Origin of the sequence: Cupriavidus sp. SZY C1 (genome assembly GCF_032190535.1) — a bacterium.
Classification (GTDB): Bacteria; Pseudomonadota; Gammaproteobacteria; order Burkholderiales; family Burkholderiaceae; genus Cupriavidus; species Cupriavidus pauculus_C.
In genome coordinates this window covers 57,672-109,474 of sequence record NZ_JAUANU010000017.1, presented here as the reverse complement: position 1 = coordinate 109,474, position 51,803 = coordinate 57,672, and the positions used below count along the sequence as shown (strand labels likewise).

At 70.1% G+C, this 51,803-nt stretch carries 49 protein-coding genes (1 of these 49 only partly in view); 29 read left to right on the top strand and 20 right to left on the bottom strand.

Features of this window, described 5'->3' with window-relative positions; all coding sequences use genetic code 11:
- Positions 1-161 precede the first annotated feature (161 nt).
- Positions 162-1,337 (bottom strand): substrate-binding domain-containing protein, encoded by a 1,176-nt coding sequence (locus tag QTN24_RS22465; protein WP_313839936.1) that lies wholly within the window; start codon positions 1,335-1,337, stop codon positions 162-164.
- A gap of 444 nt (positions 1,338-1,781) precedes the next feature.
- Here QTN24_RS22465 and QTN24_RS22460 point away from each other — a divergent pair, with 444 nt between their 5' ends.
- Together QTN24_RS22460 and gspK are read left to right on the top strand one after the other, a co-directional pair.
- Positions 1,782-2,531: a hypothetical protein gene (locus QTN24_RS22460; protein WP_313839934.1), complete on the top strand. Its 750-nt coding sequence runs from the start codon at positions 1,782-1,784 to the stop codon at positions 2,529-2,531.
- Positions 2,507-3,490 carry a type II secretion system minor pseudopilin GspK gene (gene gspK / locus QTN24_RS22455; RefSeq protein WP_313839932.1) on the top strand — a complete coding sequence of 328 codons (984 nt, stop codon included), beginning with the start codon at positions 2,507-2,509 and terminating at the stop codon, positions 3,488-3,490. The genes QTN24_RS22460 and gspK overlap by 25 nt, the downstream gene beginning before the upstream one ends.
- A gap of 19 nt (positions 3,491-3,509) precedes the next feature.
- Here gspK and QTN24_RS22450 read toward each other — a convergent pair whose 3' ends face one another.
- From QTN24_RS22450 to QTN24_RS22425, 6 genes are all read right to left on the bottom strand, one after another.
- Positions 3,510-4,142 (bottom strand): prepilin-type N-terminal cleavage/methylation domain-containing protein, encoded by a 633-nt coding sequence (locus QTN24_RS22450; RefSeq protein ID WP_313839930.1) that lies wholly within the window; start codon positions 4,140-4,142, stop codon positions 3,510-3,512.
- On the bottom strand, positions 4,139-4,507 hold the full coding sequence (gspI, locus tag QTN24_RS22445; protein ID WP_313839928.1) for a type II secretion system minor pseudopilin GspI: 369 nt from the start codon (positions 4,505-4,507) through the stop codon (positions 4,139-4,141). Before gspI ends, QTN24_RS22450 begins: the two co-directional genes overlap by 4 nt.
- On the bottom strand, positions 4,494-5,042 hold the full coding sequence (locus tag QTN24_RS22440; protein WP_313839927.1) for a GspH/FimT family pseudopilin: 549 nt from the start codon (positions 5,040-5,042) through the stop codon (positions 4,494-4,496). The genes gspI and QTN24_RS22440 overlap by 14 nt, the downstream gene beginning before the upstream one ends.
- Positions 5,043-6,251 carry a type II secretion system inner membrane protein GspF gene (gspF, locus tag QTN24_RS22435; protein WP_313839925.1) on the bottom strand — a complete coding sequence of 403 codons (1,209 nt, stop codon included), beginning with the start codon at positions 6,249-6,251 and terminating at the stop codon, positions 5,043-5,045.
- A gap of 258 nt (positions 6,252-6,509) precedes the next feature.
- The gene (locus QTN24_RS22430; RefSeq protein WP_172966067.1) at positions 6,510-6,734 is read right to left on the bottom strand and encodes a hypothetical protein; all 225 of its coding nucleotides are present in this window, start codon (positions 6,732-6,734) and stop codon (positions 6,510-6,512) included.
- 430 nt (positions 6,735-7,164) lie between these two features.
- Positions 7,165-7,620 (bottom strand): hypothetical protein, encoded by a 456-nt coding sequence (locus QTN24_RS22425; RefSeq protein WP_313839923.1) that lies wholly within the window; start codon positions 7,618-7,620, stop codon positions 7,165-7,167.
- Here QTN24_RS22425 and QTN24_RS22420 point away from each other — a divergent pair.
- Genes QTN24_RS22420 through QTN24_RS22385 form a run of 8 tightly spaced genes read left to right on the top strand, consistent with a single transcriptional unit; the run spans position 7,612 to position 16,107 of the window.
- Positions 7,612-8,511 carry a peptidylprolyl isomerase gene (locus QTN24_RS22420; protein ID WP_313839921.1) on the top strand — a complete coding sequence of 300 codons (900 nt, stop codon included), beginning with the start codon at positions 7,612-7,614 and terminating at the stop codon, positions 8,509-8,511. The two genes, QTN24_RS22425 and QTN24_RS22420, sit on opposite strands and share 9 nt — an antisense overlap.
- Before the next feature lie 35 nt (positions 8,512-8,546).
- Complete coding sequence (locus QTN24_RS22415) at positions 8,547-10,133, top strand: ShlB/FhaC/HecB family hemolysin secretion/activation protein (RefSeq protein WP_313839919.1); 1,587 nt, start codon at positions 8,547-8,549, stop codon at positions 10,131-10,133.
- Between the two features lie 32 nt (positions 10,134-10,165).
- Positions 10,166-12,073, top strand: a complete 1,908-nt coding sequence (locus QTN24_RS22410) for a DUF2341 domain-containing protein (RefSeq protein ID WP_313839918.1) — start codon at positions 10,166-10,168, stop codon at positions 12,071-12,073.
- A gap of 25 nt (positions 12,074-12,098) precedes the next feature.
- Positions 12,099-12,506, top strand: a complete 408-nt coding sequence (locus tag QTN24_RS22405) for a biopolymer transporter ExbD (protein ID WP_313839917.1) — start codon at positions 12,099-12,101, stop codon at positions 12,504-12,506.
- Positions 12,507-12,509: 3 nt separating this feature from the next.
- The gene (locus tag QTN24_RS22400) at positions 12,510-13,190 is read left to right on the top strand and encodes an energy transducer TonB (protein ID WP_313839915.1); all 681 of its coding nucleotides are present in this window, start codon (positions 12,510-12,512) and stop codon (positions 13,188-13,190) included.
- Between the two features lie 33 nt (positions 13,191-13,223).
- Entirely contained in the window at positions 13,224-14,975 is a 1,752-nt protein-coding gene (locus QTN24_RS22395) for a putative porin (RefSeq protein WP_313839913.1), read from the top strand.
- An 8-nt stretch (positions 14,976-14,983) separates the two neighbouring features.
- Positions 14,984-15,640 (top strand): DNA repair protein, encoded by a 657-nt coding sequence (locus QTN24_RS22390; protein WP_313839912.1) that lies wholly within the window; start codon positions 14,984-14,986, stop codon positions 15,638-15,640.
- Complete coding sequence (locus QTN24_RS22385) at positions 15,637-16,107, top strand: YbjN domain-containing protein (RefSeq protein WP_253699896.1); 471 nt, start codon at positions 15,637-15,639, stop codon at positions 16,105-16,107. Before QTN24_RS22390 ends, QTN24_RS22385 begins: the two co-directional genes overlap by 4 nt.
- Before the next feature lie 37 nt (positions 16,108-16,144).
- Here QTN24_RS22385 and QTN24_RS22380 read toward each other — a convergent pair whose 3' ends face one another.
- Positions 16,145-16,780 carry a hypothetical protein gene (locus QTN24_RS22380; protein ID WP_313839909.1) on the bottom strand — a complete coding sequence of 212 codons (636 nt, stop codon included), beginning with the start codon at positions 16,778-16,780 and terminating at the stop codon, positions 16,145-16,147.
- A gap of 221 nt (positions 16,781-17,001) precedes the next feature.
- Positions 17,002-18,342 (bottom strand): SLC13 family permease, encoded by a 1,341-nt coding sequence (locus QTN24_RS22375; RefSeq protein WP_124684569.1) that lies wholly within the window; start codon positions 18,340-18,342, stop codon positions 17,002-17,004.
- Positions 18,343-18,749: 407 nt separating this feature from the next.
- Here QTN24_RS22375 and QTN24_RS22370 point away from each other — a divergent pair, with 407 nt between their 5' ends.
- Entirely contained in the window at positions 18,750-20,015 is a 1,266-nt protein-coding gene (locus QTN24_RS22370; protein WP_313839906.1) for a TIGR03862 family flavoprotein, read from the top strand.
- Between the two features lie 19 nt (positions 20,016-20,034).
- Here the strand turns inward: QTN24_RS22370 and QTN24_RS22365 are convergent, their stop codons facing one another.
- A complete protein-coding gene (locus QTN24_RS22365) occupies positions 20,035-20,766 on the bottom strand; it encodes an ABC transporter substrate-binding protein (protein WP_313839904.1) in 732 nt (243 codons plus the stop codon).
- 198 nt (positions 20,767-20,964) lie between these two features.
- Between QTN24_RS22365 and QTN24_RS22360 the strand changes: the two genes are divergently transcribed.
- Positions 20,965-21,375, top strand: coding sequence for a hypothetical protein (locus QTN24_RS22360; RefSeq protein WP_313839902.1), 411 nt, complete (start codon positions 20,965-20,967; stop codon positions 21,373-21,375).
- Positions 21,376-21,420: 45 nt separating this feature from the next.
- On the opposite strand, the gene QTN24_RS22355 is transcribed toward QTN24_RS22360, so the two are convergent.
- The gene (locus tag QTN24_RS22355) at positions 21,421-22,368 is read right to left on the bottom strand and encodes a 2OG-Fe(II) oxygenase (RefSeq protein ID WP_313839901.1); all 948 of its coding nucleotides are present in this window, start codon (positions 22,366-22,368) and stop codon (positions 21,421-21,423) included.
- A 346-nt stretch (positions 22,369-22,714) separates the two neighbouring features.
- Between QTN24_RS22355 and QTN24_RS22350 the strand changes: the two genes are divergently transcribed.
- The 6 genes from QTN24_RS22350 (at position 22,715) to QTN24_RS22325 (ending at position 29,713) form a co-directional block, all read left to right on the top strand.
- Positions 22,715-24,934 (top strand): alkaline phosphatase family protein, encoded by a 2,220-nt coding sequence (locus tag QTN24_RS22350; protein ID WP_313839899.1) that lies wholly within the window; start codon positions 22,715-22,717, stop codon positions 24,932-24,934.
- A gap of 80 nt (positions 24,935-25,014) precedes the next feature.
- The gene (locus tag QTN24_RS22345; protein WP_253699892.1) at positions 25,015-26,403 is read left to right on the top strand and encodes a cytochrome-c peroxidase; all 1,389 of its coding nucleotides are present in this window, start codon (positions 25,015-25,017) and stop codon (positions 26,401-26,403) included.
- Complete coding sequence (locus QTN24_RS22340) at positions 26,400-27,041, top strand: hypothetical protein (RefSeq protein WP_313839895.1); 642 nt, start codon at positions 26,400-26,402, stop codon at positions 27,039-27,041. The genes QTN24_RS22345 and QTN24_RS22340 overlap by 4 nt, the downstream gene beginning before the upstream one ends.
- A 182-nt stretch (positions 27,042-27,223) precedes the next feature.
- Entirely contained in the window at positions 27,224-27,979 is a 756-nt protein-coding gene (gene ydfG, locus QTN24_RS22335; protein WP_124684563.1) for a bifunctional NADP-dependent 3-hydroxy acid dehydrogenase/3-hydroxypropionate dehydrogenase YdfG, read from the top strand.
- Positions 27,980-28,086: 107 nt separating this feature from the next.
- A complete protein-coding gene (locus QTN24_RS22330) occupies positions 28,087-29,166 on the top strand; it encodes a catalase family peroxidase (RefSeq protein WP_409559072.1) in 1,080 nt (359 codons plus the stop codon).
- Positions 29,167-29,176: 10 nt separating this feature from the next.
- Entirely contained in the window at positions 29,177-29,713 is a 537-nt protein-coding gene (locus QTN24_RS22325) for a cytochrome b (RefSeq protein WP_313839893.1), read from the top strand.
- A 201-nt stretch (positions 29,714-29,914) separates the two neighbouring features.
- Here QTN24_RS22325 and QTN24_RS22320 read toward each other — a convergent pair whose 3' ends face one another.
- Positions 29,915-30,664, bottom strand: a complete 750-nt coding sequence (locus QTN24_RS22320) for a creatininase family protein (protein ID WP_124684561.1) — start codon at positions 30,662-30,664, stop codon at positions 29,915-29,917.
- A 50-nt stretch (positions 30,665-30,714) separates the two neighbouring features.
- Positions 30,715-32,010, bottom strand: coding sequence for an MFS transporter (locus QTN24_RS22315; RefSeq protein WP_313839891.1), 1,296 nt, complete (start codon positions 32,008-32,010; stop codon positions 30,715-30,717).
- Positions 32,011-32,174: 164 nt separating this feature from the next.
- Between QTN24_RS22315 and QTN24_RS22310 the strand changes: the two genes are divergently transcribed.
- Entirely contained in the window at positions 32,175-33,107 is a 933-nt protein-coding gene (locus tag QTN24_RS22310) for a LysR family transcriptional regulator (RefSeq protein ID WP_124684559.1), read from the top strand.
- On the opposite strand, the gene QTN24_RS22305 is transcribed toward QTN24_RS22310, so the two are convergent.
- A complete protein-coding gene (locus QTN24_RS22305) occupies positions 33,095-33,835 on the bottom strand; it encodes a 3-oxoacyl-ACP reductase family protein (RefSeq protein ID WP_172966066.1) in 741 nt (246 codons plus the stop codon). The two genes, QTN24_RS22310 and QTN24_RS22305, sit on opposite strands and share 13 nt — an antisense overlap.
- 225 nt (positions 33,836-34,060) lie before the next feature.
- Here QTN24_RS22305 and QTN24_RS22300 point away from each other — a divergent pair, with 225 nt between their 5' ends.
- From QTN24_RS22300 to QTN24_RS22275, 6 genes are all read left to right on the top strand, one after another.
- On the top strand, positions 34,061-35,356 hold the full coding sequence (locus QTN24_RS22300) for a dicarboxylate/amino acid:cation symporter (RefSeq protein ID WP_313839889.1): 1,296 nt from the start codon (positions 34,061-34,063) through the stop codon (positions 35,354-35,356).
- A gap of 16 nt (positions 35,357-35,372) precedes the next feature.
- On the top strand, positions 35,373-36,278 hold the full coding sequence (locus QTN24_RS22295) for an amino acid ABC transporter substrate-binding protein (RefSeq protein ID WP_409559073.1): 906 nt from the start codon (positions 35,373-35,375) through the stop codon (positions 36,276-36,278).
- 556 nt (positions 36,279-36,834) lie between these two features.
- Positions 36,835-39,144 carry an FdhF/YdeP family oxidoreductase gene (locus QTN24_RS22290; RefSeq protein ID WP_313839885.1) on the top strand — a complete coding sequence of 770 codons (2,310 nt, stop codon included), beginning with the start codon at positions 36,835-36,837 and terminating at the stop codon, positions 39,142-39,144.
- Between the two features lie 19 nt (positions 39,145-39,163).
- A complete protein-coding gene (gene fdhD / locus QTN24_RS22285; RefSeq protein ID WP_409559071.1) occupies positions 39,164-39,994 on the top strand; it encodes a formate dehydrogenase accessory sulfurtransferase FdhD in 831 nt (276 codons plus the stop codon).
- A 55-nt stretch (positions 39,995-40,049) separates the two neighbouring features.
- On the top strand, positions 40,050-41,480 hold the full coding sequence (locus QTN24_RS22280; RefSeq protein WP_124684555.1) for a PLP-dependent aminotransferase family protein: 1,431 nt from the start codon (positions 40,050-40,052) through the stop codon (positions 41,478-41,480).
- Entirely contained in the window at positions 41,477-41,839 is a 363-nt protein-coding gene (locus QTN24_RS22275; protein ID WP_313839883.1) for an ArsR family transcriptional regulator, read from the top strand. The genes QTN24_RS22280 and QTN24_RS22275 overlap by 4 nt, the downstream gene beginning before the upstream one ends.
- A 58-nt stretch (positions 41,840-41,897) precedes the next feature.
- Here QTN24_RS22275 and QTN24_RS22270 read toward each other — a convergent pair whose 3' ends face one another.
- From QTN24_RS22270 to wrbA, 3 genes are read right to left on the bottom strand one after another with little or no spacing between them, the layout of a single operon-like run.
- Entirely contained in the window at positions 41,898-43,322 is a 1,425-nt protein-coding gene (locus tag QTN24_RS22270) for an FAD-binding oxidoreductase (RefSeq protein WP_313839943.1), read from the bottom strand.
- A 24-nt stretch (positions 43,323-43,346) separates the two neighbouring features.
- Positions 43,347-43,751, bottom strand: a complete 405-nt coding sequence (locus QTN24_RS22265) for a DUF2069 domain-containing protein (RefSeq protein ID WP_124684553.1) — start codon at positions 43,749-43,751, stop codon at positions 43,347-43,349.
- A complete protein-coding gene (wrbA, locus tag QTN24_RS22260; RefSeq protein WP_124684552.1) occupies positions 43,748-44,341 on the bottom strand; it encodes an NAD(P)H:quinone oxidoreductase in 594 nt (197 codons plus the stop codon). The genes QTN24_RS22265 and wrbA overlap by 4 nt, the downstream gene beginning before the upstream one ends.
- Positions 44,342-44,516: 175 nt before the next feature.
- On the opposite strand from wrbA, the gene QTN24_RS22255 reads away from it, so the two are divergent.
- Positions 44,517-45,869: a YihY family inner membrane protein gene (locus QTN24_RS22255; protein WP_313839880.1), complete on the top strand. Its 1,353-nt coding sequence runs from the start codon at positions 44,517-44,519 to the stop codon at positions 45,867-45,869.
- 18 nt (positions 45,870-45,887) lie between these two features.
- Here QTN24_RS22255 and QTN24_RS22250 read toward each other — a convergent pair whose 3' ends face one another.
- From QTN24_RS22250 to QTN24_RS22240, 3 genes are read right to left on the bottom strand one after another with little or no spacing between them, the layout of a single operon-like run.
- Positions 45,888-46,205, bottom strand: coding sequence for an Mpo1-like protein (locus tag QTN24_RS22250; protein ID WP_124684551.1), 318 nt, complete (start codon positions 46,203-46,205; stop codon positions 45,888-45,890).
- Positions 46,206-46,237: 32 nt separating this feature from the next.
- On the bottom strand, positions 46,238-47,053 hold the full coding sequence (locus QTN24_RS22245) for an alpha/beta hydrolase (RefSeq protein WP_313839878.1): 816 nt from the start codon (positions 47,051-47,053) through the stop codon (positions 46,238-46,240).
- Complete coding sequence (locus QTN24_RS22240) at positions 47,050-48,369, bottom strand: O-acetylhomoserine aminocarboxypropyltransferase (protein ID WP_124684549.1); 1,320 nt, start codon at positions 48,367-48,369, stop codon at positions 47,050-47,052. Before QTN24_RS22240 ends, QTN24_RS22245 begins: the two co-directional genes overlap by 4 nt.
- Positions 48,370-48,650: 281 nt before the next feature.
- Here QTN24_RS22240 and QTN24_RS22235 point away from each other — a divergent pair, with 281 nt between their 5' ends.
- From QTN24_RS22235 to QTN24_RS22225, 3 genes are all read left to right on the top strand, one after another.
- The gene (locus tag QTN24_RS22235; RefSeq protein WP_124684548.1) at positions 48,651-49,139 is read left to right on the top strand and encodes a CBS domain-containing protein; all 489 of its coding nucleotides are present in this window, start codon (positions 48,651-48,653) and stop codon (positions 49,137-49,139) included.
- A gap of 131 nt (positions 49,140-49,270) precedes the next feature.
- Positions 49,271-51,175 (top strand): MFS transporter, encoded by a 1,905-nt coding sequence (locus QTN24_RS22230; protein ID WP_313839875.1) that lies wholly within the window; start codon positions 49,271-49,273, stop codon positions 51,173-51,175.
- 2 nt (positions 51,176-51,177) lie between these two features.
- Positions 51,178-51,803, top strand: partial view of a glutathione S-transferase family protein gene (locus QTN24_RS22225; protein WP_313839873.1) — the 5' portion only. It continues 142 nt past the right edge of the window; 626 of the gene's 768 nt are visible here — the first part of the coding sequence; its start codon is at positions 51,178-51,180; its stop codon lies beyond the right edge, outside the window.

Below are 51,803 nucleotides of genomic sequence, written 5' to 3'. Positions count from 1 at the left end.
GGGGGAGGGCGGGGGTGGGGCGGGGGTGGGGCGAAAGACCCGCCTTCCGGCCGCGATTCCGGTCCTGATGCAGACGATAAAAAACCCCGCCACGCCTCGCGGCGCGCGGGGTTCTTGCCGTTGGCAGGCGCCCCCGTGCGGAGGCGCCTCCCGTCAGACCATCAGCGACCAGCCTTGCCAGCGCAGGCGGTGGCGTTGCCGATGTTCAGGTTCAGCGAGTTGTTGTTGGCCAGCAGGTTGCCACGGATGGCGTCGACAATCGCGGTCGGCAGCGGCGCGAAGCCGTTGCCGTTGATGCGATTGACCTGAGCCGTCGTGTAGTTCGTGTGCGCATCCAGGAACGCCAGGATCTTGCTCCGGACGTTCGCATCGGCGTAGCACTGAACGTGGTCGAGGAACGTGAAACCCACGATCGGGTAGCCCGAGGCGGGGTTCGCCACGGTCGGCGCCCAGCTTGCCGGCAGGGCCAGGTTCGCGCCCAGCGTGGCCGTCGACAGGCCAGCCGTGGTGTTGGCGGCGGTCGGGGTGTACGACACGCCGTTGTTCTTGTTGGTCAGACGCGCAGCCGGCAGATTCTTGGTCGCAACCGTCGACGAAGGGGCCAGGGTGGCATTGATGTAGTCCGGGCTCAGGTAGCCGATGGCGTTGCCCAGCGAATCCACGGCGTCGCGCACGCCGCCGCTGCCCGTGGCGGCCGAGAAGTTGCTCGGCACGCCGCCCGGGAAGTTGTTGGCGAACGTGGTGCCGGCCGTGAAGGCCACGTTGGAGTTGCCCGAGGTGCCCGTGGTGCAGACCGCAGCCAGATGGCGCGTCAGGATTTCCGTCGTGCCGCTGCTGTCGCCGCGATACACGACCTTGATGGCCGTGCCGGCCGGGAAGCCTGCGTTGATGGCGTTCCAGTCGTTGATCTTGCCCGAGAAGATGCCGCAAAGCTGGTCGGTGCTCAGCGTCAGGTTCGCCAGGCCGTTCTTGAACGGAATGCCGACGGCCGTGGCCACGGACGGCATTTGCACCAGCGGGCCGGCGGCGGCGGTGTTGAAGTTGCTGATTTCGGTCGACGACAGCACCGAGTCGCTGCCGGCGAAGTGCACGACGGTGTCGTTGCGGCCGGTGGCGGTGTTGAAGGCGGCCGGGTTGTTCGTCAGCAGGGCCGTCTTGCCGGCGCCGCTACCCGTGGAGGCGTACGAGTAATCGGCCGGGAACTGCTGGATTTCCTGCTTGTACAGGAATTCGGGCAGCGTGGCGCCACCACCGACGACGGTCTGGGCCATGACGGCGGTCGCCGAGAAAGCGGCGGCCGCGCAAGCGGCCTGGATCAGTGCGTGCTTCAGTTTCACAGTGCAACTCCCTGTTGGGTGGAAAGCATGGAATGGATGACATGCATGACTGGTGAAGCCGCGGGTGACGCTGCTGTGGCGTCATGCCCGCAGACGGCATTCTTGGCAACAGCGATGAAAGCCCACGGATGGCACTGTGAAGAGATGACGAAACTGGCTCATGCCATTTCGTTATGTTGACGCGCGCCGGCCGGCCCTGCGGAGCATGAGGCGGACGGCGGACGAAGGCGGGGTGCGCCGGATGCGGGGGGCGCGGCCCCTGTATGACCGGAGCGGGGCGGATGTGTTTCGCGATATTCGCAGATTCGGTCACGGCCGCGCAAATCCTGCTTTGTAACGTGGCACACATCGCCGGCCACGACGCCCGCGAGCACAACAACTGCATTCCGGCTTCGTCTCAGGGGAGCGGCTGTGGCCCATCGACGTTTCGACAGGCACACGCCCATGAAACTCGCATTGCATCCGGTAGACGCGCGCATGATCTCGGTCCAGGCCTATCTCGACGAGTACGGCGCCCGGGCCCTGCAGGGGGAGGCCCCGCAGCCGCGCTGCCCGCTGTGCCACCGCGCGCTGTTGCTGATCGGCGCGCTCAGTACCCGCATTCGCCCGCGCTTCAGCCATGGCGCGAACTGCCGCCTGCCGTGCCCGCTGGTGCGGCACGGCGACCTGCCCGACGGGCTGCGGATCGACCCGTCGCCGGACGTCCACGTGTCGGTGGCCCAGCGCCACGCCTATGTGTCGCGCTGGGAATGGCATCTGCAGCGGATGCGGCGTGACGACCTGCTGCCATCGATGCCGGTCGAGCGCTTCCTGTCGCTGGCCGAACTGGCCACGCACGGCGGGCTCTGGCGCCAGGCCGGGCTGCACCCGGCGCTGGTGCCGTACCTGCAACTGGCGATGGCGGGCTTCCTGCCCGGCGAACGCGGCACGCGGCATGGCGGCAGCTCCGTGCGGTTCTGGTTCGACGGATCGGCCGGCAGCGTGGCGGACGTGCAGGCGCTGCGCGACCCCGCGCCGCGCTTCTACAAGGCGTACTACGCCCGGCCGCGCCTGGCAACGGTGCCGTCGCAGCACCACATGTTCCACCTGGAGGAGGTAGCGCTGGACCTGGGCTTCCTGGCCGGGCCGCGCCCCGGGATGCCGGCCGCCGATGTCGAGGCGTGCTGGGCGTGGCTGTCCGGACGGGGATCGTGATGCCGCGCCAGCGCGGTGCGGCCGTGGTCACGGCGCTGCTGGTGGTGGCGCTGTGCGTGACGCTGGTGACGACGATGTTCGTGCAGCAGCAGACGTCCACGCGCGCCGTGGAATCGCGCCGGCTGCGGGCGCAGGGCGAGGCCATGCAGGACGCGATCACGGCGTGGGCGGTGGCCGTCGTGCAGGAAAGCGGCACGCAGTCGTCGATCGATCATCTGCGCCAGCGCTGGGCCGAGCCACGCCCGCCGGCGCCGCTGGCGGCGTGGATCGGCGCGGCGGCGGCATCGCATGCGACGCTGTCCGGCGCCGGGGACATCGAGGTAGGCGCCGAGATCGAGGATGCGCAGGGGCGCTTCAACCTGATGACGCTGGTCACGGCCGCCAGCCTGACCGAGCCGCCCGGCGTGAGCCCCGTGGGCGTGCAGGCGTATCGGCGGTTGCTGGCGTCGCTGTCGCTCGACACCAGCCTGGCGGCGCCGACGGCGGACTACATCCTGCGCACACTGCGTCCCGACGGCCCGCTGCCGCTGCTGCGCGCCGCGGACCTGCGCGCCGTGCGGGGCTATACGCCGCAGGCGGTGGCCCGGCTGGCGCCGTTCGTCGTGGCGCTGCCCGAGCCGACGTCGCTGAACATCAACACGGCCGGGCCGGAACTGCTGGCGGCGTTCGTGCCGGGGCTGACGGTGTCGCAGGCCAGCACGCTGATTGCCGATCGCGATCGTGCCTACTGGCGCGGCGTGAGCGACCTGTCGCTGCGGGCGGCGGCGATGACGCCGGCGGGCGGCGAACTCCAGGGCCTGATGCTGGACGCGGGCAGCCACTACTTCATCGTGCATGGAACGGTACGCAGCGGGCGCGCCGTGCGCCGCGTGCAGGCGCTGCTGTACCGCAGCGGCATCGGCGTGGCCGTGCGCACGCGCGTGCTCTGGGTGCGCGAGCCGGACGACGCGGCGCCATGACGCTCGCCCCGGCACCGGCCTAGCGCTGCGCCGCCGCGATGACGCGCCGGTAGGCGCTCGGCGGCGCGCCCGCCAGGACGACGACCTCGATGCCGCCCACGGCGTTGCGCGGCTGCGTGGGTGCGGTGCCGGGCGGGGCGGCCGGGGGCTTGCGCTCGCCATCGGTGGCGGCCCAGCCGCGCCGCACGCCATCGGACAGCCAGCCGCGCACCTGCATGCCGGCGGCGCGGCCGACCAGCGCCTGCCGCTCGACCGGCGCGGCCGACAGGGCGGCGCGTGCCTCGGCACGGCTGGCCAGCGGCGGCGACAGTTCGCGCCAGAGCACGCCTTCGGCGCTGCGGTAGCGCACGGCCTGCCAGCGCGGCGGACCCTCGCCATCGTCGCTGCCGTCCGCGCGGCGCACGATGCGGAGTTGCGTGGCGTCGAAGGCGATGGCGTGGGCGCCGAGGTCGGCGTCGGGCACCGCGTCGGCCAGGTCGATGGCGAGCTGGTCGAACAGGCGGTCGGCCTCGCGCAGGTCGGTCATCGTATCGACCACACCCTGCTGGCCGCGGATGATGCCGGTCAGCGCGCGATAGGACATCAGCGCCACGATGGCCAGCAGCGCCACGGCGATCACCATTTCGATCAACGTGAATCCGCGCGGCTTCATCGGGGCAGTACCTGGGCAAGCTGCGCCAGCCGCGTGCCGGCGTCCCCTGACCGGTAGACGGCTACGGTCACCAGCAGCAGGCGCGGGTCGCTGGTGGCCATCACGCTTTCCTCGCAGTCGAGCGCCACCGGGCCCTGGTCGCAGCCGAAACGGCGCGTGCCCGGCGCGGGCGGCGCGGCGGCCAGGCGCAGCTCGGCCAGGCGGTTCGCGGCGCTCCAGCCGGCCACGGTGCGGGCGCGCAGCGCGTCGCTGCTGTCGGCCATCATGCCGGCGGCGCGCATGCAGGCGCCCAGCGCCACGGCGACGATCACCAGCGCCACCAGCACCTCGATCATCGTGAAGCCGGCGCGGTCATTGCACGGCATAGCGGCCCGGCGCGAGGGTGACGATGCGCACCGTCGCGCCGTCGCGTTGCAGCAGGATGTCGAGCGTCGGCTCCACGGCCTCGCGCCCGAACAGGATGCGGGCGCCGCCGCTCTGCACCGGCGCACCGGGCTGCGACACCTGCAGCGCGGCCAGCGGCGTGCCCCAGGAACCGGGCACGAGCGTGTCGTCGCGCAGCGGCAGCCAGCGCGAGCCGTCGCGGATCAGGAACCGCCACGACCGCGCATCGGCTTCCCAGGCAATCGGCGCGCCGCGCAGCCGGGCCTCGTCGTGCGCGCCCTGCATCAGCCAGATCAGCCGCTGCGCTTGCTGCGCCAGTAGCTGGCCGGGACTGGGCTGGGCGTTGACGGCCACCATGCCGCTGACCACGCCGACGATCACGATGACCACCAGCAGTTCCAGCAGCGTGAACCCGCGCGGGCGCCGGGCGCGGTTTTTCCCGGTGGCCGACGTCGGCATCGTGGCCGCGCCCGCCGGGCTGGCCGTCCACGTCCGGGCGTTACGCAGGCGGCCCATCTAGCGCACCATCTGGTTGATTTCGAGGATCGGCATCAGCACGGCCAGTACGATCATCAGCACCATCAGCCCCATGCCCAGGATCAGCGCGGGTTCCAGCAGGCCGGTGATGAACATGGTGCGCCGCTCAAGCTGGCTGGCTTCGCCCTGCGCGGCGCGCTCCAGCATGTCGGGCAGATTGCCGGTGGCCTCGCCGGAACGGATCAGGTGGATCAGCACGGGCGGGAACCGGTTGGTCACCGCCAGCGCGCGGGCCAGCGACGTGCCTTCGCGCACGCGCGAGATGGCGTCTTCGACCGTGGCGCGCAGCGCGACGTTGTTCAACGTCTCGCCGGCGGCCTGCAGCGCGCGCAGGATCGGCACGCCGGCGCTGGTCAGGATGGCCAGCGTGCTGGCAAAGCGCGCGGTGTTGTAGCCGCTCACGAGCTTGCCCAGCAGCGGGGCGGTCAACAGCCAGACGTGCCAGCGATGGCGCGGCCCGGGCTGCGCCAGGAAGCGCCGCACGGTCCAACCCATCGCCACCACGCCCAGCGCGGCGGCCCAGCCCCATTCGCGCGCGAAATCGCTGCAGGCCAGCATGATTTCGGTGATCAGCGGCAGCTTCTGCCTGGTGGTGGTGAACACGCCCACCACCTGCGGGACCACGTAGGTCAGCAGGAACACGACGATGCCGAACGCCACCACGGTGACCACGGCCGGGTACGTGAAGGCGAGCTTGATCTTCTGCGTGAGCGCGTTGCGGCTTTCCACGTAGTCGGCCAGCCGGGTCAGCACCAGGTGCAGCTTGCCGCTGTGCTCGCCGGCGGACACCAGCGCGCGGTAGATGTCCGGGAAGTCGCGCGGATGCTGCTGCAACGCGCTGGACAGCGACTGGCCGCCCACCACGTCGGCCCGGATGGCGCTCAACAGCTGCCGCATGTAGCTGCGTTCGGCCTGGTCGGCCAGCGCGGCCAGCGCCTCGTTGAGCGGCAGCCCGGCCGTCAGCAGGCTCGACAGCTGGCGCGTGAAGAGGGCCTGCTCCTGCGCGCCGAGCCGGGGCGAGAACAGGGTCATCTGCTGCCCGGCCGCCGTGGCCAGCGGCAGCACCTTGAGCGGCGTCAGCCCCCGCGTGCGCAACTGGCCGCGCGCGGCCTTGCTGCCCTCGGCGTCCAGCACGCCGCGATGCACCTTGCCCCCCAGATCGACAGCTTCATAGCGGAATGCGGGCACGCTGGGCTCCTGGTTGGTCGGGGCGGCTAACCCCACCAACATATCGGCCCACTGCGGCACAACCGTGGCGGCAAAGGGGCAGGTTTTGCCATCGAACCATCACGCACGGCGCGGGCGCGAACACCGGGCCACAAAATATTCCATTTGCGTGCGAAAGAAATGTCAGGAATCTGAGACATTGCCCCCCGTGCCGGGGGTTGGCCGCCGGGGCCGGGGAGGGGACGGCCGCCAGGGGATTGGCGGCGCGGGGCGTGCCGTTCAGTTGCTGCCGAAGTCGCCGGGCAGCGTGCCCTGGTCTGCCAGGTTTGCCTTGCTTTCGGCCAGCAGCGTCATCACTTCCCGCCACCATGCGGCCGACACCAGGTAGGCGTGCGGCCGTTGGTGCCGGATGACCAGTACCGGCTGTTCCTGCGCGGCCTCAAGGGCCCTCGACGGGTTAGAACTGAACTTCGTCACGTTCATGACCCATTGGTTTTCCGTCATTTGCATTTATCCCTTTTATTGCGACGAAACAGGCGACTGCCGGGCTGACCGGCAGGAGCGGCAAGGGGGGTCCGTGAAGATGGAATGGCCGCTTGGCTAGCCGTGACGAAGCGCGTCCGCTGCAAGCGTGCGGGCGCGTTGGCTGCGTATGGTTGGAATGGCGGCTCAGACGCGAAAAATGGACTGCCTCGCGCTCCCTGGCCGTGCACGCCTTGCGAGACGTGAGCGCTTCATCAAACTGCCTCCCGGTAAAGCGCTCGGTGCGTGCAAGGGGCCAGGTCGCAGTCGATGCTATGTGAGGTCCGTGTCGGAATCGTTACACGATCTGGACATTCATTGCCATTTTCATTACCCAATTGCCGGCGGCGTCCGGTGGCGCTGGCGTTGCGTGGCACCAGTCCCCACCGACGAAGGGGAGGGCGTTGTTACGTTATCGGCGGGGCCCCACGGCGGGCATGAACGTCACCCGTTCGGGTGGCCGCTGCGCCTGCGCCGACGTGCCGAAGGTGTTGCCCATGCGGTTGGCCGTGGCCGAATAGTTGAACAGGCCGAGCTGGTTCGATGGGCGGCCGGCCGCCTGCTCGCCCGGCGTCGCGCCGTCGGGCGGGCGCTGCGCCTGCACCCCGCGCGCCAGCCGCTCGTTCAGGCAATCGAGCGCTGGCGCGCGTTGTCCATTGACTTCGACGCTGACGCACGCAGCGCCGTGTTGCGCGTCGGCAATCTGCCCAGATTCCGCAACAACCACGTCACCGTGCGCCGCAAGAATCGCCGCCATTGCAAATCCCAGAAGTTTTTTCAACGCTGTGCTCCGTGGTAAAGGCCAGGACCGTCGTTGAGCGAACGCTACCGGAGGCTCCTTGCCATGCGCAAGCTGCAGTTGAGACATATTCGCGTTGGCGTGGCGTTCCACGCCGGCACCGCCGTGCTGTGTGCCGCGCTGGCAACGTCCGCGATGGGCGCCGACAAGGTGGTGGCGCGCAGCGGCAGTGCCACTGTGACCCAGGACGAGCTGGAAACGTTCCTGCGCGGCCTGGACGCCCCCGCGCGCCAGCGCCTGGCCGCCGACAAGGCACTGCTGGAGCGGCTGGTGCAGGGCCGCCTGGCGCAGAAGACCGTGCTGGCCGAAGCCGAGGCCAAGGGCTGGGCGAAGAAGCCTGACGTGGCCGCCATGGCGCGCGACGCCGGCCAGCAGGTGGTGGTGCGCAGCTATCTGGAATCGATCTCGCAGGCGCCGCAGGGCTACCCGTCCGACGCTGAGCTGCAGGCCGCCTACGACGCCAACAAGGCGGCATTCACGGCGCCGAAGGCGTGGCACATCGCGCAGATCTTCGTGGCGGCCACCGGCGACGACGCGGCCGTGACCAAGGCGCGCAAGGATGCCGACGACCTGGCCCGGCAGGCGCGCGGTGGCGACTTTGCCGCGCTGGCGCGGGCCCGCTCGCAGGAGCCGCGCTCGGCCGCCAGCGGCGGCGACACCGGCTGGGTATCCGAGGCCGAGATGATTCCCGAGATCCGCGCGGCGGTGGCTGGCATGAAGCCGGGCGCGGTGTCCGATCCGGTGCGCACGCCCAACGGCTTACATGTGCTGAAGCTGCTGGAGGTGCGCGAGGCGGGCCTGCGTCCGCTGGCCGAGGTGCGCGACCGGCTGCGCGCCACCATGCGCCAGCAGTACGAGGCCGACGCCGCCCAGCAGTACCTGCGGCAGCAGGTCAGCGCGCAGGGCGCCAACGCCATCGACAAGGCCGCGCTGGACAGCGTGATTTCCGCCGTGCGCTGACAGCGCCCGCATCCACAAAGAGGGCAGGTATGGAAATGTCCCGGCAACACGGGATCGGGGAGCGCTCGCGCCTGTCGCGTGCGGCGATGCTGCTGATCATGCTGGCGCACGCCGGCGCCGCCGCCGCGCAGGCCGCGCCGGCCCGCTTCGACGTCAACGAGTACGTGGTGCGCGGCAACACGGTGCTCGATGCCGTGGAGATCGAGACGTCGATCGAGCCGTTCCTGGGCCCCGACCGTTCCGTCGACGACGTCCAGGCCGCGCGCGCCGCGCTGGAAAAGCGCTATCAGGACCGCGGCTACCAGTCCGTCGTGGTGGAACTGCCCGAGCAGCGCGTGACCGGCGGCGTGGTGGTGTTGCAGGTGGTGGAAACCCGCGTGGGCCGGCTGCGCGTGGTGGGCGCGGAGCATTACTCGCCCGCCATGGTGCGTGACGCCGTACCGTCGCTGGCCGAAGGCGGCGTGCCGGACTTCAACGCCGCGCAGCAGCAGCTCACGAGCCTGAACACCACGCCCAACCGGCAGGTGGTGCCGATGGTGCGGCCGGGGTCGCTGCCGCAGACGGTCGATGTCGAACTGAAGGTGGAAGACCACAACCCGCTCGGCGGCAGCGTGTCGCTGAACAACGACCACAGCGTCGATACCCACGCGCTGCGGGCGTCGGCCACGCTGAGCCACGACAACCTCTGGCAGCGCGGCCACCAGGCGTCGGTCACGTTCTTTGGCGCCCCGCAGGCGCTCAGCGAGGCGCGGGTCTGGTCGTTCAGCTACCTGGCGCCGTTCCGGAACTCGCCGTTCAGCGTGCAGGCCACCGGCTATACGTCGGACAGCAACGTGGCGACGGTGGGCGGCACCAGCGTGCTCGGCAACGGCTACGCGGTGGGTCTGCAGGGCAACTACGCGCTGCCGCAGACCGGTGACTGGACCGGCTCCGTCGGGCTGGGGTTCGATTTCAAGGACCTCAAGGAAAAGGTCTCGCTGGGCGGCAGCAGCTCGGACGTGCCGATCCACTACGTGCCGATGACGCTGTCGTTCAACGGCTACCGTTTCAGCGAGCGCTCGCAGAGCGCGCTGGCGCTGTCCGCGGTGATGGGCACCGGCATCGGCAGCGGCGCGCAGGACTTTGGCGCCAAGCGCTACCGCGCGTCGCCCGATTTCATGTACCTGAAGGCCGACGGCTCGCACACGCAGACGCTCGGCAGCGGCGCGCAGCTCTACGCGCGCGGCGCGGCGCAGGTCTCGTCGGGGCCGCTGGTATCGAGCGAGCAGTTCGCGGCCGGCGGCGCCACCAGCGTGCGCGGCTATTACTCGGCCGAGGCCACGTCCGACAACGGCGTGCTGGGCTCGCTGGAGGTGCGATCGCCGTCGTACGCGGACTGGCTCTGGGCCGGCGTGGACGAATGGCGCGTCTACGGCTTCCTGGACGCCGCCACGCTGCGCCTGAAAGACCCGCTGCCCGAACAGCGCCGCAGCTACACGCTGCTGGGCGTGGGCTTTGGCACCAGCTTCCGGATGTACCGCGCGGTCACCGGCAAGCTCGATTTCGGCTGGCCGCTGCGCGACGCGCAACGGACCGAAGCCGGCTCCCTGACCGTCAATTTCAATGTCCGCGCCAATTTCTGATGCGCCCGCAAGGTGCGCGACGGAGCCCTGTCATGCGTAAACTGCTTCTCTCCCTGGCCCTCGCCGCCGGCCTGCTGCCGCAGGCGGCGCAAGCGTGGTGGCAACAGGAATGGTCCTACCGCAAGCCCGTTTCGGTCGATACCACGCCGAACGGCGCCAACATCGCCGAACCGCTCGGGCGCGTGCCGGTGCTGGTGCGGCTGCATGCGGGCAACTTCCAGTTCGATGGCGTGCACGAGAAGGGCGCCGACCTGCGCTTCGTGGCCGCCGACGACAAGACGCCGCTTGCCGCCCAGGTCGAACAGTTCGACCCGCTGCTCGGCATGGCGCTGGTGTGGGTCGACGTGCCGGCCGTGGCCGGCGGTGCGCGCCAGGACCTGTGGATGTACTACGGCAACCAGAAGGCCACGCCGGGTGGTGGCGCCGCGTCGCCGTTCGATGCCGACTACACGGCCGTCTACCACTTCGATGGCGCGTCGGGCACGGCACCGGCCGATGCCACCGCGTACCACAACAACGCCCAGGGCGGCGTGGCGGTGGGCGAGGGGCTGATCGGCCAGGCGGCGAAGCTCGACGGCAAGCAGGGCATGGCGCTGCCTGCCAGCGAATCGCTGAAGGTTGGCCCGGGCGGCGCGCTGACGATGGGCGCCTGGATCCGCACCGACGCCAATGCCAGCGGCGCGCTGTTCGTGCGGCGTGACGCCGGCAATGCACTGGTCGTGGGGCTGGCCAATGGCGTGCCGTACGTGCGGCTGGGGGCGCAGCAGGCCGCCGCGCAGCAGGCCATCGGCGCGCAGCAGTGGACCCACGTGGCCGTCGCGGCCGGCAACGGCGAGATCGCGCTGCTGGTCAACGGCAAGGAAGCCGCGAAGCTGGCGGCGGCGCTGCCGGCGCTGACCGGCCCGGCCACGGTGGGCGCCGATCCGTCCGGCGACCTGCCCGCCCTGGTGGCGGACGTCGACGAACTGCGCGTCTCGCGCGTGCGCCGGCCCACGGCGCTGCTGGCCGCCGAGGCGGCCATGCAGGGCAGCGAGTCGAAGCTGGTGGCCTACGGGCCCGACGAGAAGCAGGCCGGCGGCGGCTTTGGCGAGATCGGCTTCATCCTGACAAACGTGCCGGTCGATGCCTGGGTCGTGATCGGCCTGCTGGCGATCATGTCGGTGCTGTCGTGGTGGGTGACCTATACCAAGGCAACCTATGTTGGCCGGGTGTCGCGCGCCAATGACGCCTTCATGGAGCAGTTCCGCAAGATCGGCCACCGGCTTGAAGCGCTGGCCGAGGCGATACCGGCCAACGCGGCGCTGGAGCGCACGTTGCGCGATTCGAGCCTGTACCGCCTGTACCAGGTGGCGGTGAACGAACTGCGCACCCGGCGCCAGCAGGAGGGCACGCAGACCGTGACCACCGAGACGATCGAGGCGATCCGCGCATCGATGGACGCCACCCGGGTGCGCGAGAACCAGCGGCTGAACCGCGGGCTGGTGCTGCTGACGATCTCGATCTCGGGCGGCCCGTACCTGGGCCTGCTGGGCACGGTGGTCGGCATCATCCTGGTGTTCGCGGCCGTGGCGCTGGCCGGCGAGGTCAACATCAACGCGATCGCACCCGGCATTGCCGCCGCGCTGGTGGCCACGGTGGTGGGCCTGTTCGTCGCCATCCCGGCGCTGTTTTCCTACAACTACCTGCTCACGCGCAACAAGAACGTCAGCGCCGACATGGACGTGTTCGTCGACGAGTTCGTGACGCGGCTGGCCGAGCTGCACGCGATGCCCGAGACGCTGCTGGCCGAGGCCGGCGCCGATGCCGGCGCGCACATGGATCGCTTCGTGGCCGAGCTGATGCGCCGCTTTGCCGAGGCGGGCCTGGTGCCGGCGCAGCGCGGCGGCGGCAGCGTGGGCCTGTCACCGGCCGCGCCGGCCGACGGGCGCGGCAACGTCTGAGCCGCACGGACCAAGGAGAACCGCCATGGCCGCCGCGCATGACGACGACAAGCCCTACGACGACATCAACATCACGCCGCTGCTGGACCTGGCGTTCGTGCTGCTGATCATCTTCATCCTGATGACCACGGCCGCCGTGCAGGGCATCAAGGTGGACCTGCCCAAGGCCAGCGCATCGGCCAGCCTGTCCGAGCAGAAGGTCAAGGCCATCACGGTGTCGGATTCCGGCCAGGTCTACCTGGACGCGATGCCCGTGACGCTGCCCGAGCTGGAAGACCGCCTGCGCTCGCAGCGCGCGCTGACGCCCGATTTTCCGGTGATCGTCAAGGGCGACGCTGGCGTGCAATACCGCAAGGTGGTGGAAGTGCTGGACCTGCTGCGCCGGCTGGAACTGCAGCAGGTGGGCCTGGTGACCGGCAAGCAGAGCAGCTAGGCCATGGATTCGCACCCGTCCCCAGCCGGCCGCAGACGCCGGGCCGCCCTGGCCGCGCTGGCGCTGGCCGTGGTGGCGCTGGTTGGCTGGCTGGTCTGGCAATGGTCGGCGGACAAGGCCGCCGCGCGCCGCGAGGCACCGCGCCTGCCGCCGATGGTGGCGCTGCCGCCCCCGCCGCCACCGCCCCCGCCGCCGCCCGAACAGAAGCCGCCCGAGGTGAAGGAGCGCATGCAGGCGCCCGAGCCAAAGCCCATGGAGCCAGCCAAGCCGGCCGAGGCGCCCAAGCCCGCCAACGACGCACCCGAGAGCGTGACGATGAACGCGGATGCCCAGGCCGGCGCCGGGGGCATCCAGATCGGCGGCGGCGGCGGCATGGGCGGTGGGGGCAGCGGCGGCGGCCGTGCCGGCAACGCGACGTACGGCCAGTACCTGGCCTACGCGCTGCAGCGCGCGGTGCAACGCGACCCGGCGACCGCGCGGCTGGCCTATCCGCAACTGCTGCTGCACCTGTGGCTCGACGATGGCGGACGCATCACCCGCGTGGAGCTGGTGCGCTCCAGCGGCGATGCGAAGACCGACGAGGCCCTGCTGGCGGCGTTGCGCGCCGTGGGCCAGGTCGACGAGAAGCCGCCCGCGGGACTGACCTTTCCGGCGCGCGTCGCGATGCAGGCGCGGCGCCCCTGACGACTTGGACATTCGGATCATGAGGAGAAAGCAATGAACCAGGCAATGCGCGTGCGCCGGCCTGTACTGCAACCGCTGGCGGCAGCGCTGCTGCTGGCCATGTGCGGCCAGCCGGCGTGGGCCCAGGCCGCGGCCGGCGCGCCATCGGGCGACGTCACGCAGAACCTGATCCGCATCCTGGTGATGCGCGGGACGCTGACCAGGGATGAGGGCGACGCGCTGCTGGCCCAGGCCCGCGCCGCCGCGCAGCCACCGACTGGCGGCGGCACGGCGCTGGCCGCGGGTGGCGTGGCGGGCGTGGCCGGTGCGGCCGTGGCGCAACCGGGCGACGTGCGCGTGCCGTACGTGTCGCCCCGCGTGCGCGCGGAGATCCGCGACGAGGTCAAGCAGGAAGTCATGGCGCAGGCCAGGGCGGAAAACTGGGCGCAGCCCAACACGTTCCCGGACTGGGTGTCGCGCATCACGGTATCGGGCGACGTGCGCGTGCGCTACCAGGCCAACCTGTACGGCAGCGGCAACGCGCCGGCCGTGGACTACGCGGCCATCAACGCGAACGGCCCGGTCAACATGAACAACGCCAGCGGTGTGCTGCCGCCGCTGCTGAACACCACCGAGGACCAGAACGACCTGTTCCGCATCCGCGCCCGGCTGGGCGTGACCGCGGCAATCTCGGACGATCTCACGGCGGGCATCCGGCTGGGCACGGGCAGCAGCAACGGGCCGGTGTCGACCACGCAGACGCTGGGCGGCGGGTTTGCCAAGAAGAGCATCTGGCTGGACCAGGCCTACCTGGACTACCGCTTCACCGAAGCCTTCCGCGTCACGGCCGGCCGCTTCGGCAACCCGTTCTATTCGCTCGACAACGCGGACCTGCTGTTCGCCAACGATCTGAATTTCGATGGCATCGCCGGCCGCTGGCTCAAGCCGGTGGGCAATCGCGGCGTCACGGCGTTCGTGACCGGCGGCGTATTCCCGGTCAACTACGGCGCCGACAACTTCCCGGAGAACAGCCCGGAGAAGGACAGCCACGCGAGCTGGCTGTTCGCGCTGCAGGCCGGCGCCGAGGGCAAGCTGGGCGCGGACCGCGTCAAGGGCGCCATCGCCTACTACCACTTCACCGGCATGCGCGGGGCGTTCTCGTCGCCGTGCCTGACGTCGGCGCCTTCCTGCGACACCGACAACACGCGCCCGGCCTTCATGCAGAAGGGCAACACGGTGTTCGGGCTGCGCAACAACGTGCCGGTCAACGTCGACGACACGTCGAACCCGCAGTTCTTTGGCCTGACGCAGAACTTCCGTCCGCTGAACCTGACCGCCCAGTGGGACACCCAGGTCTTCAGGCTGCCGTTCAGCCTGCAGGCCAGCTACGTGCGCAACCTGGCGTACGACAAGGACCGCGCGTTCCAGGACCCGCGCGCGTACCCGGCCAACCACTACGAGGGCGTGGACGGGTCCACGCCGGTGGCCGAGTACAAGGACAAGTGGCGCAGCGGCCCGAACGGCTACCTGCTGCGCGCGATCTTCGGCAACCAGACGATCTCCGCGCGGGGCCAGTGGAACTTCCTGCTCGGCTACAAGTACCTGCAGCCGGACGCCGTGCCGGATGGCTTCACCGACCCGGACTTCCGCCTGGGCGGGACCAACGCCAAGGGCTATTTCCTGGGCGCCGCCTATGGCATCGACAAGCACGCCTGGCTGCAGGCCCGCTGGCTGAGCGGCCGCGAGGTCTACGGCGATCCGCTGGCCATCAACGTGCTGATGCTGGAACTGAACGCCAAGTTCTGAGGAACATCATGGGACCCATCCAGAAGACGGCATGGTGCGCGGTGCTCTGCGCGATACCGGTGGCGGCGCTCGCGCAGGCGCAGGGCTCGCTGGAAGACCGGCTGCGCACGCAGCTGCGCACGCTGAACGCGCAGAACCAGCAGCTCCAGGCGGAGAAATCGACGATGCATGCCGCGCTGCGCGGGGCCGAGGCCGACCGCGATGCCGCGCGCAAGGAACTGGCCGGGCTGCGCGGCGATCTTGACGCGGCGCGCCAGCGCGCGCAGGGCCTGGCCGCGCGGCAGCGCCAGGTGGAAGAGGGCGCCGCCTCCCAGGCGCGGGCCGCCGACGAGAAGCGCGAGGCATCGCAGCAGGCCGCGCGCACGTTGCAGCAGCAACTGGCCGCGACCACGCAGGACCGCGGCAAGCTGGCCGATGCGCTGCGCGAGCGCGATGCGCAGCTCCAGGCGTGCGGCACCCGCAACGCGAACCTGCTGGCCACGGGCAAGGAGATCCTGGCCGCGTACGAGCGTTTTGACATCGCCGACGCCGTGGCGCTGCGCCAGCCGCTGGCGGCCGGCATGCGCGTGCGGCTGGAGAACGCGGCGCAGGACTACGGCGACCGCCTGCACGAGAACCGATTCGATCCGCGGGCCGCCACGGGCGTGCCCGCCGCCACGCCATGACGACCATGACCGATACCACCAGTCCCACGGACCTGCTGTCCGCCATCGACGCCGACACGCTGGCCGACGCAATCCGCGCCGCCGGCTGCGCGGTGACCACCGCCGAACGCGACGGCCACGTCCATCTGCACAGCGCCAGCCATGGCGTGGGGTTCCAGGTGCTCTGGGGCAATGCCGTGGCGGACGGCCAGTACGCCGACTTCACGCTCAGTTGCGCGTTGCGCGTGGCCGGCGGCGAGATGCCGCGCGACGTGCTCGACGGCTGGCATCGCGGCAAGCGTTTTGCCCGGCTGGCGACGCATGGCGAACTGATCGTGCTGGAGATGGATGTGACGCTGTACGACGGCGTCAGCCGCGCGCACGTGGCGTCGATGCTGCGGCTGTGGGTGATGATGACCGGCGAGTTCCTGCTGCACCTGCGCAGTGCGTCCGACAGCCAGCCGGCGTCCGTGCCGGCGGAGGCGTAACCCGGCCGCGCGCCGGCCCGGTGTCCGGGCTCAGGCGTCAGGCGTCGGTGCGCTCGCCGAGGAACAGCATGCCGCCGGCGTCGGTACGGCAGACGGCCAGCAGGCGCGGGCCAAAGCCGAGGCATTCGCCGGTCAACGCCTTGCCGCCGGGCAGGCAGTGGCGGGGGCCGGAGACGCGCAGCGAGACGGCAGACGAGAGCGGGTACGCGCGCGGCTGGCGTGCCGCCGCGGCATCGGACAACTGGCCGGACACGGCGCAGTTGCCCGGTACGCGGGTGGCGATCCGGCCCGCCTCGTCAATGCTGACGTCGATCGTGCCGGCCTCGCCCTGCGCATGCACGGTGCCGCGATAGACGCCCGCGAGCCGCGCCCGCGCGTCTGGCGCTGGCGCGTCGCGGCCCAGCGTCCAGCGCTCCGTTTCATGGTGTGCGTGGCCATCGTCGCCACGCGCCAGCCGGATCTCCACCGCCTGCGCGGTCCGCGCCACGGTGACGGTCACCTTGCGCACCGTGCCTTCGAATGGCTGGTACTCGGTGCCGTGCCCGTCCGGGCCGATGTCGACAAAGCCGGCCGGCATGCCGGGCTGGCCGCCATAGGCCAGCAGGCCGTGCCCGGTGGATCCATGGAACACGGCGATGGCGGTGCCGTCGCGCGTATAGATGTCGGACGACATGGAGTCGGCAGAGGTGTGCACGTCGTTCTCGGTGGACTTGGGGTGTCGGGATGCAGCGGTCTTCGACAATTCCATACCAATATGACGCGCGACGCGAGATAGGGTTGACACCAATGCGGACCGGCCGTACCCAGCGGTTGCCGAATCAACGGGGGCCGGGGTGCCCCTCGCATTCAGCCATACACTGCCGCGCCGATGTGTCCGGCATGTGAAGCCCGGCCTCAGACCACCACGAACGCGAACCAGAGCACCACTGGCGCCACGATGGTCACCAGCGCGCCGTAGACCATCAGCTTGCGGAAGAACGCGTGCCGGTCCACGCCCTGCGCGTTGGCCAGCACCAGGGCGCCGTTGGTGGAGAACGGGCTGACGTCGACGATGGTCGACGAGACGGCCATGGCGGCGATGAAGCCGATGGCGCTGACATCGGACCCCTGCTGCAGGAACGGCACGGCCAGCGGGATCAGCGACCCCAGCACGGCCGTGGACGATGCGAACGCCGAGACCACGGCGCCGACGAAGCACAGCAGCAGCGCGGCCATCAGCGGCGACGCCAGCCCGGCCACGCTGTGGCCGACAAAGGCGATGGTGCCCATCTTCTCCATCACGCCCACGTAGGTGCTGACGCCCACGATCAGCATGATCTCGGGCCACGACACCTGCGTCAGCGCCGCCTTCTGCAGGTTGGGCGACACCAGCGTCAGCAGCACGGCAATGGACAGCGACACAAAGCCGATATCGAGCTTGAAGTACAGCGTCAGCACGGCCAGCGCCACCAGGCCCAGCACGGTCAGGTACTGGTACGGCGTGCCGGGCTGCTCGGCCTCGGCGCGCGCGGCCGTGGCCGAAGGGCCCAGCGGGTCTGCCATGCCGGCCGTCGCCACGCGCGCCTGGAACGGCGGGTCGATGGCGGCCACGCCGGGGCCGGCCGCAACCGTGCGCGGCAGCGCCGGGGCGCGCAGCAGCCGCATGCCGCCCAGCGCCACGAACAGGCCCAGCGCCACCAGCAGGTTCACGCCCAGGCTGGCAAAGGCCGTGGCCATCTCGTTGAGCGGCAGCCCGGCTTTCTCGACGATCTTGTTCGTGATACCGCCATAGATGCTGATCGGCGAGAAGCCGCCGCCCTGCGCGCCGTGCACGACCATCAGCCCCATCATCAGCGGGTTGATGTTGTACTTGGCCGCAAAGCCCAGCGCGATGGGCGCGATGATGGCCACGGCGGCGGGGCTCACGGCGCCCACCGACGTCAGCACCGCCGCGATGCCGAACATGATCCACGGGATGGCGGCGATGCGCCCGCCCACGGCCCGCACGGCCTGCCGCACCAGCCAGTCGATGGTGCCGTTGTTCTGCGCCACCGCGAACAGGTAGGTGATGCCCACCAGCGTCAGGAACAGGTCGGCCGGGAATCCCGCCAGGATGCTCTTGGCCGGCATGGCGCCGAGCAGGGTGCCGACCAGGAAGGCGCCGACGAATGCCAGCGCCCCCATGTTGACCGGCAGGACGGTGGCGATCACGAACATCAGCCCTAGGACCGAAATGGAAACAATGTGCTGCAGCATGGCCTGCTCCCTGGCAGGGCAGCCGTTGCGGCTGCCGCCATCGATGGACAGTTGGAAAGGGTGGGGCTGGCCGGCGGGCGCCGGCCGGGGGCTACCGGGCGTGGTGGTGCGGGCGCACGCGGCGGGGGAATGGCTTGGGCATGGTGTCTCCGGATGTTGTCTTGGCCGCCGCGGTGGGCCGGGCGCGCGCTTTGTCGTTGGCTAGAAGATAGGGAAGCGCGCCGCCGGTATCAATTAAGGTGCGTTCCGGACCATTACGGTCAGCGAAAGCATCGGCCCGGTGCCAGCGCCCGCCGTGCCGCACAGAGGGCCTGGCCGGCACCCGGCGGGCGGCGGGCGCATATAATGCGCCGGCTTGCCGCCTGCCGGGCGGCCGTCCGCCTTTTTCATCGCCCGTCCGCCTGCCCATGTCCGCTGCCGCCCCTTCCGATCCTGTCCGCCTGCCTGGCGCCGTCGTCATCGGCGGCGGGCCGGCCGGGCTCATGGCGGCCGAGCAACTGGCCGCGCGCGGCGTGGCGGTGGACGTCTACGACGCCATGCCGTCGGTGGGACGCAAGTTCCTGATGGCCGGCAAGGGCGGCATGAACATCACCCACTCGGAGCCGGCCGACGCCTTCGTGGCCCGCTACGGCGCCCGCGCGGACCGCATCGGGCCGCTGCTGGACGACTTTGGCGCCGACGCGCTGCGGGCCTGGGTCCACGACCTCGGCATCGATACCTTCGTCGGCAGCTCGGGCCGCGTCTTTCCCACCGAGATGAAGGCCGCGCCGCTGCTGCGCGCGTGGCTGCACCGGCTGCGCGAGTCCGGCGTGCGCGTGCACGTGCGGCACCGCTGGACCGGCTTCACGCCGGGCGCCGATGGCTGGCACGGCCTGCGCTTCGCCACGCGCGATGGCGAGACCCACGTGGCCGCGCGCGCCGTGGTGCTGGCGCTGGGCGGGGGTAGCTGGGCGCGGCTGGGGTCCGATGGCGCGTGGATGCCGCTGCTGGCGGCGCGCGGCGTCGACGTGGCGCCGCTGCGGCCGGCCAACTGCGGCTTCGACGTGGCGTGGAGCCCGCTGTTCCGCAGCGAGCATGCGGGCGATCCGGTCAAGGCCGTGGCGATCGGCGTGACGGCGCCCGATGGCACCGTCTGGCATCGGCAGGGGGAATTCGTGATCAGCGAGACCGGCATCGAAGGCAGCCTGGTCTACGCGCTGTCCGCGCCGATCCGCGACCAGATCGACGCGCAGGGGCTGGCGACGATCACGCTGGACCTGGCGCCGGGACGCACGGCCGCGCAGGTGGCCGCCGAAGTGGCCCGGCCGCGTGGCGCGCGCTCGGTGTCCAGCCATCTGCAGAGCCGGCTTGGCATCACGGGCGTCAAGGCGCGGCTGCTGCGCGAGGTGCTGTCCAAGGAAGCGATGCACGACCCCGTGGCGCTGGCGGCGGCCATCAAGGCGCTGCCGCTGCAACTGCTGCGCGCGCGGCCGATCGACGAGGTCATCAGCACGGCCGGCGGCGTCCGCTTCGAGGCGATGGACGACCGGCTGATGCTGGACGCGCTACCCGGCGTGTTCTGCGCCGGCGAGATGCTGGACTGGGAGGCCCCCACCGGCGGCTACCTGCTGACGGCCTGCCTGGCCAGCGGACGCACCGCCGGGCTGGGCGCGGCGGCCTACCTCGGGGCCTGACGGCCCGCGCCGGCCACGCTCACTCGCCGGCCGGCGCCACGTTGGCGCCCGCGATGCCGTGCCGCTGCAGCGCCTGGGCGACCTTGCCCGACGCCTTCATCGCTTCCACGAATGCCGACAGGTACGCGGCCGCCGCCTCGCCGCGCGCCCGGTTCACGCCCATCGCCTGGCGGATCACCATGAAGCGCTCGTCCAGCAGGCGCAGGCCGCTCATGCCGGCCGTATCGGCCTGGAGCTGCTGCTTGACGCCGGCGGCCACGTCGAGGCCGCCATCGAGGAACGTCCGCACCACCGCCTGCGACGACGGCGCGCGCACGATTTCCGCTTGCTGCAGCTCGCGCGTCAGGTACAGGTCGTAGGCGCTGCCCTGGCCGACCACCACGCGCCGGCCGGGCTGGTCGACATCGGCGTTGTGGCGCACCGGCGAGGCGTCGCGCACCAGGTAGTAGCCTTCGATCAGCACGTACGGCGGCGTGAACGCAATGGTGGCGCCGCGCTTGGGATCGATGGCGAAGAAGCCGATGTCCGCCTGGCCGCTGGTCACCACGTCCACCGACTTGCCGGCGGTTTCCACCACCACCAGTTCCAGCGGCACACCCAGTTGCCCGGCCAGCGCCGTGGCCAGGTCCACCGACACCCCGCCCGCGCCGCCGTCCTTGCGGTGGGCCAGTACCGGGTTGCCGAGGTTGATCGACGCGCGCAGCACGCCGGTGGGCGCAAAGGCGTCGAGAAGGGTCTTGTCAGCCGTCATGGAGGCTCCTCTGTTGGCGATGGAATGGCGCCGGGCCGTGTGACGTGCCGGCCGCCGCCGCGACATTGTAGGCCGTGGCCGCGCCGTGCGCGCCGGCGGGGGTTGGCCTTTGGGCCAATGGAGCGGGCGGGGCATTGGGCACTAGAGTGCTTCGCATCGAACGCGCCGTGCGAACAGGAGGCACCGATGATCCGGCCCATGCGCCACACCGTCGTCCCCGGCCTGGCCGCGCTGTGGCTGGCCGGCTGCAACACGGCCCCGATTCCACCGGGCAAGAACGTGCCGATCCAGGCCGCGCTGGACGCCATCACGCGCGACATGTGCGCGTTCCAGCAGCAGTTTGCGCAGGCGCCGCAGGGGCGCGGCGTGGGCGTGGATACCTACACCGTCGAGCTGGTGCTGACCGTGGACGCGGCCCGGCAGCCGCCCGTGGCCGTGGCGCCCGACATCGCGTTCATGCCGACCGTGACCTACGGCAACACGCTGATGATGGCCAAGGACAGCCGGCTGGTGGTCACGTTCCGGAACACGGGGCAGGGCGGCGCCGGGCCCTGTCCGCCCGCGCCGCCGCCGCAGCCCGGCACCCCGGCGCCGCAGCCGCCCGGCTGAAGCGGCACGGCCACGGCCGGCTGGCCGGCCAGCGTGGTGCCAGCCCTACATCGATGCGGCGCGCGCGTCGTCGGCGGCGGACACGAAGCGCCGCTGCCGCATCCACTTGGTCGCCACCCATTTCTCGCCGCGCACCACCGCGGCCGCCGCGTGCAGCGTGCGGCCGTCCAGTTGGCCGCCGTCATCGCAATACTCGAAATAGAGCGCGTTGCCCTTGCGCGGCAACACCGACAGGCCGATCTCTGGAAACACGGTCTCGCCGCCTTCGGGCACGTCGTTCAGGTAGATCACCATCGTGCTCACGCGCTGGCCGCTGCGCGCGATGGACGCCTGGTTCGACGGGTTATCCGGCATCAGGAAGTCGAAATGCGGGCGGCTCTGGGCGCCGGGGCCGTAGTGCAGCACCTGCAGGCCCTCGCCGTTTTCCACGGGCATCCGCATCAGCGCGGCGACGCGCGCATCGATCGTCGCCAGCAGCGGCGATTCCGCCAGCCGGAAGAACATGCCCTGGCTGCTGCGGTCGGGGCTGACCACGTGCTCGCCGGTGCGCGGGTCCACCAGCGTCGACGGCGCCAGGCGCGGGCGCGCCGCCGCCACCAGCGCGTCGCATTCGGCCGGCGTCAGTACCGCTTCCAGCACCGCCACCACGGGCCGGTCCGTGCGCGACAGCACATGCACGGCACGGTCCCCGCCATCGAGCACGGCCGTGCGCGGCAGCCGGGCCGCGCCGGGCGCCGGGGGCGTCCGCTCGATCGTGACGAAGGCTTCGGGCATCGGCAGCCCGTCGCGTAGCACGCGGTCGAATGCCTGGACGAGCTGGCCGGCCACGGCCGGGTCAAAGCGCTGCCCGACCAGCGCGGCGGTGATGTCGGCCGGCGGGCCGCCGCGCCGCAGCGCATCGACGATCCAGTCGCGCAGCTCGGGCGAGAAATGAACCTTGGCAAGCTGGCGGGGCGGGTTGGAGGACGGGGCAGGGGTGGCTGGGGCTTGCATGGGCGGTTGTCACACGGGGCGCCGCCAGGCGGGCGCGGCGCCAAGTATCCAGCCCCGGTCGGGCGCGTGGCAACAACGTATCCGCTTTGTATCAGGATCGGTGTGGTTGAAATGTCCTGTAACCAGGCGGCCGACGGCGTGCATGAAACGGTCACATTGGATTCCTAGCATCGGGGCCGCTGCACTGGTCGGGAAGGGCGTACGCGCTGGCCCCGGCCGCGAAGGCGTCCGGCGCAGGCGGCCCCACCCGCCACCCCAAGGCGACGGCATCGGCTTCGGTGCGGCATCCCACTAGATCCAGCGCGTCCAACCATAACGACCGCGCGTGTCCTGGCGAGCCCCATCCATGCACCCTAAACACTCCACCTTCGTCCCCTTGCTTACCGCGCTGGCGGCAGCCGCGCTGCTGGCCGCCTGCGGCGGTGACGATTCCTCTGGCACCACCACCGGCAGCACCGGCGGCAGCGGCGGCACGGGCAACACCGGCGGCAACACCCCCACCCAGACCGTCAGCGGCGTGGTGGGTGGCGCAGCCGTCAAGAACCCCACCGGCTTTGCCAGCTCGTCGGCATCGGGCGTCGACTACGCCAAGAGCACCACGGGCGACGCCGTCGACCAGTCGTTCGTGCCGGTCACGTACGCCAACGCCACGGTCTGCGCCGACGCCAACGGCAACGGCGTCTGCGATGCCGGCGAGGCCAGCACGCGCACCGACGCCAGCGGCCGCTTCACGCTGACCACGCCGCCGGCGAGCCTGGTGGCCGTGGTGGACACCGACGCCACCTACAACGACCCGGCCACCGGCGCCACCAAGGTGGCCGCCAAGATGGTGCTGCGCAGCGCCGCCGCGCAGGCCGCCGACGGCGCCAGCGTGACCATCAGCCCGCTGTCGACCGAGGTGGTGCGGCTGACCGAATCGGAGTCGATGACCTACGCCGATGCCCGCACCGCCATCGCCGGCCGCCTGAGCCTGACCGGCGGCACCGCCGACGTGACCGTCAAGGCCGACGACGTCGTGGCGCAGCCGTCCGCCGTGGCCGACGCCGCCGCGGCCCGCGCGCTGCTGGTGGAAGACAACACGCTGGCCACCCGCTACGCGCTGGCATCGAAGATCCTGGACCGTGGCTTTGTCAGCGACAGCGCCACCGACCCGGTGACCACGCTGAAGTCGGCCCAGGAGGCCGCGTTCAACCCCGAGGGCATCCCGCGCTACGACCACCTGTTCGTGGTGATCTTCGAGAACCACAGCAACCAGACGATCGACAACCCGGCCTACCCGAACTTCTACAAGTACCTGCACACCGAAGGCAACAAGGCGGCCAACTACTTCTCCACCGGCAACCCCAGCGAGCCGAACTACATCTCGCTGGCCAGCGCCGACGACTGGGGCGTGGCCGACGACAACGCGTGGAACTGCCTGCCCGCCGGCGACACGGCCAACCAGCCGACCGACACGTTCGTGCCGCTGAACGCCTGCAACGCCGACACGAAGGTGCACAACCTCAAGGGCCGCCGCAACATGTTCACGGCCATGTACAACGCCGGCATGAGCACGCGCGTCTACAGCGAGTCGATGAACCCCGGCCAGGACCCGCGCAAGGACGGCGTGGCCAACGCCGCCATTACCGGCGTGAACCCCACGTCGGGCGTCACCGAAGCCATGCCGGCCGGCCTGTACAAGACCAAGCACCACCCGGCCGTGAACTTTGACGAGGTGCGCAACCGTCCGGACTTCTTCAAGAACCTGGCGCGCTCGATGGGCGGCGGCGAGTGGGATGCGTCGATCGCGTCGTACGCGTCGGCCAACGGCATCAAGTGGAACACGCACCAGTTCGAGGACGACCTCAAGAGCGGCGACATCGGCGCGCTGAACTACGTGGTGCCCGACCAGTGCGACGACATCCACGGCGTGGGCCCGTGCGCGTCGACCAACATCGCGCGCGGCGACGCGTACGCCAAGTACATGGTGGACGCGATCCAGGCGTCGCCGGTCTGGAAGAACACCAACCGCCGCACGGCCATCGTCATGCTGTTCGACGAAGGGTCGAGCTTCTTCGGCAGCTCGTCGTGCTGCGGCTGGAACGTGGGCGGCGGCGCCACCAGCGGCGCGCCGCTGGGCGAGGGCATCACCTCGGCCGTGCCGCGCTACAACGGCGGCAACAAGGGCGACGGCCCGACGATCTTCGCTGTGCTGACGAACCAGCCGGGCGCGCCGAAGCAGGTGGTGGACTCCGACGCCTACAGCCACTTCTCGTTCGTGCGCACGATGCAGGACATGTTCGGGCTGGCCGATCCGGGCGTGGCCACGTCGTACATGAACCGGTCGAAGTACACCGAGCAGTACATCGCCGACAACCTCGCCAACCTGGCCGAGTACTCGGGCAGCGCCAACACGCACTTCGACTCGGTGCGGCCGATGAACCACAAGTACGTGGTCAAGGCGGGCGACCTGCAATCGGGCGGCAGCGTGGCCGGCGGCAGCGGCAGCGGGTCGGTGGGCACGGGCAACAACACGGCCACGGGGCCGGATGCCTCGCAGACCAGCATCTGGGCCATCAAGTCCTGATGGCGTCGCGGCAGCCGCCCGGCCGGGCGGTTGCCTTTCTTCCCCTGCCCGTGGGCCGGCTGCCACCGGCCCCTTGAACCATGCGTCATTCCAGATTTGCCGCGCGCCGTGCCGCGGCCATGCTTTGTCTTGCGCTGGCCGCCTGCAAGCCGGCCACCGAGGCGCCCCGGGCCGCCGCCGCGCCGCCGGCCGTGCAGCGCGTGTCCGCGCCATCCGCGCCAACGTCTCCCCAGTCGCCGCTGTCGCCCGCCGCGCAGTTGGGCGCCGTGCTGTTCGTCGACCGGTCGCTGTCCGGGTCGGGCACGATGTCGTGCGCCACCTGCCACGATCCCCAGCACGCCTTTGCCCCGGCCAACGACCTGGCCGTGCAGCTTGGCGGCGCCGATGGCAGGCAGCCCGGCACGCGCGCCGTGCCGACGCTGATGTACAAGGAGTACACCAACCCGTACTCGGACACGTTCGAGAACCCCGACATGATCAGCCCGCCCGGTCCCGGCGGCGGCCTGACCTGGGACGGCCGTGCCAACACCATCGCCGAGCAGGCCGCCATCCCGCTGCTGGCCGCCAATGAAATGGCCGCCCGCGACAAGGCCGCCGTGGTGGACGCCGTGCGCCACGGCCCCAACGCCGCCGCGTTCCGGGCCGCCTACGGCCCCGCCGCGCTGGACGATACCGACAAGGCGTTCGCGCTGGTCGGCGCCGCGCTGCAGGCGTTCCAGGTGGAAGACCGCAGCTTCCACCCGTACAGCAGCAAGTTCGACCGCTACCGCAACAACAAGGTGGGCGGCGCGCTGACCGATGCCGAAGTGCGCGGCCTGCGCGTGTTCCTGGACCCGAACAAGGGCAACTGCATGGCCTGCCACCTGCTGGGCGGCGGCAACGACGGCAGCCAGGACATGACCAGCGACTACTCGTTCTCGGCCATCGGCGTGCCGCGCAATCCGGCCATCCCGGCCAACGCCGACCCCCGGTATTTCGACCTGGGGCTGTGCGGGCCGCTGCGCACCGACCACCGGCCCGGCCGCGACAAGGGCGCCGCCGCCACGTGCGGCATGTTCAAGACGCCGGTGCTGCGCAACGTCGCCACGCGCCACGTGTTCATGCACAACGGCGTGTTCAGGTCGCTGGAAGAAGTGGTGCGCTTCTACAACACGCGCGATACCGCGCCACAGGACTGGTATCCGCGCGATGCGCAGGGCCGGGTGGCCAAGTTCAACGACCTGCCGGCCCGCTACCGCGCCAATATCGACGGCCAGATGCCGCTGGACAAGCGCCGTGCCGGCAGCCCGCCGCCGATGACCGACCAGGAGATGCAGGACCTGGTTGCCTTCCTGAAGACGCTGACCGATGGCTACGTGCCGCCGCCCGGGCCCGACGCCAGCGGCGCGCATGCGCATACCGTCGCCAACGCGATGGCCGACCCCGCCGCCCGCAAGCCGGGCGCCGCCAACACCGCCGAAGTCCAATGAAACCGATCCTGACCCTGGCCGCGCTGGCGGCCGCCACCACGCTGCTGCTGGCCGGCTGCGACCGTCCCGACATGGCCAGCGAGGCCGGCTTCCGCGCCGCGCTGGACCAGCACCTGCAGGCGCACGGCGACCTCTGCATCGGCCGCCATGCCTGGCCCGTCGACGTGCCGGACGGCCCGGGCGCCACGCAGCTGCGCGATGGCATCCAGATGCCGGCGCTGGAACACGCGGGGCTGGTGGCGCACGTGCCGGCCCAGATGACGCTGCACCACCAGGACGGCTCCGACGAAGTGGTCAAGGCGCTGCGCTACAACCTGACCGACAAGGGCCGCCAGCAGCTCAATCCCCATCCGCGCACGGCCGCCCGCACGGCCGGCGCCGACGCGCCCGATCTCTGCTACGGCCACGTGCGGGTGGCGCGGGTCACCGGCTGGGACAAGCCCCACGACACCGCCGACAAGCCGGCCCGGCTGGCCACGACCGTGCGCTACCTGTACACGCTGGAGCCGGCGCCGTGGGCGCATGACGCGATGGTGCAGGGCGCCTTTCCCGTGCTGGCGCGCGTGATGCGCGGCAGCGGGACGCTGGAACTGAAGCAGGAGATGGTGGCCACCGGCGGGGGCTGGCAGCCGCTGTGAGCCGGGCCGCGCAGGCGTGCCAGTGCGTCAAGCCCGCGCCCCCCGGCCTTCGATGCGCGCGATGCCCTGGCATCACAGCGGGCAGTCGGGAATTCCATGGATTGCCGCGGCCGCCGCTGCCGTCGCCCCGGGTGACGGTGTAGTATCCGTGGCCGAACCTGTCTGAAGCTGGAGAGCTAACCATGATCGTATTCGTCACCGGTGCCACCGCGGGGTTTGGCGCCGCCATCGCCCGCCGCTTTGTCGGCGCCGGCCATCGCGTCATCGCCGCGGGCCGCCGTGAAGACCGCCTGCAGGCACTGGTCGATGAGCTGGGCCGCGACAACGTGCTGCCGCTGGTGCTGGACGTGCGCGACCGCGCCGCTGTGGAGGCCGCCGTGGCCGGCCTGCCGGCCGACTATGCCGACGTCGACGTGCTGGTGAACAACGCCGGGCTGGCGCTGGGGCTGGAGCCGGCGCACCGCGCCGACGTCGACCAGTGGGACACCATGGTCGACACCAACATCAAGGGCCTGACCTACATGACGCGCGCGGTGCTGCCCGGCATGGTGGCGCGCAATCGCGGCCACGTGGTCAATATCGGCTCGGTGGCGGGCGCCTACGCCTACCCGGGCGGCAACGTCTACGGCGCCACCAAGGCGTTCGTCCACCAGTTCTCGCTGAACCTGCGCGCCGACCTGACCGGCACGCGCGTGCGCGTGACCGACGTGGCGCCGGGGCTGGTGGGCGGCACCGAGTTCTCGGCCGTGCGCTTCCGTGGCGACCAGTCGCGCGTGGAAAAGGTCTACGAAGGCGCCGACGCGCTGACGCCCGACGATATCGCCGAGACCGTGTTCTGGGCCGCCACGCTGCCGGCGCGCGTGAACATCAACTACCTGGAAGTGATGCCGGTAACGCAGTCGTTCAGCGCGCTGTCGATTCACCGCGAGAAGCCGTAAGCGTTTGTCGAATCGCCCGGTCCCGGCCGGGCTTTTTGCGGGCGGGGGGAATAGACGCCCCGGTTTGGGCGTATACCCGATGAGTCCACACTCGACGGGAGCCCCCCTTGACCGACAACACCCCACATTCCCACCCGGGCAAGCCCATCTGCGTGCCATGCCGGCTCGGCGCCATCGGCGCCGTCGTGCTGGTACTGGCGGGCGGCTTTGCCTACACGGGCGGCTGGATCGGCCCGCAGCGGCTATCCACGCGCGCCATCGTCGACCAGTTCCAGCGTAACGACGGCCTGCACGCGGGCTATCGCCGCAACCACGCCAAGGGCGTGTGCGTGGCCGGCTACTTCGACAGCAACGGCGCGGCCGCGCAGGTGTCCAGCGCGGGCGTGTTCGCGCCCGGCCGCACGCCGGTGACCGGGCGCTTTGCGCTGCCCGGCGGCAATCCGCTGGCGCCCGACGGCAGCGTGCCGATCCGCAGCCTGGCGCTGATGTTCACGCAGGCCGACGGCCAACAGTGGCGCACCGGCATGAATTCGGTACCGCGCTTTCCGGTGCACACGCCGGAACAGTTCTACCAGTTGCTTCAGGCCAGCCAGCCCGATCCCGCCACCCACAAGCCAGATCCCGCCAGGCTCAAGGCGTTTGCCGCCGGCGCGCCGGCGCTGGCCGCGTTCCAGAGCTGGATCCAGGCGCATCCGCCTTCGTCCAGCTTTGCCAATGCCGCGTACTACAGCGTCAATGCGTTCTACCTGGTCGATGCCGGCGGCAAGCGGCAGGCCGTGCGCTGGGCGGTGCAGCCGGAGTTGCCGTACGCGCCGGTGAGCGCGGCCGAGCGCGGGCAGGCATCGTTCCTGGCGGCGGACCTGATGCAGCGGCTGCAGGCCGGGCCGCTGCGCTGGCGGCTGGTGCTGACGCTGGGCGCGCCCGGCGATGTCACCGACGACGCCACGCAGGTCTGGCCCGACGACCGCCCGCAGATCGACGCCGGCACGCTGGTGCTGGAACGCGCCACGGCGCAGGACGACGGCCCGTGCCGCGACGTCAACTTCGACCCGACCGTGCTGCCGGCCGGCATCGCCACGTCGGCCGATCCGCTGCTGGCGGCGCGCTCGGCCGCCTACGCGGTGTCGTACCAGCGCCGCACGCGCGAGGAGGCAACCGCCGCCCGCGAACCGAAGGCCATCCAGTGAGGAACCCGGCATGAAGGCAACTTCGACTCAATTCAGCGGCGCGCAAAAGCTGCTGCACTGGCTGATGGCCGTGCTGATCCTGGCGATGCTGTTCGTCGGCGTGGGAATGGTGTTCACGGTGTCGCGCGCGCATGACACGCTCGTGGCGCTGCACCGGCCGCTGGGCATCGCGCTGCTGCTGCTCGTCATCGTCCGGCTGGCCGTGCGGCTGCGGCGCGGCGCGCCGCCGCTGCCGGCCCACATGCCCGCCGCGCAACGGTTCGTCGCCAAGGCATCGCACGTGGTGCTCTACGCGCTGATGCTGGCAATGCCGCTGGTGGGCTGGGCCATGCTGTCGGCGGGCGGCTACCCGGTGACGATGGCCGGCGGTTTCCACCTGCCGCCGCTGCTGCCCGCCAACGTCACCGCGTTCGCGTTGCTGCGGACGTTGCACACATGGCTCGGGCTCACGCTGTTCGCCGTGGTCCTGCTGCATTTGGCCGCCGCGCTGATGCACGCGCTGGTGATCCGGGATGGGGTGTTCGAAGCGATGGCGGGGCGGCGGTAGGGCGGGGTGTGTTTGGCGGGTTGGCTCACCGCTCCCGCGAGGTTTGCTCCCCTCTCCCGCGCGCGGGAGAGGGGTTGGGGGAGAGGGTCAGCGGCTCACAATGCGACATGTCGTGGCTTGCACAGCCATGCCCTCTCCCCCGGCCCCTCTCCCGCCTTGCGGGAGAGGGGAGACAACCATTGGCAATTCAAGCGCAACAGCTCACCCCGGCACCTTCTCCGCCCCGAAGGCCGCCAGTTCCTTCACCAGGCTGGTGGCTGCCAGTTCCACCAGGGCGCGGCCCTTTTCCGGCGTGGCCTGGTTCGGATCGGAGCCCATGCGGCCGTCGGGAAAGCGGGCGCGGAAGTCCAGCGCTTCGCGGATCGGGCCGGACGGGGCGATGCGCGGCGAGTAGTCGGCGTGCTTGATGGCGTGGGCGTAGGCGTACTGCGTCACCGCGATCTCGGACGGCGTGGCGTGGGCGCCGTGGCCGGTCGGGAACATTTCCTTGGCCAGGTCGTTGACGCCTTCCAGGTCCCACCAGTTGGTCAGCTTCATCGCAAAGCCGGCGCGGCGGCCCGCGAAGCTGGACTCGGCGTAGAGCTCGGAGAACGCGGCCTCGATGGACGCGATGTTGCCGCCGTGGCCGTTCAGGAACAGGATCTTCTCGAAGCCGTGGCGGGCCAGCGAGCGCGTCCAGTCCACGATGGCGGCGATGAACGTCGACGGGCGCAGCGAGATCGTGCCGGCAAAGCCCAGGTGGTGCTGGGCCATGCCGATGTTGAACGTCGGCGCCACCAGGATGTCGGCCTGCTGTTCGGCATGGCGGCAGATGATCTCCGGGCACATCCAGTCGGTGCCCAGCAGGCCCGTGGGGCCGTGCTGCTCGTTCGAGCCGATCGGCACGACGATGGTGCGGCTGCGTTGCAGATACTGTTCGACTTCTGACCAGGTGGAAAAGTACAGCAGCATGGTTCACTCCTTGTTGGACGTGGGGGGTGTCGGGTGGTTATCGGCCGGCCTCAGGCATGCGCCGCGCGGGCCGGCATGCGCATGGCCAGGATGATCAGCGCGGCGGCCAGCGGCATGGCCGCCATGACCAGCACGCCGGGATGCAGGCTGCCGGTGGCGGTCTTGGCCCAGCCGATGATGGCCGGGCCCCAGAAGCCGCCCGACAGCCCGATGGTGTTGATCAGCGCGATGCCGCCGGCGGCGGCCGGGCCCTTGATGTATTCGGACGGCATGGCCCAGAACACGGTGTAGGTCATCCACAGCGTGGTGGTGCCCAGCGTCAGCAGCGCAAGCGTGGCCGCCAGGTGGCCGTCGGCCAGCGTCGTCCCGGCCAGCAGCGCGGCACCGGCCAGCGCGGGGATGGCGGCGTGGTAGCGGCGTTCGCCCTTGCGGTCGGAGCGGCGGCCCATGTAGAGCATGCCGATGGCGCCGCCCACGTAGGGCAGGGCGGCGTACCAGCCCAACTGCACGGTGTCGGTCACGCCCTGAGCCTTGATCAGCGTGGGCAGCCAGAAGCTCAGTGCGTAGATGGCGGCGATCACGCAGAAGTAGGCGGTGGCCAGCACGTAGATGCGCCAGTCGCGCGCCACGGCGCCGAACGAGTGCTTGTGCGCGGCCGGCACGGCCAGTTCCTGCTCCAGCAGCCGCTTCTCGTCGCTGGTCAGCCAGTGGGCGTCGGCGGGACGGTCGGGCACGAGCTTCCAGGCCAGCACGCCCAGCACCAGGCAGGGCAGCCCTTCGACCAGGAACATCCATTGCCAGCCGGCCAGCCCGGCGTGGCCGGCCAGCGCGGTCATCAGCCATGCGGACAGCGGGCCGCCGATGATGCCGCCGATGGGGCCGGCCAGGAACACGATGGCGATGGCGCGCGCCATGCGCTGCGGGCCGTACCAGCAGGACAGGTAATAGATCATGCCCGGCGCAAAGCCGGCCTCGAACACGCCCAGCAGGAAGCGCATGGCGTAGAACGTGGGCACGTCGCGCACGAACATCATGCAGGCTGACGTGATGCCCCAGAGCACCAGGATGCGGCTGAACGTCTTGCGGGCGCCCACGCGCGGCAGCATCAGGTTGCTCGGGATCTCGAACAGCACGTAGCCGATGAAGAAGATGCCGGCCCCCACGCCGTAGGCGGCGTCGGAGAAGCCCAGGTCGCCCTGCATCTGCAGCTTGGCAAAGCCGACGTTGACGCGGTCCAGGTAGGCGAACAGGTAGCAGACCAGCAGGAACGGCAGCAGCCGCAGGTTGATCTTCTGGTACAGCGCGGCGGTGCCGTCGACGGCGGCGGGGTTGGACATCACTAACATTTGCCAGTCTCCAGAGCGTTGTGATGGTTGTGGGATTGGCTTGGATAGTGGCAGCCGCGTAGACTGACACCAACAGCAACAAAATCCACACTTCGTTCTTCCCAGGGCAACAGTCCACTTGGCGACCATGCTTGGGTGACGCTTACGCAACAAAGAGGCGGGATATGCGGGAAATCAACCAGCAGCGGCTGCGCTATTTCCGGGAGGTGCTGGCGCACGGCACGATCCGGGGCGCGGCGGAAAGCCTGAACACGTCGCCGTCGGTCATCACGCGGCAGATCCGGCTGCTTGAAGAGGAACTGGGCACCACGCTGTTCGAGCGCCAGGCGCGCGGCGTGCGGCCCACCGAGGCGGCGGCGCACCTGCTGGAGTTCTGGCGCGGCTACCGCTCGCACCAGGAAAAGCTCGAAGACCAGCTCCACGCGCTGCAGGGGCTGCAGCAGGGCATGGTGCAGATCGTGCTGAGCGAGGGCTACGTCGACGCGCTGGTCAACGAGGTGGTGGCGCCGTTCTGCGCGCAATACCCGATGGTCGACATCCGCATGGAGATCCTGCCCGTGGACGACGTGCTCAACGAGGTGGCGGAAAGCCGCGCGCACATCGGGCTGGCCTACAACCCGCCGCTGCACCCGCGCATCGAGTACCGGGCCAGCGCGTCGCAGCCCATCGTGCTGCTGACGCGCCATGACCACCCGCTGGCGCTGCGCGGCGGGCCGGCCACGCTTCATGACGTGATGGCCTATCCGCTGGCGCTGATGCCCGAGTCGTACGGCATCGGCCACGCGGCACGGATGCTGGAGTTTGCCGAGAACATCCGCATCCGGCCCACGCTGGTGACCAACTCGCTGTCCGCGCTCAAGCAGTTCGTGGCCTACGACGACTTTGTCACGCTGATCGGCCAGTTTGCCGCCTACCGCGAGGTGGCCGCCGGCAGCCTGGCGACGGTGCCGGTGGACCACCCGCTGTGCCGTGGCACGCAGGCGCGGCTGCTGGTCAAGGCCGGGCGGCCGCTGCCGGCCGCCGCGCAGGAGGTGCTGGCGTTCATCCAGCACCGCATGGGCATCTTTGCCGAAGGCCGGGGCGCTCAAAGCACGTAGCCGCCGTCGATGGTCAGGCTGGCGCCGGTCATGTAGGCCGACGCCGGGCTGGCCAGCCACGCCGCCAGGCCGGCAATTTCGTCGGGCTGGCCGATCCGGCCGAGCGGGATCCGCGCGATCAGGTGCTCGACCATCGACGATGTCATGTCGGTCTCGGTCGGGCCGGGCTGGATGTTGTTGACCGTGATGCCGCGCGGCGCCAGTTCCAGCGCCAGGTTCTGCACCAGCGACGCCACGGCCGCCTTGGTCATCGCGTAGACCGCCCCGCCCACCGAGCCGGTGCGGATGGCCGTGTTGCTGCCGATGGTGATGATCCGGCCGCCGTCGCGCATGGCGCCGGCCGCGGCCTGGATGGCCACGAACACGCCCCGGATGTTGACGTCGAGCATGGCATCGAGGTCGGTGTCGGTGAACTGCTCCAGCCGGCCCAGCCGCAGCAGGCCGGCGTTGACCACGGCGGCGTCCAGCGCGCCAAAGCGTGCCACGGCCTGCCGCACGGCGGCGCGGATCGCGGCCGGATCGGCGCTGTCGGCGGCAATGGCCACGGCCTGGCCGCCGTCGGCCTCGATGGCTGCAACCACCTCGGCGGCCTTGCCGGGGCTGGTGGCGTAGGTCAGCGCCACGCGAAAGCCGTCGCGAGCCAGCCGCCGGGCGATGGCGGCGCCAATGCCGCGGGATCCACCAAATACCAGGGCAGCCGGGGCTGCCGTCGCTGCGTTGCGTTCCATGTCGTCGCACCGTATCGAAGTTGATCGTGCAGACGATAGTGCAGACCGCGCGTATCGCGTTTATGTGCCGGCACAAGCGGTTTTGTATCCGCATGTAGGCGTCGTGGTGGGGCGGCCGGCCGGCAAAAAGCGTTTCGGGGTTTGCCCAATGGCGCCCCGGCATCCTATGGTTAGGTGCAGACCCCGGCGCAGGACGCCCGCCCGGCCGCCCCCCAAGGAGACGTCATGAGCAAGAAGTCGAGTATCACGACCTGGATCCTGATCGCGATGATTCTGGGCGCCGTGGTCGGCTACGGGTGCAACACGGCGTTTCCGGACCCCAAGGTGGCCAAGGAGATCGCCGGGTATATCTCCATCGTCACCGACGTGTTCCTGCGGCTGATCAAGATGATCATCGCGCCGCTGGTGTTTTCCACGCTCGTGATCGGCATCGCCCACATGGGGGATGCCAGCACCGTGGGCCGCGTGGGCGTCAAGGCGCTGGCGTGGTTCATCACGGCGTCGCTGGTGTCGCTGACGCTGGGGCTGATCATGGCCACGCTGTTGCACCCGGGCGTGAACATCGGCCTGCCGCTGCCCGACGTGGGCGCCGCCACCAACCTCAAGACCAACGCGTTCACGTTGAAGGACTTTGTCTCGCACCTGGTGCCCAAGTCGGTGGCCGAGGCGATGGCCAACAACGAGATTCTGCAGATCGTGGTGTTCTCGATCTTCTTTGGCACCGCCATTGCCACGCTGGGCGAGCGCGGCCAGCGCATGGCCGGCGTGATCGAGGACCTGGCGCAGATCATGCTCAAGATCACCGGCGCGGTGATGTGGCTGGCCCCGGTGGCCGTGTTCGCGGCCATCGCGTCGACCGTGACCACGCAGGGGCTGGGCATCCTGATTACCTTTGCCAAGTTCATGGGCAGCTTCTACCTGGCGCTGTTCGTGCTCTGGGGGCTGCTGACGCTGGCCGGCTTCGTGTTCCTGGGCCGGCGCGTGTTCGAGCTGATCCGGCTGATCCGCGAGCCGTTCCTGCTGTCGTTTTCCACGGCCAGTTCCGAGGCCGCCTACCCGAAGCTGCTGGATTCGCTGGACCGCTTTGGCGTGAATCGCAAGATCTCCAGTTTCGTGCTGCCGCTGGGGTATTCGTTCAACCTGGACGGGTCGATGATGTACTGCACGTTCGCGGTGCTGTTCATCGCCCAGGCGTACGACATCCACCTGCCGCTGGGCACGCAGATCACGATGCTGCTGTTGCTGATGCTGACGTCCAAGGGCATGGCCGGCGTGCCGCGCGCGTCGCTGGTGGTGATTGCGGCCACGCTGAACCAGTTCGGCATTCCGGAGGCGGGGCTGCTGCTGATCATGGGGGTCGACCAGTTCCTGGACATGGGCCGGTCTGCCACCAACGCCGTCGGCAACTCGATTGCGGCGGCCGTGGTGGCCAAGTGGGAAGGACAACTGGCCGCCGGGCCCGTGCCGGAGACCGAGAAAGACATACCGGGCGAGGAGCCACGCACCACGGCGGAGGCCTGACGCCATGCGCGGACGGATGCGGCTGGGCAGGGGGTGGATCGGCGCAATGCTGGCCGTGCTGCTGGCGCTGGCGCCCGCGCTGGCTGTGGCGCAGGAGCCCGTGGCGCTGAGCGGCACGCTCAAGAAGGCGCGGGACACTGGCGTGCTGACGATCGGCTATCGGGAGTCGTCGCTGCCGTTCTCGTACCTGAACCAGGCCAGGCGGCCGATCGGCTACGCGATCGACATCTGCCAGGCCATCGTCCAGGCGGCCGCGGCCGAGATCAGCCGCGACGTGGCCGTGCAGTGGGTGCCGGTGACGTCCGAGAACCGCTTCGACGCCATCACGTCCGGCAAGGCTGACCTGGAGTGCGGATCGACCACGCGCAACGCCGAACGGCTGCGCACCGTGGCGTTCTCGCCGGTCATCTTCGTGGCCGGCACCAAGCTGATGGTGCCGCGCAATTCGCCGATCCGGACGTTCCGGGACCTCAAGGGCCGGACCGTGGTGGCCACGGCAGGCACCACCAATGCCAGCACCATCGAGGACCTGTCCAGGCGCTTCCAGCTCGGCATCAACCTGATCCGCGCCCGCGACCACGCCGACGCCTTCGAGGTGCTGCGCCACGGCGGCGCCGATGCCTACGCCGGCGACGACGTGCTGCTGTACGGCTTTTTGGCCCGCCACAACGCCGGCCGGCAGTTTCTGGTGACCAGCGAATTCCTGTCCTACGACCCCTACGGCATCATGCTGCGCCGGGGCGACCCCCAGTTCGCCGCCATCGTCGACAAGACCGTGCGCGACCTGATCACGTCGGGCGAGCTTGAACGGCTGTACAAGCAGTGGTTCCTGAACCGCCTGCCCACCGGCGAACGGCTGGGCATCCCGATGAGCGCCCAGCTCGAAGACATCATCCAGGCAACGCCGCAGCAGCCGGATTGAGTTATTTCCCCCGTTTGGTTGGCTCCCCTCTCCCGGGAGAGGGGAGCGAAATCTGCCGGAACGCTGGTCTTCTCGGACAATCCACGTGCCCCATGTTTTCTCCCCTCTCCCGCAGCGCGGGAGAGGGGTCGGGGGAGAGGGCCCGGCGGTTCAACTTGCGATCCGTCGCGCATCACGCGCTGGCCCTCACCCCCAGCCCCTCTCCCGCAGCGCGGGAGAGGGGTCGGGGGAGAGGGCCCGGCGGTTCAACCTGCGATCCGTCGCGCATCACGCGCTGGCCCTCTCCCCCAGCCCCTCTCCCGCAGGCGGGAGAGGGGAGCCCGGTCGGCGCCGATTAATGCGTTTTGCGTGCCAATCACGGCCATTCACGCACCCTCGACAAGCACAGTTCCCGCATTGTGCATTGCGATGGCGCAAACTGTACTCTTTCTCCCGCGGCTGTTCTGTACGTCCCTCCGATCACATTCCGGGTCTAGTCTGCCAACATCGCAGCGAGCGCCCGCGCACACGGAAAACCGGGCCGGGCGTTCGGGCACTAGTTCTGGAAGCCGCCCCCATGAGTTCGCCCACGCCCGAAAAGGGCCATATCGCGCCCTATACGCACCCGGCCGCCGGCTGGGGAGCGCTCAAGCAAGTTGCCATCAACCTCGTCAAGGAAAAGGTTGGCGGCGGCAAATACAAGACGCTGTTCAAGCAGAACCAGCCGGACGGCTTTGACTGCCCAGGCTGCGCCTGGCCTGACCGGCAGCACGCCTCGACGTTCGAGTTTTGCGAGAACGGCGTCAAGGCCGTGGCGGCCGAGGCCACCAGCAAGCGCGTCACCAACGAGTTCTTCGCCCGGTACACGGTGACCGAGCTGATGCAGCAGTCCGACTACGAGCTGGAACAGCACGGCCGGCTGACGCACCCCATGCGCTACGACGCGGCCACCGACAAGTACGTGCCGGTGGAATGGGACGCGGCGTTCCGCCTGGTCGCGGACCACCTGCGCCGGCTGGACAACCCCGACGCGGCCACGTTCTACACGTCCGGCCGCGCCAGCAACGAGGCGGCGTTCCTGTTCCAGCTGTTCGTGCGGATGTACGGCACGAACAACTTCCCCGACTGCTCGAACATGTGCCATGAGGCCACCAGCCGCGGCCTGCCGGTGACGGTGGGCGTGGGCAAGGCCACGGTGCTGCTCGACGACTTCCAACTGGCCGACACCATCATGGTCTGGGGCCAGAATCCGGCCACCAACCATCCGCGCATGCTCAACGAGCTGCGCGATGCGTCCAGGCGCGGCGCCACCATCGTGTCGATCAACCCGCTCAAGGAGCGCGGCCTGGAGCGCTTTGTCAGCCCGCAGCACGTGACCGAGATGCTGGGCGGCGGCGGCACCCGCATTGCGTCGATGTTCGTGCGGCCCCGGTTGGCCGGCGACTTCGCGCTGCTCAAGGGCCTGGGCAAGCGCGTGATCGAACTGGACGACGCGGCGGTGGCCACCGGCGGCCAGCGCGTGGTCGACGTGGACTTCATCCGCGAGCACACGGCCGATTTCGACGCCTTCGCGGCCGACCTGCGCGCCGAGAGCTGGGCCGACATCGTGGCCGAGTCCGGCGTCACGCGCGCCGACATCGACGCGCTGGCCGACGTCTACGTGAAGAGCGAGCGCACGATCATGTGCTGGGGCATGGGCCTGACGCAGCACAAGGAGTCGGTGCGGACCATCCAGCTGCTGTCCAACGTGATGATGCTGCGCGGCAATATCGGCAAGCCCGGCGCGGGCCTGATGCCGGTGCGCGGCCATTCGAACGTGCAGGGCGACCGCACGATGGGCATCGAGGAACAGCCCGACGACGCCTTCCTGGACCGCCTGGGCGCCACGTTCGGCTTCGAGCCGCCGCGCCATCATGGCCAGGACGTGGTGGCCGCGATCAACGCGATGCTGGCTGGCAAGGTCAAGGTGTTCGTGGGGCTGGGCGGCAATTTCTCGATCGCCACGCCCGACACGCCGCGCACCTGGCAGGCGCTGCGCCAGTGCGACCTGACCGTCAACATCGCCACCAAGCTCAACCGCAGCCACCTGGTCATCGGCCGCGACGCGCTGCTGCTGCCCACGCTGGGCCGCACCGAGATCGACGAGCAGGACGGCGTGCCGCAGGGCGTGACGGTGGAGGATTCGGTCTGCATGGTCCATATCTCGTACGGCATGAACAAGCCGGCGTCGCCGCACCTGTTGTCGGAGACGATGATCGTGGCGCGCATGGCCGACGCCACGCTGGGGTCGAACAAGGTGGACTGGCTGTGGTTCGCGCAGGACTACGCGCGCATCCGTGATGCCATCGAGAAGGTGATTCCGGGCTTCGAGCGCTACAACGAGCGCGTGGCCCGGCCGGGCGGCTTTCACCTGACGCCGGCGTCGCGCAACCGCGTGTGGCGCACGGCGTCGGGCAAGGCGCAGTTCCTGGTGCACCCGATCGACAAGGACACGCCGATCCGGCGCGCCCGCGAGCGCCATGGCGACGCGCTGATGGTGATGATGACCACGCGCTCGCACGACCAGTACAACACCACGATCTACGGGCTGGACGACCGCTACCGCGGCGTGTTCGGCCTGCGCCGGGTGGTGTTCATCAACCCGGCCGACCGCGCGCGGCTGGGGTTTGCCGAGGGTGAGCGGGTGGACATCACGAGCGTCTGGGAAGACGGCGTGACGCGCGACGTGCGGGACTTCCTGCTGGTGGACTACGACATCCCGGCGGGCTGCCTGGGCGCCTACTATCCCGAGACCAACCCGCTGGTGCCGCTGGAAAGCATCGGCGACCGGTCCGGCACGCCGACGTCGAAGTCGATCCCGGTGCTGCTGCGGCGCGCCGCCGCCTGACGCCGGGCGGGAGCGGACCATGGCCGGACGTGGATACGTCACGCGCGAGATCCGGCGCCACCAGGGCGACGCCGTGGCGATGGAAATCGACCAGGTGGCCGAGGAAGTGCCCGTGGCGCTGGTCTACAACGGCATCTCGCACGCCGTGATGATGGCCACGCCGCTGGACCTGGAGCCGTTCGCGGCGGGGTTCTCGCTGACCGAGGGCATCGTCGACGGCGTGCACGAGATCTACGACGTCGAGGTGGAGCCGGGCTGCGACGGCATCGAGGTCCGGCTGGAAGTCAGTCAGCGGGCGTTCATGGCGCTCAAGCAGCGCCGCCGCACGCTGGCCGGCCGCACCGGCTGCGGCGTCTGCGGCATCGAGAGCCTGGCCCTGCTGGACCTGGTGCCCGAGCCGCTGGCCGGCATCCGGCCGGTGTCACCCGATGCGGCGGCCATCCGCCGCGCCGCCGCCGACCTGCGCGCGCGTCAGCATCTGATGGCGGCCACCGGCGGCGTCCATGCCGCCGCGTGGTGCGGCCCGGACGGCCAGCTACGCGCCGTGTTCGAGGACGTGGGGCGCCACAACGCGCTGGACAAGCTGATCGGCCACCTGGCGCGTGCGCGCGAGGCGTTCGGCGAGGGCTTCGTGTTCCTGTCCAGCCGGGCCAGCTACGAACTGGTGCGCAAGGCCGCGCGGATGCAGATTCCGATGCTGGCGACGATCTCGGCGCCCACGTCGCTGGCCATCCGCATCGCGGAACAGGCCGGCGTGCGGCTGCTGAGCTTTTGCCGCCAGGACGGCTTCGTCGAATACACTTCGCCTGGAACCGTAATCGCATCGGAGCCGCCGGTGGCCGCAGGCTGACGCCTGGGGTGTCCGGCTGTCTCCCGGATAACCCCCAGACAAGGCGACAGACCCGTTGGCAACCCTGTACGAAAAGCTCGCGGCCGATATCGAGGCGCTGGTGCAGCAGGGCGTGCTGCTGCCCGGCGAGAAGATCCCGTCCGTGCGCCAGGCCGCGCAGCACCACCGGCTCAGCATCACCACCGTGATCCGGGCCTACCTGCTGCTGGAATCGCGCGGCATCCTGGAAAGCCGCCCGCAGTCGGGCTACTTCGTGCGCGCCCGGCCCGGCGAGCCGGCCATCGACCTGCAGCCCACGCGCCCGGCCACGCGGCCGTCGGCCGTGGACGTGAGCGCGCTGGTGCTGTCCACGCTGCGCTCGATCCGCGCCGACGACGCGGTGCCGCTGGGGTCGCCCTATCCGGACCCCAAGCTCTACCCGTGGCAGCGGATCATCCAGTACGCCAACACCATCGGCAAGCGCTACGACACCTGGAGCGTGCTGGACGACCTGCCGCCCGGATCGCCTGAACTGATCCGCCAGATCACGCGCCGCTACCTGGAAAACGGCTATACGGTCGATCCCAACGAGGTGGTGGTGACGATCGGCGCCACCGAGGCCATCAACCTGTGCCTGCAGGCCGTGGCCCGGCCCGGCGACACGATCGCGGTGGAATCGCCCACCTACTACGCGATGCTGCACGCCATCGAACGGCTGGGCATGCGCGCCGTGGAGGTGGCGACCGACCCGGTGGCCGGCATCGACGTGCAGGCGCTGGCGCGGCTGATCGACGAGCGGCCCGTGGCGGCCTGCATGGTGATGCCGAACTTCCAGAACCCGCTGGGCTTCCAGATGCCCGACGAGCGCAAGCAGGCGCTGGTGGCGCTGCTGACCGCGCGCGACATCCCGGTGATCGAGAACGACGTCTACGGCGAGCTGTACTACGGCGACGCCCATCCCACATCGCTGAAGTCGTACGACACGGCTGGCATCGTGCTGCACTGCTCGTCGTTCTCGAAGACGCTGACCAATGCCTACCGGATCGGCTGGGCGCTGCCGGGCCGCTACCGCCAGAAGGTGGAGCGGCTCAAGTTCCTGAACACGCTGACCACGTCCACCATCCCGCAGCTCGCCATTGCCGAATTCCTGCGCAAGGACGGCTACGACTACCACCTGCGCCGCGTGCGCAAGGCCTACGCCCAGCAGGCCAACATCATGGCCGCCGCGGTGCGGCGCTTCTTCCCGGCCGGCACGCGCGTGTCGCGCCCGGCGGGCGGCTACGTGCTGTGGGTGGAACTGCCCGAGGAGGTGGACGCCATGGCGCTGTACCACGCGGCGCTGGAGCGGCGCATCACGGTGGCGCCGGGGCATATCTTCTCGCCGGTGCCCACGTACACGAACTGCATCCGGCTGAACTACAGCGGCGCGTGGTCCGAAGAGGTGGAATCGGCCGTGATCACGCTGGGCAAGCTGGTGGCGACATTACAAGAAAGGGAGACGACATGACGGACGATGCGGACCGGGCGGACGGACCCGACGAGGACGAGGACCTGCCCGGCGGGGACGATGGGGAGCCGGAAGGCGGGGGGCTGGACCCCACGGTGGCCGTCATCCTGCAGGCCCTGTGGGAGCACCGGTTGACCGAGCCGGACAAGGACCTGTCGCTGGCCCGGCTCAGCAAGCGCGCCGGCGTGCAGATGAGCGTGCTGCGCCGCGTGCTGACCCAGCTCGGCGACGCCGACCTCGTCGAGACAGCCATGGAGGAAGACGGCCGCGGCACGGCCCGGCTGACCGAGGAGGGCGAAGCCATCTGCGGCCAGTTGTTCGACTCACCGGCACCAGGGGACGGCCCGCTGCTGCATTGATCTGGCTCGCGTCAGATTGTCCCGTTGTCTCATAGACTCCGCCGCGCGGCCAGCCCGGTCAGACGACCTTGCCGGGGTTCATCAGGTGCTGCGGGTCCAGCGCCTGCTTGATGGCGCGCATCATCGCCAGTTCCACTTCGCTCTTGTAGCGGCGGTTTTCCTCGACCTTGAGCTGACCCAGGCCGTGCTCGGCCGAGATCGAGCCGTCGTGGGCCTGGACGCTGTTGTGGACGATCAGGTTGATGGCGTCCTGGTGCTGCAGGAACTGGTCGTGGTCGACGCCGGCCGGTGGCGACACGTTGTAGTGCAGGTTGCCGTCGCCAAGATGGCCGAAGGTGACCATGCGGGCGCCCGGGAAGGCGTCCTGGACCAGCGCGTCGGTGGTCTCGATGAAATCGGCCACGCGCGAGATCGGCACGGCGATGTCGTGCTTGATGTTCTTGCCTTCCTCCACTTGGGCCAGTGGAATGTGCTCGCGCAGGTTCCAGAAGTCGCGCGACTGCTGGACGGATTCAGCGACCACGGCGTCGGTGACCACGCCGGCGTCCAGGGCGGCCTCCATCATCGTCTCGAAGATGCCGCGCGCGTGCTGCTCGCCCTCGCTGTCGGACAGCTCCAGCAGCACCACCTGCGGATGGTGCTCGGCAAACGGGTAGCGCAGCTGCGGAAAATGCCGCGTGACCAGTTCCATGCACATGGCCGACATCAGCTCGAAGCCGGTCAGCATGGCGCTGGCGTGGGACTGGGCGATGGCCAGCAGCGCCAGCGCGGCGCGCGGGCTTGGCACGGCGGCCAGCGCCGTCACGCGGGCGCGCGGGGCCGGGAACAGCTTCATGACCGCGGCCGTGATGATGCCGAGCGTGCCTTCGGCACCGATGAACAGGTCGCGCAGGTCGTAGCCGGTGTTGTCCTTGCGCAGGCCGCGCAGGCCGTTCCAGACCTCGCCGCGCGCGGTCACTACCTCCAGGCCCAGGCACAGCTCGCGGGTATTGCCATAGCGCAGCACGGCGGTGCCGCCGGCATTGGTCGACAGGTTGCCGCCGATCGTGCAGCTGCCCTCGGCCGCCAGCGACAGCGGGAACAGCCGGCCATGCTCGCGCGCCACGTCCTGCAACTGCTGGAGGATCACGCCGGCCTCCACCGTGATCGTGTTGTTGAGCGGGTCCACCTGCCGCACGCGGTTCAGCCGCTGGAGCGACAGCACCACCACGCCGCGCGCGGCCGCGTCGCCGCCGGCCGGCGTGGCGCCGCCGCACAGGCCCGTGTTGCCGCCCTGCGGCACCACGGCAATGCGGTGCGCGTGGCAGGCGTGCATCACGGCGGCCACCTCGTCGGTGTTGCCGGGCCGCAGCACGGCCAGCGCGTCACCGGTGTAGCGGCGGCGCCAGTCGGTCAGGTAGGGCGCCTTGTCGGCCGCGTCGGTCAGCACGTTGGACGGGCCGACGGCGGCGCGGCAGAGATCGAGGAACGAGTCGGAGTGCACGGTGGACATGGCGGACATGGGCGCTCAGGGGGAGGGGGCCGATCGGGCGAGGGCCTTGGCGCGGCGCTTGTAGGGCCGCAGGTAAAGGATCGTGGCGACGAAGAACAGCAGCGTCAGCGCGACTTCCGCCCACGCCAGCCACGACGACGGGGCGCGGTCGCTAGTGGCGCGCACGATGCCTTCGGTGAAATAGAGCAGGATCAGCATCGACGACCACTGCATCGTGTAGCGGTTGCGCCGCCATACGCCGCGCAGCACCGGCAGCAGCAGCACGAACTTGGCGATCAGCCACGAGCCGCCGGGCCGCAGCGGCGCCAGGAACCATTCCCAGGCGATACACAGCGCGATCAGCGCCAGCAGGCTGGCCAGGCTCAGGTACCAGAGGCGCGGGCTGTGCAGCGCGGCGTCGTCGGAAGGGGCCGGCATCATGCGGCGAGCTTCAGGGCGGTCTGGGCCAGGCGGCGGCCCATGGCGGTGGCCAGCGCGGCTTCCTGGTCGGTGACCGGGCCGTGGTTGTCCACGTGCGCGTGATGGCTCGGGCCGTACGGCGTGCCGCCGGCCGTGGTCGTCATCAGGCCGGCTTCGGAATAGGGCAGGCCGACGATCAGCATGCCGTGGTGCAGCAGCGGCAGCATCATCGACAGCAGCGTGGTTTCCTGGCCGCCATGCAGGCTGCCCGTCGACGTGAACACGCAGGCCGGCTTGCCGGACAGCCCGCCCGCCAGCCACTGCGCGACGGTGCCGTCGAGGAAGTACTTCATCGGGGCCGCCATGTTGCCGAAGCGGGTGGGGCTGCCGAGCGCCAGCCCGGCGCATTCCTCAAGGTCGCGCAGTTCGGCATAGGGCGCGCCTTCGGGCGGGATGTCGGAAGCGGTGGCCTCGCAGACCGTGGATACCGGCGGCACGGTGCGCAGGCGCGCCTGGGCGCCGGGCACGCTCTCAATGCCGGTGGCGATCAGTTCGGCCAGTCTGCGGGTGGCGCCGTGGCGGCTGTAGTAGAGGACGAGGATGTCGGTCATGGATGGACGGGCGGCGGGACGGCGGACGGTGTACGGCAGGGCCGCCGGCTGGCTGGCGGGCCCGCGGTGCGGGCGCCGCGGAACGATCCGCGTATTATAGTTGGGGCGCTGCCGGAAGTGCCGCGTGGGCGGCCCGGCCGCCGCTGTCATCGATTCGAGAGGAGAACGTCCCCGCATGTCCGCCCCCCGCATTGCCCGCCTGCGCAGGGAATGGAACCTGCAGAAGGTGCGCGCACTGTCCCGCTACGCGCTGCGCCGCGCCGGCGAGAACCGCCTGCCGCAGGTGGCCGCCAGCCTGACGTTCACGACGTTCCTGTCCGTCGTGCCGGTGCTGACGGTGGCCTTTGCGCTGCTGGCCGCGTTCCCGGTGTTCCGCGACTTCCGCGGCCAGATCGAGGCGTTCCTGTTCCAGAACCTGATCCCGGGCGGCAATATCAGCGATTCGGTGTCGCGCTACCTGGGCCAGTTCGCCAAGAGCGCGCGCGGCCTGACCGCGCTGGGCCTGGGCGGACTGATGGTGACGTCGGTGCTGACGATGCTGACCGTGGAAGACGCGCTGAACGCGATCTGGCGCGTCAAGCGGCGGCGCCCGTTCGCGCAGCGGGTGCTGGTGTTCTGGGCCGTGCTGACGCTGGGGCCGGTGCTGATCGGCGGCAGCCTGTCGATCAGCTCGTACCTGATATCGATCTCGATGGGCTACGTCGGCAACCTGCCGTTCGGGCTCGGGCTGCTGGTCAGCCTGGTGCCGGTGGCGCTGACCGCCGTGGCATTTGCGTTTCTGTACATGGCCGTGCCGTACGCCTACGTCGACTGGCGCGATGCGATCTTCGCCGGCATCGTGGCCGCCGTGGCGTTCGAGGTGGCCAAGCGCGCCTTCGGCTATTTCATTACCCATATCCCCACCTACACGGCCGTCTACGGGACGTTTGCCGTGCTGCCGCTGTTCCTGCTCTGGATGTACGTGAGCTGGCTGGTCACGCTGCTGGGCGCGACGATCGCGTCGAACCTGCCCGTGATCCGCGAGGGCCACTGGCGGCGCCGCACGTTCGCCGGCAGCGAATTCTTCGACGCGCTGGGCGTGCTCTATGTGCTCTATCGCGCCCGCGACGAGGTGCCGCGCAGCATGGGCGAACTGGAGATTGGGCGCAAGCTGCGGGTGGAGGCCGACTACCTGGCCGGGCTGCTGGCCAAGCTCAAGGCCATGCACCTGGTCGGCAAGCTCCAGCAGGATCGCGGGCAGGCGCACTGGGCGCTGCTGTGCGATCCGGCGCAGGTCACGCTGCGGATGCTGCACGACCGGCTGGTGCTGAACCTGGCGCGCCTGCCGCGCACGGCGCTGGCCCAGCAGATGCGGGGCGTGGAGGTGCTGCGCGGCATCCTGGACAACCCCCAGCTCGACCAGCCGCTCGAAGCGGTGTTCCGCCAGCAGACGGCCGGCGTGGCTGCCAACGAGGCGCCCGAGGCGCCCGACCCTGCCAGCGCCGCCGCCCAGCCGGCGCGCCAGCCCGACCTGCCGCGCCACGCCTAGCCGACGGCCGGCGCCGGTTCAGAAGCGGATCTTGCCGCGCAGGATGTCCGCGTACATCACCCAGTCGCCCATCAGGCTGTAGAACGGGTGCCGGAACGTGGCCGGGCGGTTTTTCTCGAAGCCGAAATGGCCGATCCAGGCAAACGCGTAGCCCGACACCAGCGCGCCCAGCAGCCACCAGAAATTTCCGGTCACGACCAGCGCCACCAGGCAGGCCAGCGCCAGCGTCGACCCGACGAAATGCAGCCGTCGGCAAGTGCGGTTGCGGTGCTCGTTCAGGTAGAACGGGTAGAAGTCGGCAAAGCGCGCGAATTCCTTGGCGTGGGTCTGGGCCATGGCAGTCTCCTTGGGGGCGAGTCGGGTTGGGCTCAGCGGGCAGCGCGCGCGAACGCGGCCAGCGCGTCGAGAACGTCGTCGGGACGCTCGCCCATCAGCGCATGGCCCGCCGGCACCGTGACCACGCGGGCCTGCTTCATCCGGGCCGCCAGCGCCTGGGCGGCCTTGGGCGACGTCATCATGTCCTTGCTGCCCACCACGAACAGCGCCGGACAGGCCACGGCGGCGGCCGCTTCCTCGCCATGCGCGTAGGCGTTGCAGGCCGAGAAGTCGGTGTGGAAGACGTGGGCGTCCGGGTTGCGGGCCGACACGCGCTCCATCAGCCGCTGGCTGCCGCCATGCATCCACGCGCCCGGGCCGGGCGACGACGGCTTGCTGGCCAGGCTGGAGATCGACCACTGGTTGACCATGGCAATGGCGTCCGCCTCTCGGTGCAGCGCGGCGTCGAGCAGCGCGTCGGACACTTTCATCGGATAGGCCGTGGCCAGCAGGCCGATGCCGCGCACCGCCTGCGGATGCCGCGCCGCGCATTCGAGCGCGATCAGCGACCCCATGCTGTGGCCGAACACCAGCGCCGGCGCCGTCACCCCGGCTGCCGCCAGCAGCGCGACGACCCAGTCGGCCATGGCCTCGACTGTGTCCAGCGGCGCGCCGGCGCTGCGGTTGTGGCCGGGCAGGTCGACGGCCAGCACCGAGAACCCGTGGTTGGCAAACCAGCGCGTCTGCAGCGCCCAGACGCTGTGGTCGTTCTGCGCGCCGTGCACGAACACGGCGCAGGGCAGGGCCGGGTCGAACGGCTTGCCGCCGGTGTAGGCATAGGCCTCGTGGCCGGAAACGGTCAGTTTCATGACGCCTTGCCCCCCTTCGCCATGGCCTTCTCGGCGGCCTTGAGACCGCGCTTGAGGTCGTCGACGAGGTCGTCCGGGTCCTCCAGGCCGATCGACAGCCGGATCGTGCCCTCGCCGATGCCGGCGGCCTGCAGCGCCGCCGCGTCCATGCGGAAATGGGTGGTCGAGGCCGGGTGGATGACCAGCGAGCGGGCGTCGCCGACGTTGGCCAGGTGCGAGAACAGCGACAGGCTTTCGATAAAGCGCTGCCCGGCCTGCCGGTCGGCCTTGAGGTTGAAGCTGAACACCGCGCCGCAGCCGCGCGGCAGTAGCCGTTTGGCTAAAGCGTAGTCGGGGTGCGATTCCAGTTCGGGGTAGGCCACCGACTCGACCATCGGATGGCCGGCCAGGAACTGCACCACGCGGCGCGTGTTGTCGACATGGCGCGCCATGCGCAGCGGCAGCGTCTCGATGCCCTGCAGCAACTGCCAGGCTGCCATCGGATTCATGCAGGCGCCAAAGTCGCGCAGGCCCTCGCGGCGGGCGCGCAGCAGGAACGGCGCCACCGTGCTTTCCTCGGTGAACACCATGTTGTGGAAGCCCGCGTACGGCTCGGACAGTTCCGGAAAGCGCCCGGACGCCTCGAAATCGAACGTGCCGCCTTCGGCCAGCACGCCGCCGATGGTGGTGCCATGGCCGCCCAGGAACTTGGTGGCCGAGTGGTAGAGCAGGCCGGCGCCATGGTCGAACGGCCGCAGCAGGTAAGGCGTGGTGAACGTGGAATCGACCAGCAGCGGGATGCGGTGGTCCCGGCCGATCTGCGCCACGGTCTCGATGTCGAGCACGTCCAGGCCCGGGTTGCCGAGCGTCTCGCCGAACAGCAGCCGGGTCTCCGGGCGGATGGCGGCGCGCCAGGCGTCGATGTCGCGCGGGTTGACGAACGTGGTCTCGATGCCGAAGCGGCGCAGCGTGTAGTGCAGCAGGTTGTGCGAGCCGCCGTAGAGCGCGCTCGACGCGACGATGTGGGCGCCGGCCCCCATCAGCGTGGCCACGGCCAGGTGCAGCGCGGCCTGGCCCGAGGCGGTGCCGATGGCGCCCGCGCCGTTTTCCAGCGCGGCCACGCGCTCCTCGAACACGGCCACGGTGGGGTTGCTGATGCGCGAGTAGACGTGGCCGGCGCGCTCCATGTTGAACAGCGACGCGGCGTGCTCGCTGTCCCGGAAGACAAATGACGTGGTCAGGTGGATCGGTGTGGCGCGGGCCCCGGTGGCGGGGTCCGGCGCGGCGCCGGCGTGCAGGGCCAGCGTGTCGAAGCGGCTGCCAGACGATGTGGACATGGCGGGAAGGGCCCGGCGCGCCGGGCCGCGAGTGGTGGCTGTCGTCCGGCATCCTAGCACCATGGGCCCCCCGCGCAACACCGGGTATTTCCCGCCGCGCGGGCCGCCTGGCAGGCCGTGCCGGGGGCGTCCGGACGCGGTCTGGCGGTGGGCGGGACGGCGGCCCGGGTGGCGCCCTGGAGGCCGCGCTCGCTTTACTTGAGACGGCGGTTTGGGCTAGGATCGGCCATCGGGCCCGCGCCACGCACATGGCAAGACAGGGCACCCCCGGAGACACCATCATGAAAGTCAGCGACATCCTGCAGATCAAGGGCAACACGCTCTACACCGTCACGCCGGATACCCCGCTGGAGCAGGCCATCGAGACCATGGCCGCGCACGACATCGGCTCGCTCGTGGTCATGGAGTACGGCGATCTCGTCGGCATGCTGACGTTCCGCGAGGTCATCGAGACGCTGGCCGCCAACCGCGGCACGCTGGGCCCGCACAGCATCCGCAAGGTCATGGACGACGCGCCGCTGACCTGCACCCCCGAGACCGACGTCAACGAGGTGCGCCGCATGATGCTGGAGCGCCACACCCGCTACCTCCCCGTGCTGGAAAAGCGCACGCTGATGGGCGTGATCTCGTTCTACGACGTAGCCAAGGCCGTGGTGGAGGAGCAGAGCTTCGAGAACCGGATGCTCAAGGCGTACATCCGCGACTGGCCCGAGGAGAAGGCGCAGCCGGCCCAGCCGGCCGCCGAGGCGCCCGGGCAGCCGGCGCGCTGACCGCCCGCCGGCCTGTCCGGCATCCCCCAATTTTGAGATTTCTGCCGTAGCCGGCGATGCCCGGTGCTGGCATGATGGCGGCGAACTGATGCCCCGGCGGGTCACCGGGGTCCACTTCCTGTTTGCCATCGATGAGCCAAGAAAGCCAGTTTCGCCTGCTCGGCCTGCGCCGGTTCGCCCCGTTCTTCTGGACGCAGTTCCTCGGGGCCATGAACGACAACGTCTTCAAGGTCGCCTTCACCTCGCTGGTCACCTACCACGCCACGCTGTTCGAGGGCGTCGACGCCCATAGCGCGGCCTTCCTGATCTCGGCCATCTTCATCGCGCCGTTCGTGCTGTTTTCCGCCACCAGCGGCCAGATCGCCGACAAGATCGAGAAGTCGCGGCTGATCCGGCTGGTCAAGACGATCGAAATCGCGATCATGCTGCTCGGGCTGGCCGGCTTCTACCTGCACAGCGCCCCGCTGCTCTACGCGGGCACGTTCCTGATGGGGCTGCACTCCACGGTCTTCGGGCCGGTCAAGTTCGCCTACCTGCCGCAGCACCTGGACCAGACCGAACTGGTGGGGGGCAACGGACTCGTGGAAATGGGCACCTTCGTGGCGATCCTGCTCGGCACGCTGGTGGGCGGCGAGATGGCCGGGCTGACCGGCGCCGACGGCACGGTGGTCGGGCCGCTGTACGTGGGCATCGTCTGCGTGGCGATTGCCGTGGCGGGGCGGGCGGTGTCGCAGGGCGTGCCGCTGTCGCCGGCGCCGCAGCCGGACCTGCGCATCAACTGGAACCCGTTCACCGAGACGTGGCGCAACCTGATGCTGGCCCGCGAACGCCGCGTGGTGTTCCTGAGCCTGCTGGGCATCTCGTGGCTGTGGTTCCTGGGCGCCACGTTCCTGACGTCGTTCTTCAGCTTTGCCAAGGACGTGCTGGGCGGGGACCAGAACGTGGTCACGCTGCTGCTGGCCGTGTTCTCGGTGGGCATCGGCACGGGGTCGCTGCTGTGCGAGCGGCTGTCCGGGCGCCACGTGGAAATCGGGCTGGTGCCGTTCGGCTCGATCGGCATGACCGTGTTCGCGGTGGACCTCTACTTCGCCACGCAGGGCCAGTCGGCCGGGGCGACGCTGAGCGGCGTGGGCGGCTTCCTGGCCCAGCCGGGACACTGGCGCGTGCTGTTCGACCTGTTCTGCCTGGCGATGTTCGGCGGCTTCTACAGCGTGCCGCTCTACGCGCTGATCCAGAGCCGGTCCGCGCCCACGCACCGCGCCCGGATCATCGCCGCCAACAACATCCTGAACAGCTTCTTCATGATCGGCGCGTCGCTGCTGGGGGTGTTCATGACCCAGGCCGGCTACTCGATCCCGCAGCTTTTCCTGGTGGTGGGGCTGCTCAACGCGGTGGTGGCCATCTATATCTACTCGCTGGTGCCCGACTTCCTGCTGCGGTTCATCGCCTGGCTGCTCGTGCACACGATCTACCGGTTGCGCCGGATCAACGCCGAGCGGATTCCGGAGCAGGGCGCGGCGCTGCTGGTCTGCAACCACGTGAGCTTTGCCGATGCGGTGGTGCTGATGGCGGCCAGCCCCCGGCCGGTGCGGTTCGTGATGGACCACAACATCTTCAAGGTGCCGGGGCTGTCGTGGTTCTTCCGGCAGGCCAAGGCGATTCCGATTGCCCCGGCGCGCGAGAACCCTGAACTGCTGGCGCGCGCGTACGACGCGGTGGCGGCGGCGCTGGCCGACGACGAGCTGGTCTGCATCTTCCCCGAGGGCAGGATCACGGCCGACGGCGAGATCAACCCGTTCCGCTCGGGCGTGTCGCAGATCATCCAGCGCACGCCGGTGCCGGTGGTGCCGATGGCGCTGCGTGGCCTGTGGGGCAGCTTCTTCTCCCGCAAGGGCGCCCCGGCGATGACGCGGCCGTTCCGGCGCGGCCTGCTGAGCAAGCTGGAACTGGTGGTCGGGGAACCCGTGCCCCCCGAGGCGGCGACGCCGGAGGGATTGCAGCAGATGGTCCTGGCCCTGCGCGGCGACTGGAAATAATCATGATCACGCTCTACACGTTCGGGCCGGCGTTCGGCCTGCCCGATGCCAGCCCGTTCGTCATCAAGGCCGAGATGCTGCTGAAGCTGGCCGGCCTGCCGTACCAGACGCGGCGCGGCAACCTGCGCCGGGCGCCCAAGGGCAAGCTGCCGTACCTGGACGACATGGGCCGGCTGGTGGCCGACTCCACGCTGATCCGCTGGCACATCGAGAAGACGTACCACATCGACTTCGATGCCGGGCTGTCGGCCGCCGAGCGCGGCACGGCCTGGGCGGTCGAGAAGCTGCTGGAAGACAATCTCTACTGGGCCGTGGCGCGGGTGCGCTGGCTGGAAGGCGACAACTTCGAGCGCGGGCCGGCACAGTTCTTCGGCATGGTGCCGGCGCCGCTGCGCGGACTGGTCAAGGCGCTGGTGAAGCGCAAGGTGCGCCAGATGCTGTGGTCGCAGGGCCTGGGGCGGCACAGCGCCGAGGAAATGACCGCGATGGCGGTGCAGGGCGTGAAGGCCATCGCCGACATCCTGGGCGACAAGCCGTACCTGATGGGCGAGCGCCCCTGCGGCGCGGACGCCACGCTGTTCGCCTTTGCCGCCAGCCTGCAGACGCCGGTCTTCGACACGCCGATCCG

Excerpts from the sequence above, each read along its gene's own strand:
- QTN24_RS22460 (WP_313839934.1), top strand. The coding sequence starts at position 1,782 with ATGAAACTCGCATTGCATCCGGTAGACGCGCGCATGATCTCGGTCCAG.
- QTN24_RS22450 (WP_313839930.1), bottom strand. The coding sequence starts at position 4,142 with ATGAAGCCGCGCGGATTCACGTTGATCGAAATGGTGATCGCCGTGGCG.
- gspI (WP_313839928.1), bottom strand. The coding sequence starts at position 4,507 with ATGCCGTGCAATGACCGCGCCGGCTTCACGATGATCGAGGTGCTGGTG.
- QTN24_RS22440 (WP_313839927.1), bottom strand. The coding sequence starts at position 5,042 with ATGGGCCGCCTGCGTAACGCCCGGACGTGGACGGCCAGCCCGGCGGGC.
- QTN24_RS22430 (WP_172966067.1), bottom strand. The coding sequence starts at position 6,734 with ATGACGGAAAACCAATGGGTCATGAACGTGACGAAGTTCAGTTCTAAC.
- QTN24_RS22425 (WP_313839923.1), bottom strand. The coding sequence starts at position 7,620 with ATGTCTCAACTGCAGCTTGCGCATGGCAAGGAGCCTCCGGTAGCGTTC.
- QTN24_RS22415 (WP_313839919.1), top strand. The coding sequence starts at position 8,547 with ATGTCCCGGCAACACGGGATCGGGGAGCGCTCGCGCCTGTCGCGTGCG.
- QTN24_RS22410 (WP_313839918.1), top strand. The coding sequence starts at position 10,166 with ATGCGTAAACTGCTTCTCTCCCTGGCCCTCGCCGCCGGCCTGCTGCCG.
- QTN24_RS22405 (WP_313839917.1), top strand. The coding sequence starts at position 12,099 with ATGGCCGCCGCGCATGACGACGACAAGCCCTACGACGACATCAACATC.
- QTN24_RS22400 (WP_313839915.1), top strand. The coding sequence starts at position 12,510 with ATGGATTCGCACCCGTCCCCAGCCGGCCGCAGACGCCGGGCCGCCCTG.
- QTN24_RS22395 (WP_313839913.1), top strand. The coding sequence starts at position 13,224 with ATGAACCAGGCAATGCGCGTGCGCCGGCCTGTACTGCAACCGCTGGCG.
- QTN24_RS22390 (WP_313839912.1), top strand. The coding sequence starts at position 14,984 with ATGGGACCCATCCAGAAGACGGCATGGTGCGCGGTGCTCTGCGCGATA.
- QTN24_RS22385 (WP_253699896.1), top strand. The coding sequence starts at position 15,637 with ATGACGACCATGACCGATACCACCAGTCCCACGGACCTGCTGTCCGCC.
- QTN24_RS22380 (WP_313839909.1), bottom strand. The coding sequence starts at position 16,780 with ATGTCGTCCGACATCTATACGCGCGACGGCACCGCCATCGCCGTGTTC.
- QTN24_RS22375 (WP_124684569.1), bottom strand. The coding sequence starts at position 18,342 with ATGCTGCAGCACATTGTTTCCATTTCGGTCCTAGGGCTGATGTTCGTG.
- QTN24_RS22370 (WP_313839906.1), top strand. The coding sequence starts at position 18,750 with ATGTCCGCTGCCGCCCCTTCCGATCCTGTCCGCCTGCCTGGCGCCGTC.
- QTN24_RS22365 (WP_313839904.1), bottom strand. The coding sequence starts at position 20,766 with ATGACGGCTGACAAGACCCTTCTCGACGCCTTTGCGCCCACCGGCGTG.
- QTN24_RS22360 (WP_313839902.1), top strand. The coding sequence starts at position 20,965 with ATGCGCCACACCGTCGTCCCCGGCCTGGCCGCGCTGTGGCTGGCCGGC.
- QTN24_RS22355 (WP_313839901.1), bottom strand. The coding sequence starts at position 22,368 with ATGCAAGCCCCAGCCACCCCTGCCCCGTCCTCCAACCCGCCCCGCCAG.
- QTN24_RS22350 (WP_313839899.1), top strand. The coding sequence starts at position 22,715 with ATGCACCCTAAACACTCCACCTTCGTCCCCTTGCTTACCGCGCTGGCG.
- QTN24_RS22345 (WP_253699892.1), top strand. The coding sequence starts at position 25,015 with ATGCGTCATTCCAGATTTGCCGCGCGCCGTGCCGCGGCCATGCTTTGT.
- QTN24_RS22340 (WP_313839895.1), top strand. The coding sequence starts at position 26,400 with ATGAAACCGATCCTGACCCTGGCCGCGCTGGCGGCCGCCACCACGCTG.
- ydfG (WP_124684563.1), top strand. The coding sequence starts at position 27,224 with ATGATCGTATTCGTCACCGGTGCCACCGCGGGGTTTGGCGCCGCCATC.
- QTN24_RS22325 (WP_313839893.1), top strand. The coding sequence starts at position 29,177 with ATGAAGGCAACTTCGACTCAATTCAGCGGCGCGCAAAAGCTGCTGCAC.
- QTN24_RS22320 (WP_124684561.1), bottom strand. The coding sequence starts at position 30,664 with ATGCTGCTGTACTTTTCCACCTGGTCAGAAGTCGAACAGTATCTGCAA.
- QTN24_RS22315 (WP_313839891.1), bottom strand. The coding sequence starts at position 32,010 with ATGTTAGTGATGTCCAACCCCGCCGCCGTCGACGGCACCGCCGCGCTG.
- QTN24_RS22310 (WP_124684559.1), top strand. The coding sequence starts at position 32,175 with ATGCGGGAAATCAACCAGCAGCGGCTGCGCTATTTCCGGGAGGTGCTG.
- QTN24_RS22305 (WP_172966066.1), bottom strand. The coding sequence starts at position 33,835 with ATGGAACGCAACGCAGCGACGGCAGCCCCGGCTGCCCTGGTATTTGGT.
- QTN24_RS22300 (WP_313839889.1), top strand. The coding sequence starts at position 34,061 with ATGAGCAAGAAGTCGAGTATCACGACCTGGATCCTGATCGCGATGATT.
- QTN24_RS22295 (WP_409559073.1), top strand. The coding sequence starts at position 35,373 with ATGCGGCTGGGCAGGGGGTGGATCGGCGCAATGCTGGCCGTGCTGCTG.
- QTN24_RS22290 (WP_313839885.1), top strand. The coding sequence starts at position 36,835 with ATGAGTTCGCCCACGCCCGAAAAGGGCCATATCGCGCCCTATACGCAC.
- fdhD (WP_409559071.1), top strand. The coding sequence starts at position 39,164 with ATGGCCGGACGTGGATACGTCACGCGCGAGATCCGGCGCCACCAGGGC.
- QTN24_RS22275 (WP_313839883.1), top strand. The coding sequence starts at position 41,477 with ATGACGGACGATGCGGACCGGGCGGACGGACCCGACGAGGACGAGGAC.
- QTN24_RS22265 (WP_124684553.1), bottom strand. The coding sequence starts at position 43,751 with ATGATGCCGGCCCCTTCCGACGACGCCGCGCTGCACAGCCCGCGCCTC.
- wrbA (WP_124684552.1), bottom strand. The coding sequence starts at position 44,341 with ATGACCGACATCCTCGTCCTCTACTACAGCCGCCACGGCGCCACCCGC.
- QTN24_RS22255 (WP_313839880.1), top strand. The coding sequence starts at position 44,517 with ATGTCCGCCCCCCGCATTGCCCGCCTGCGCAGGGAATGGAACCTGCAG.
- QTN24_RS22250 (WP_124684551.1), bottom strand. The coding sequence starts at position 46,205 with ATGGCCCAGACCCACGCCAAGGAATTCGCGCGCTTTGCCGACTTCTAC.
- QTN24_RS22245 (WP_313839878.1), bottom strand. The coding sequence starts at position 47,053 with ATGAAACTGACCGTTTCCGGCCACGAGGCCTATGCCTACACCGGCGGC.
- QTN24_RS22240 (WP_124684549.1), bottom strand. The coding sequence starts at position 48,369 with ATGTCCACATCGTCTGGCAGCCGCTTCGACACGCTGGCCCTGCACGCC.
- QTN24_RS22235 (WP_124684548.1), top strand. The coding sequence starts at position 48,651 with ATGAAAGTCAGCGACATCCTGCAGATCAAGGGCAACACGCTCTACACC.
- QTN24_RS22230 (WP_313839875.1), top strand. The coding sequence starts at position 49,271 with ATGAGCCAAGAAAGCCAGTTTCGCCTGCTCGGCCTGCGCCGGTTCGCC.